This is a genomic window from Paenibacillus sp. J31R109, from assembly GCF_059692055.1.
This window is the reverse complement of the sequence record NZ_JCAUAR010000013.1, coordinates 57,672-115,342: the sequence shown is the minus strand read 5'-3', so window position 1 is coordinate 115,342 and position 57,671 is coordinate 57,672. Positions and strand designations below refer to the sequence as shown.

General features: G+C 44.5%; 51 protein-coding genes (2 of these 51 cut by a window edge). 9 read left to right on the top strand and 42 right to left on the bottom strand.

Annotation, left to right across the window (positions count from 1 at the left end; genetic code table 11):
• Window positions 1–747, bottom strand: the 5' portion of a protein-coding gene (locus tag AC58QT_RS26245) for a Gfo/Idh/MocA family protein (protein ID WP_497411590.1). 240 nt of this gene lie to the left of the window's left edge; the window shows 747 of its 987 coding nt (coding positions 1–747); it begins with the start codon at window positions 745–747; its stop codon lies off the left edge, out of view.
• Between the two features lie 31 nt (window positions 748–778).
• Window positions 779–1,756, bottom strand: a complete 978-nt coding sequence (locus tag AC58QT_RS26240; RefSeq protein WP_497411589.1) for a Gfo/Idh/MocA family protein — start codon at window positions 1,754–1,756, stop codon at window positions 779–781.
• Window positions 1,757–1,885: 129 nt separating this feature from the next.
• Here AC58QT_RS26240 and AC58QT_RS26235 point away from each other — a divergent pair, with 129 nt between their 5' ends.
• Window positions 1,886–2,755 (top strand): AraC family transcriptional regulator, encoded by an 870-nt coding sequence (locus AC58QT_RS26235; RefSeq protein ID WP_497411588.1) that lies wholly within the window; start codon window positions 1,886–1,888, stop codon window positions 2,753–2,755.
• 52 nt (window positions 2,756–2,807) lie between these two features.
• Here the strand turns inward: AC58QT_RS26235 and AC58QT_RS26230 are convergent, their stop codons facing one another.
• The 4 genes from AC58QT_RS26230 to AC58QT_RS26215 all read right to left on the bottom strand — a co-directional run bounded on the left by AC58QT_RS26230 (window position 2,808) and on the right by AC58QT_RS26215 (window position 4,975).
• Window positions 2,808–3,326 (bottom strand): NUDIX hydrolase, encoded by a 519-nt coding sequence (locus AC58QT_RS26230; RefSeq protein WP_497411587.1) that lies wholly within the window; start codon window positions 3,324–3,326, stop codon window positions 2,808–2,810.
• A gap of 86 nt (window positions 3,327–3,412) precedes the next feature.
• Complete coding sequence (locus tag AC58QT_RS26225; protein WP_310224465.1) at window positions 3,413–3,619, bottom strand: helix-turn-helix domain-containing protein; 207 nt, start codon at window positions 3,617–3,619, stop codon at window positions 3,413–3,415.
• A gap of 10 nt (window positions 3,620–3,629) precedes the next feature.
• Window positions 3,630–4,112 carry a DUF2975 domain-containing protein gene (locus tag AC58QT_RS26220; protein WP_310224463.1) on the bottom strand — a complete coding sequence of 161 codons (483 nt, stop codon included), beginning with the start codon at window positions 4,110–4,112 and terminating at the stop codon, window positions 3,630–3,632.
• 155 nt (window positions 4,113–4,267) lie between these two features.
• The gene (locus AC58QT_RS26215; RefSeq protein WP_310224460.1) at window positions 4,268–4,975 is read right to left on the bottom strand and encodes a DNA alkylation repair protein; all 708 of its coding nucleotides are present in this window, start codon (window positions 4,973–4,975) and stop codon (window positions 4,268–4,270) included.
• Window positions 4,976–5,252: 277 nt separating this feature from the next.
• Here AC58QT_RS26215 and AC58QT_RS26210 point away from each other — a divergent pair, with 277 nt between their 5' ends.
• Together AC58QT_RS26210 and AC58QT_RS26205 are read left to right on the top strand one after the other, a co-directional pair.
• Window positions 5,253–6,824: a response regulator transcription factor gene (locus tag AC58QT_RS26210; RefSeq protein WP_497411586.1), complete on the top strand. Its 1,572-nt coding sequence runs from the start codon at window positions 5,253–5,255 to the stop codon at window positions 6,822–6,824.
• On the top strand, window positions 6,821–8,653 hold the full coding sequence (locus tag AC58QT_RS26205) for a sensor histidine kinase (protein ID WP_497411585.1): 1,833 nt from the start codon (window positions 6,821–6,823) through the stop codon (window positions 8,651–8,653). Before AC58QT_RS26210 ends, AC58QT_RS26205 begins: the two co-directional genes overlap by 4 nt.
• A gap of 57 nt (window positions 8,654–8,710) precedes the next feature.
• On the opposite strand, the gene AC58QT_RS26200 is transcribed toward AC58QT_RS26205, so the two are convergent.
• The 22 genes from AC58QT_RS26200 to AC58QT_RS26095 all read right to left on the bottom strand — a co-directional run bounded on the left by AC58QT_RS26200 (window position 8,711) and on the right by AC58QT_RS26095 (window position 37,934).
• Window positions 8,711–9,769, bottom strand: coding sequence for a glycoside hydrolase family 183 protein (locus AC58QT_RS26200; RefSeq protein ID WP_497411584.1), 1,059 nt, complete (start codon window positions 9,767–9,769; stop codon window positions 8,711–8,713).
• A gap of 3 nt (window positions 9,770–9,772) precedes the next feature.
• Window positions 9,773–10,972, bottom strand: coding sequence for a Gfo/Idh/MocA family protein (locus AC58QT_RS26195; RefSeq protein ID WP_497411583.1), 1,200 nt, complete (start codon window positions 10,970–10,972; stop codon window positions 9,773–9,775).
• A gap of 24 nt (window positions 10,973–10,996) precedes the next feature.
• On the bottom strand, window positions 10,997–11,989 hold the full coding sequence (locus tag AC58QT_RS26190; RefSeq protein ID WP_497411582.1) for a Gfo/Idh/MocA family protein: 993 nt from the start codon (window positions 11,987–11,989) through the stop codon (window positions 10,997–10,999).
• Between the two features lie 21 nt (window positions 11,990–12,010).
• Window positions 12,011–13,294 (bottom strand): Gfo/Idh/MocA family protein, encoded by a 1,284-nt coding sequence (locus AC58QT_RS26185; protein WP_497411581.1) that lies wholly within the window; start codon window positions 13,292–13,294, stop codon window positions 12,011–12,013.
• A 24-nt stretch (window positions 13,295–13,318) separates the two neighbouring features.
• A complete protein-coding gene (locus AC58QT_RS26180) occupies window positions 13,319–14,470 on the bottom strand; it encodes a mandelate racemase/muconate lactonizing enzyme family protein (RefSeq protein WP_497411580.1) in 1,152 nt (383 codons plus the stop codon).
• Between the two features lie 16 nt (window positions 14,471–14,486).
• On the bottom strand, window positions 14,487–15,317 hold the full coding sequence (locus AC58QT_RS26175; protein WP_497411579.1) for a sugar phosphate isomerase/epimerase family protein: 831 nt from the start codon (window positions 15,315–15,317) through the stop codon (window positions 14,487–14,489).
• A gap of 7 nt (window positions 15,318–15,324) precedes the next feature.
• Entirely contained in the window at window positions 15,325–16,215 is an 891-nt protein-coding gene (locus AC58QT_RS26170) for a carbon-nitrogen hydrolase family protein (protein ID WP_497411578.1), read from the bottom strand.
• 25 nt (window positions 16,216–16,240) lie between these two features.
• A complete protein-coding gene (locus AC58QT_RS26165) occupies window positions 16,241–17,185 on the bottom strand; it encodes an AEC family transporter (protein WP_497411577.1) in 945 nt (314 codons plus the stop codon).
• Window positions 17,152–18,174: a DUF4185 domain-containing protein gene (locus tag AC58QT_RS26160; RefSeq protein ID WP_497411576.1), complete on the bottom strand. Its 1,023-nt coding sequence runs from the start codon at window positions 18,172–18,174 to the stop codon at window positions 17,152–17,154. Before AC58QT_RS26160 ends, AC58QT_RS26165 begins: the two co-directional genes overlap by 34 nt.
• A gap of 20 nt (window positions 18,175–18,194) precedes the next feature.
• On the bottom strand, window positions 18,195–18,896 hold the full coding sequence (locus AC58QT_RS26155) for a gamma-glutamyl-gamma-aminobutyrate hydrolase family protein (RefSeq protein WP_497411575.1): 702 nt from the start codon (window positions 18,894–18,896) through the stop codon (window positions 18,195–18,197).
• A gap of 32 nt (window positions 18,897–18,928) precedes the next feature.
• Window positions 18,929–20,956 (bottom strand): serine hydrolase, encoded by a 2,028-nt coding sequence (locus tag AC58QT_RS26150; protein WP_497411574.1) that lies wholly within the window; start codon window positions 20,954–20,956, stop codon window positions 18,929–18,931.
• Between the two features lie 4 nt (window positions 20,957–20,960).
• Complete coding sequence (locus AC58QT_RS26145; RefSeq protein ID WP_497411573.1) at window positions 20,961–21,950, bottom strand: hypothetical protein; 990 nt, start codon at window positions 21,948–21,950, stop codon at window positions 20,961–20,963.
• A 39-nt stretch (window positions 21,951–21,989) separates the two neighbouring features.
• Entirely contained in the window at window positions 21,990–23,471 is a 1,482-nt protein-coding gene (locus tag AC58QT_RS26140; protein ID WP_497411572.1) for a sulfatase-like hydrolase/transferase, read from the bottom strand.
• Window positions 23,468–24,715, bottom strand: a complete 1,248-nt coding sequence (locus AC58QT_RS26135; protein ID WP_497411571.1) for a hypothetical protein — start codon at window positions 24,713–24,715, stop codon at window positions 23,468–23,470. The genes AC58QT_RS26140 and AC58QT_RS26135 overlap by 4 nt, the downstream gene beginning before the upstream one ends.
• Window positions 24,716–24,727: 12 nt before the next feature.
• On the bottom strand, window positions 24,728–26,827 hold the full coding sequence (locus AC58QT_RS26130; RefSeq protein WP_497411570.1) for an alpha-galactosidase: 2,100 nt from the start codon (window positions 26,825–26,827) through the stop codon (window positions 24,728–24,730).
• A 57-nt stretch (window positions 26,828–26,884) separates the two neighbouring features.
• Window positions 26,885–29,539, bottom strand: a complete 2,655-nt coding sequence (locus tag AC58QT_RS26125; RefSeq protein ID WP_497411637.1) for a dockerin type I domain-containing protein — start codon at window positions 29,537–29,539, stop codon at window positions 26,885–26,887.
• 32 nt (window positions 29,540–29,571) lie between these two features.
• Window positions 29,572–30,765, bottom strand: a complete 1,194-nt coding sequence (locus AC58QT_RS26120; RefSeq protein ID WP_497411569.1) for a Gfo/Idh/MocA family protein — start codon at window positions 30,763–30,765, stop codon at window positions 29,572–29,574.
• A 50-nt stretch (window positions 30,766–30,815) separates the two neighbouring features.
• A complete protein-coding gene (locus AC58QT_RS26115) occupies window positions 30,816–32,999 on the bottom strand; it encodes a hypothetical protein (protein WP_497411643.1) in 2,184 nt (727 codons plus the stop codon).
• A 161-nt stretch (window positions 33,000–33,160) separates the two neighbouring features.
• Window positions 33,161–34,042: a carbohydrate ABC transporter permease gene (locus AC58QT_RS26110; RefSeq protein WP_497411568.1), complete on the bottom strand. Its 882-nt coding sequence runs from the start codon at window positions 34,040–34,042 to the stop codon at window positions 33,161–33,163.
• Window positions 34,043–34,055: 13 nt separating this feature from the next.
• Window positions 34,056–34,964 (bottom strand): ABC transporter permease, encoded by a 909-nt coding sequence (locus AC58QT_RS26105; RefSeq protein WP_497411567.1) that lies wholly within the window; start codon window positions 34,962–34,964, stop codon window positions 34,056–34,058.
• Between the two features lie 69 nt (window positions 34,965–35,033).
• Window positions 35,034–36,686 carry a type 2 periplasmic-binding domain-containing protein gene (locus tag AC58QT_RS26100; RefSeq protein ID WP_497411566.1) on the bottom strand — a complete coding sequence of 551 codons (1,653 nt, stop codon included), beginning with the start codon at window positions 36,684–36,686 and terminating at the stop codon, window positions 35,034–35,036.
• 243 nt (window positions 36,687–36,929) lie between these two features.
• On the bottom strand, window positions 36,930–37,934 hold the full coding sequence (locus AC58QT_RS26095) for a hydroxyacid dehydrogenase (RefSeq protein WP_497411565.1): 1,005 nt from the start codon (window positions 37,932–37,934) through the stop codon (window positions 36,930–36,932).
• Window positions 37,935–38,093: 159 nt separating this feature from the next.
• Here AC58QT_RS26095 and AC58QT_RS26090 point away from each other — a divergent pair, with 159 nt between their 5' ends.
• Complete coding sequence (locus AC58QT_RS26090; protein WP_497411564.1) at window positions 38,094–39,263, top strand: ROK family protein; 1,170 nt, start codon at window positions 38,094–38,096, stop codon at window positions 39,261–39,263.
• Window positions 39,264–39,598: 335 nt separating this feature from the next.
• Here the strand turns inward: AC58QT_RS26090 and AC58QT_RS26085 are convergent, their stop codons facing one another.
• Window positions 39,599–40,477 (bottom strand): LysR family transcriptional regulator, encoded by an 879-nt coding sequence (locus tag AC58QT_RS26085; RefSeq protein ID WP_497411563.1) that lies wholly within the window; start codon window positions 40,475–40,477, stop codon window positions 39,599–39,601.
• Window positions 40,478–40,699: 222 nt separating this feature from the next.
• Here AC58QT_RS26085 and AC58QT_RS26080 point away from each other — a divergent pair, with 222 nt between their 5' ends.
• On the top strand, window positions 40,700–41,488 hold the full coding sequence (locus AC58QT_RS26080; protein WP_497411562.1) for an SDR family oxidoreductase: 789 nt from the start codon (window positions 40,700–40,702) through the stop codon (window positions 41,486–41,488).
• 109 nt (window positions 41,489–41,597) lie between these two features.
• Here the strand turns inward: AC58QT_RS26080 and AC58QT_RS26075 are convergent, their stop codons facing one another.
• The 8 genes from AC58QT_RS26075 to AC58QT_RS26040 all read right to left on the bottom strand — a co-directional run bounded on the left by AC58QT_RS26075 (window position 41,598) and on the right by AC58QT_RS26040 (window position 47,330).
• Window positions 41,598–42,074, bottom strand: a complete 477-nt coding sequence (locus AC58QT_RS26075; protein ID WP_497411561.1) for a MarR family winged helix-turn-helix transcriptional regulator — start codon at window positions 42,072–42,074, stop codon at window positions 41,598–41,600.
• A gap of 12 nt (window positions 42,075–42,086) precedes the next feature.
• Window positions 42,087–42,860, bottom strand: a complete 774-nt coding sequence (locus AC58QT_RS26070) for a pirin family protein (protein ID WP_497411560.1) — start codon at window positions 42,858–42,860, stop codon at window positions 42,087–42,089.
• 191 nt (window positions 42,861–43,051) lie between these two features.
• Complete coding sequence (locus tag AC58QT_RS26065; protein WP_497411559.1) at window positions 43,052–44,137, bottom strand: NAD(P)H-dependent flavin oxidoreductase; 1,086 nt, start codon at window positions 44,135–44,137, stop codon at window positions 43,052–43,054.
• Between the two features lie 129 nt (window positions 44,138–44,266).
• Window positions 44,267–44,923: an NAD(P)H:quinone oxidoreductase gene (wrbA, locus tag AC58QT_RS26060; protein ID WP_497411558.1), complete on the bottom strand. Its 657-nt coding sequence runs from the start codon at window positions 44,921–44,923 to the stop codon at window positions 44,267–44,269.
• Between the two features lie 37 nt (window positions 44,924–44,960).
• The gene (locus AC58QT_RS26055) at window positions 44,961–45,503 is read right to left on the bottom strand and encodes an NAD(P)H-dependent oxidoreductase (protein WP_497411557.1); all 543 of its coding nucleotides are present in this window, start codon (window positions 45,501–45,503) and stop codon (window positions 44,961–44,963) included.
• A 65-nt stretch (window positions 45,504–45,568) separates the two neighbouring features.
• Window positions 45,569–45,892, bottom strand: a complete 324-nt coding sequence (locus AC58QT_RS26050) for an NIPSNAP family protein (RefSeq protein ID WP_497411556.1) — start codon at window positions 45,890–45,892, stop codon at window positions 45,569–45,571.
• Between the two features lie 51 nt (window positions 45,893–45,943).
• Window positions 45,944–46,687: an SDR family NAD(P)-dependent oxidoreductase gene (locus AC58QT_RS26045; protein ID WP_497411555.1), complete on the bottom strand. Its 744-nt coding sequence runs from the start codon at window positions 46,685–46,687 to the stop codon at window positions 45,944–45,946.
• Between the two features lie 64 nt (window positions 46,688–46,751).
• The gene (locus tag AC58QT_RS26040) at window positions 46,752–47,330 is read right to left on the bottom strand and encodes a TetR/AcrR family transcriptional regulator (protein ID WP_310224415.1); all 579 of its coding nucleotides are present in this window, start codon (window positions 47,328–47,330) and stop codon (window positions 46,752–46,754) included.
• 181 nt (window positions 47,331–47,511) lie between these two features.
• On the opposite strand from AC58QT_RS26040, the gene AC58QT_RS26035 reads away from it, so the two are divergent.
• The gene (locus AC58QT_RS26035; protein ID WP_497411554.1) at window positions 47,512–48,897 is read left to right on the top strand and encodes a catalase; all 1,386 of its coding nucleotides are present in this window, start codon (window positions 47,512–47,514) and stop codon (window positions 48,895–48,897) included.
• 261 nt (window positions 48,898–49,158) lie between these two features.
• Window positions 49,159–50,250, top strand: a complete 1,092-nt coding sequence (locus AC58QT_RS26030) for a phosphodiester glycosidase family protein (protein ID WP_497411553.1) — start codon at window positions 49,159–49,161, stop codon at window positions 50,248–50,250.
• Window positions 50,251–50,355: 105 nt separating this feature from the next.
• Here the strand turns inward: AC58QT_RS26030 and AC58QT_RS26025 are convergent, their stop codons facing one another.
• The gene (locus tag AC58QT_RS26025) at window positions 50,356–50,799 is read right to left on the bottom strand and encodes a cell wall hydrolase (RefSeq protein ID WP_173109105.1); all 444 of its coding nucleotides are present in this window, start codon (window positions 50,797–50,799) and stop codon (window positions 50,356–50,358) included.
• A 63-nt stretch (window positions 50,800–50,862) separates the two neighbouring features.
• Window positions 50,863–52,437 carry a hypothetical protein gene (locus AC58QT_RS26020; RefSeq protein WP_497411552.1) on the bottom strand — a complete coding sequence of 525 codons (1,575 nt, stop codon included), beginning with the start codon at window positions 52,435–52,437 and terminating at the stop codon, window positions 50,863–50,865.
• A gap of 116 nt (window positions 52,438–52,553) precedes the next feature.
• On the opposite strand from AC58QT_RS26020, the gene AC58QT_RS26015 reads away from it, so the two are divergent.
• Complete coding sequence (locus AC58QT_RS26015) at window positions 52,554–53,396, top strand: helix-turn-helix domain-containing protein (RefSeq protein ID WP_497411551.1); 843 nt, start codon at window positions 52,554–52,556, stop codon at window positions 53,394–53,396.
• A 47-nt stretch (window positions 53,397–53,443) separates the two neighbouring features.
• Here the strand turns inward: AC58QT_RS26015 and AC58QT_RS26010 are convergent, their stop codons facing one another.
• From AC58QT_RS26010 to AC58QT_RS26000, 3 genes are all read right to left on the bottom strand, one after another.
• A complete protein-coding gene (locus AC58QT_RS26010) occupies window positions 53,444–54,907 on the bottom strand; it encodes a flagellar hook assembly protein FlgD (RefSeq protein WP_497411550.1) in 1,464 nt (487 codons plus the stop codon).
• A 48-nt stretch (window positions 54,908–54,955) separates the two neighbouring features.
• Window positions 54,956–55,744, bottom strand: coding sequence for an arylamine N-acetyltransferase family protein (locus tag AC58QT_RS26005; RefSeq protein ID WP_497411549.1), 789 nt, complete (start codon window positions 55,742–55,744; stop codon window positions 54,956–54,958).
• A gap of 174 nt (window positions 55,745–55,918) precedes the next feature.
• Window positions 55,919–56,920 (bottom strand): glycoside hydrolase family 130 protein, encoded by a 1,002-nt coding sequence (locus AC58QT_RS26000; protein WP_497411548.1) that lies wholly within the window; start codon window positions 56,918–56,920, stop codon window positions 55,919–55,921.
• Window positions 56,921–57,027: 107 nt separating this feature from the next.
• Here AC58QT_RS26000 and AC58QT_RS25995 point away from each other — a divergent pair, with 107 nt between their 5' ends.
• Window positions 57,028–57,671, top strand: partial view of a helix-turn-helix transcriptional regulator gene (locus AC58QT_RS25995; RefSeq protein ID WP_497411547.1) — the 5' portion only. 217 nt of this gene lie beyond the right edge of the window; the window shows 644 of its 861 coding nt (coding positions 1–644); it begins with the start codon at window positions 57,028–57,030; its stop codon lies beyond the right edge, outside the window.

Below are 57,671 nucleotides of genomic sequence, written 5' to 3'. Positions count from 1 at the left end.
GGTACCGACAATCTCCATCGTCACATCGCCCCAAGTAGGAAACGATTTCGGTCGCGACCAACTTGTATCCAATACGGCAAACACACCATTCTCAAACTTCACATGAACCATGCCAGCATCTTCAACTTCGAGTTCTTCTCTGAAAAGTGTTGCCCCATAGGCATACACTTCTTTGACCTTGGATTGTAAAAACCAATTCATCAAGTCCATAACATGGACTGTGTGATCTAGCACAGCTCCACCACCAGAAAGATCTTTATTAATAAACCAACCACCCGGGTTCCCCCCGTGATTCGTCCCTTTAATTGCAACAATGTCACCAATATCTCCACGATCAATCGCTTCTTTTGCTCTCACGACGGCTGCTAAATATCGGCATGGGAATGCGGTCATGAGCTGTACACCATTTTCTTTACAAGCAGCTATCATTGCTTCCATTTCTTCCATTGTTGTACCCAGCGGCTTCTCGCAAAGGACATGCTTTTTCGCTTTCGCAGCAGCGATAACCAGTTTGGCATGATGCACGTTCTCGGAGCAAATGATAACGGCATCTATATCCTGAGCTAAAAGCTCTTGATAATTCGCATAATAGGGAATACTGTGCTGCTCCACGATAGCTGCAACACGATTTCGATCCTCTTCGGCGATACCGATGATACTAACTTCAGGCGATTGAGCCAAATGATTAAAATAGCTAAATGCATGTCCATGCGCGAAACTTATCATTCCTACTCGTAACGTTTTCATGATGTTTCTCCTCTCAAATGAATGTCGATAATTAGAGCAGCACAGATTTACCTGTACGAATGGACGTCAGCGCCGCATTTGCAATTTCCAATGCTTTTACAGCGTCATGTGCCGTTACGATAGGTTCCGTTCCATAGCGAATGCTGTTCAGGAAATGTTCCAATTCAATATAATATGGATCATTGAAATTCGGGCTTTGTGGGATTTCCACAACTTTGCCTTGGTTCTCCTCGGAGGCCACTTTGCGAATTTGCAGGGATTGTGCGTCCATACTATCCGTTCGAACCAATCCTTGCGAACCAGCGAATTCAGCTGCATAGCGGAAGGAGCCAGGAAATCCCCAGAAGGCTTCCAAATTTGCCACAGCACCACTTTCAAAGACTAACGTAACAAGCGCATAATCCATATCAGCATTACATTTGTTCATGCCATATACCGATTTGACTTCACCTAAGGTCCATCGCATGAAATCAATGTCATGAATCATTAAATCAACGATAACACCACCGCTTTTGTCCGCATCTTTGAACCAAGGTCTTGCATTACCAGGATGACTACCCACACGTCTTGCATTCACAACACCGACTTTTCCAATCTCACCAGCGTCGATCCCCTTCTTTATTTGACTATACTCAGGGAAAAAGCGCACGACATGTCCTACGAATAGTCTCACATCATTTTCTTCACAACAGCGAATCATCGCTTTTGCATCTTCCAAATCAAGGGCAACAGGTTTCTCACAGATCACATGCTTCCCTGCTTTCGCAGCTTGACACACGAGCTCTTTATGTAAATAAGAGGGTACTGCTACACTGACTACGTCAAAATCGACAGCTGCAACCATCTCTTCAAAAGATTCAAAGGCAATCGTTCCTGTTTTTTTAGCAACCTCTTCAGCAAATGATAGAACGTTATCGCAGACGCCAACTAGCTCTACGCCAGGCATTTTCATATAGCTCAGTGCATGCCATTGTCCCATTCCACCGCAGCCGATAACAGCAACTTTCATATCTCACTCGCTCCTTTATATGTTGTATACTACTTATAGTTATCATATCTTTTCGACTTCGATACCAAAATAACGGTGTTTGTCTAATTTATATCCAAATTTGCCGTTATAGACAGGGTGATCTTCTCCATGAATACATTCAAAGAACCCATTTATTACCAAAATGAACATTTATGCATGAAAGTATGGCAATTCACCAACGACAACCCGAAAACGCCGTTCGGCTCTCAATGGCACTATCATAAAGAGATCGAGTTCATTATTGTACGAGAAGGCGTCCTTAGTATCCGAACACCGAATAACGAGTACGTGCTCAAGCAAGGTGATGTCGTTCTAATTGGTTCCAATCAACTTCATTTGAGCCATAAACCGGATGATGACTTACTCGTTTATATTGTGCTGCATGTAGACCTGCAACCCTATTTCGATCCGGCTATGATGATGTATTATCGTCATTTCTCGGAGATGGTTAGACCTCTTGAAGATCTCAATTATATGTTCTCGGAAAATGAGCAAGCCAAGCAAGAAATCGGCCGAACGATCATCGAGATTCACACCGAAATGATGAACAAAATCAAAGGCTACGAAATTGCTATGAGTATGCACATCAAGCATTTGCTACTTACACTTCTACGGTTTGACCGTCACGAGTTGCTTCAATCGTTCGACTATGTCGATGCGACTGTAATGGAACCCATACTTGCTTACGTGGAAGCTCATCTTCATGAAAAAATTGAAATGGAAGAGGTTAGCCGGCTAGCCGGGATGAGTTACACCTACTTTTCAAAATTTTTCAAGAAATCGGTAGGTCTTTCATTTACAGATTACGTGAACAGACAACGCATCCAGAAGGCAGAGAAGCTGCTCATCACGAAAACTGAAATCATCACCGACATCGCCGCCTCCGTTGGCATCGAGAATATGGCGCATTTTTATGAGCTTTTCAAACGATACAACGGCTGCACGCCAAAAGAATATGTTAGAAAACTAATGAATTAGTGACTCTCCGAATGGAGAATTGAATTAATTAAATAAGCAGACTGCCGCGGGATTAAGATGTTAGCACGAGCACCGCTTTTTCCAATATGGCCTTATCTCGTAAAATCATAAATGTAGCCGAATAATCCGTACAGGTTTGGATCGATTCTTTCATTACTAGTAATGCCATCTCGAGTGTCATCCATCTCACTTCCATACCTAGCTCTATTTCGTCATCTGTAAGCATGGTATTACTAACTTTTTGTTGTGCTTCGGCAATGTAGCAGTACGAAAGTTGCATGAAATCGTTTCGGTTCTTATGCTCCTCGATATAACCTAGTTCTTGCAGGATTTCTGCTTCATAACCTGTCTCTTCTCGGATTTCACGTAGAAATGCTTCCTTCGCATCTTCACGCTCATCTACGCCTCCCCCAGGTAGCTTGTACAGGTTTGTTTTGGACATATACATCATCATAACGTTCAACTTGTTATCTACGACAACACCTCTTGAACCGTAACGGGAGATGGTTTGCATACATGCAGGATCACCACCAAGCAGATCACTATCGGTTATTCTTTTAATTAGCTGCATAAACTCACCTTTCCCTTCCTATGTAAACACAAGCAAGGAGCAGAACTGCGATGCAGCTGCTCCTTGCTTTTTACGATACATATATCCTACTCGCTCTTGTATTCCAAAATATCTCCCGGCTGACAATCTAACGCTTTACAAATCGCTTCTAACGTCGATAAACGAATCGCTTTTGCTTTTGCATTTTTTAAGATAGAAAGGTTAGCCATTGTAATGCCAACTTTCTCGGAAAGTTCGGTTACGCTCATTTTTCTTTTAGCCAACATCACATCAATATTAATTATTATCGCCATGTTTCTCACCTCAGACCGTCAAATCATTCTCTGATTTTATATCAATCGCTTCTTTTAAAAGCTTTTGGAGTACTGCAGCAAAAACAGCAATGACCATGGATGCAAAACTGATGACAAGTGCGATGAGAATTAATCCTGGGGAATCATCTCTCTCTGCTACCAGATAGAAGAGCGGCAAACCGAGTACGTACAAGCCGCTGATAATAACCGCACAGACTTTAATCTTCTTTAACACGTCGACAGATAAATCCGAGAAAGCTTTATTCTTATCAATATAACTCAAAAGCTTGAATGTTTGATAGAGTGCAAAGTAAAAAGGTATAGCCGTTGCATATAGATCACCCATCCATAAATATTTGAGATAGGTGTGATCCGGATACAACTCAACTGCGTAGTTTGCAATCTCTGGCACTACAAATATGCACAACGCCAGAATAGGAAGTCCCATCAGAATAACAGCTATCTTTAAAAAGAGTGTTGATCCTCGTTTCATATAAAGTCCCTCACTTATGTTTAAATTTAAGTTCAATTTACCACAATAATTATCGTTTTGCAATAAAAAACAATCGTTTTTAAATATATTATTGTTGTTGATACACAAAAAACAGCCGAGTCCAGGATGGTCGGCTGCCCAATTGACAAGTATGTTTAGCATCTTACATGTTTGCGTTTAAAACCAAGTCGATCCTTCATTACGGCTTTTTGAATATTTTCGGCCGCGCTTATGAATTTACTCTGTTTTGTTCCTTTATTAACTTCTACGGGACCGACGGCCTTAGCGATCTCCACCGCTTTATCGTGCATGGGTATGTAAGACACCGCCACCGTGTAAATAAAATTATTCATCGCATACTGAGCCCGCACTGGAGCTTCATGTATCGTACTCTTCACTAGATCAAGCATGTTGGCAATTTTACTTTCGGAGAATTCGCTGTCTGGACGGTTCCCCAACAACCAACAGTAGCAGCTCCAGCCCGCCGACATTCTCAGTTCCTTGCTGCTAGCGATCCATTTATCCGCGACTTCTTGGGCAATATTCGCTTCTGACAAGGTGACGGCAACCACATAATCGGACAACATAAAGAAATAAGCGGTGTCCATCCAACGTTCATAATCTGCTTCCTTCATGGCATTGGGATCTGCGATAATTCCAGCAAAATACATGGCATCGTAGTTCCCTGTAGCATAGAGCTCATCAGCTAAAGCTTGATTGATTTTAGTTTTCTTAAAGATTGGCTTCATAGCGCCTGTCGCAACCCCAAAAAGCGGTTCATGCGCACCGTTAGACAGGTACATTTTCTTTGTACGTTCCTTACCGAGAGCTTCAAGCTCCTGCATCACGCTTTCTAGATTCATCGTTGAATACTTCCTTCTATTTTCGATTTTCATCTCAATTAACTCGTGGAGAAGTTTCAGGCTGTCTTCAAGCGGCTTCTACCTATATCTCTACCACATCAGGCCCAAAAAGTAAATAATTGGACTATCCTCCCATAGAAAACAGGCGCAAACTGGATGATTATCGGCGTAATGGTACAAATCCGTTATTTGGTCTACTTCATTGACAACGTTCTGTATGAAAGTATAAATTTAAGAGAAACCGTCTTGTAAATCGCTTTCAAAGGAGGAGAACTCCGTGTATCAGCTAATGATTGTAGATGATGAGGAACACATTAGAGAAGGATTAAGCGATTTAGTTGATTGGTCTTCTCTCGGATTTCAGCTTGTTGCTAAGCTGGAGGATGGTAAACAAGCTGTTGAATGGCTGCAGAAAACGGAGATCGATATCATCCTATCGGATGTGAAAATGACGCATGTTTCCGGGCTAGAACTCGCTAAATATGTGCATGAGAATCACAACAAAACCAAAATCGTGCTCATTAGTGGGTTTAAGGAATTTGATTATGTCAAACAAGCAATGAGTTACAATGTCATTCATTATTTATTAAAACCGACAAAGCTCAGCGATATAAGAACTGTATTTCAAGACGTGAAACTCCGATTGGACAAGGAAAAAGATGAGAACGAACAGGTATCCAAAGTCGTGAAGCATAAGAATGAATTGCTCCCTCTGATTCGAAAACACTTATTTCGTGATGTATCAACTGGTAAATTAACCGATCCTGCTGAGGTAGAAAAACTGCTTCGGCTAACCGAAGTTCATGTGAATACCCTCCATAATCAATGTGCATTAATCCGCATCTCCTTTGCAACTCCTGGCGTTTCCGCTGATTCAATCGAAAAAATGATTCGTCATGAAGGGTCTGGCATTATGTATGTCCCCATCTTCATGAATGCACAAGAACTTGATCTAGTTGCGCTAGAACTTCAATCTAACCCTGATGCCACATCCTTCCGAGCATCGATCACGTCGTATATGCAAACTGTCTTACAACGTATGCATACCTTATTAGGTGTTGAAGCACATACAAACATCGTGGGCCTGTTTGAGAATTTGCGCCAACTCATGAGCGACAGTGCTTTACATGTTAACAAAGAAGAAGATTGGTTCGAACGGGAAGTAACGGAAATGTCTTTGCGCAATACCCCTCAACTTGCGGAACAACGCAAACAATTTCTCGCCTATCTAGGCGCAGGCAATATCGCAGCAGTATCTGAGCAGTATGTTATCTTATTGGATACCGTACATCAAGGTAAATTACCCACTTATTATGTGAAGAACTTCTTAATTGAACTCTTCTCCTCTCTCAGCTTCAAATTGAATGAAATGGATTTGCCTATCGATAAAATAACGAACAAACCATTCTATTATGAAACCATTTTACGACTGAATAGTTACGATGAATTGCTTCAATGGGGACTCTCGGTTCTGAACGACATCAACGCCTACTTTCAAAAACATATGGCAACAGAACCTTCAGCCATCCAGAAAGCCAAGGATTATGTCAACCACTATTACAACAAAGATATCTCCTTAGAAAGTGCCGCTTCGCAAGTGTATTTAAGTCCAGACTATTTGGGTAGAATTTTCAAACAGTACACCGGAAGTAATTTTACTGATTTTGTGACGGAGACCCGTATCCAGAAAGCACTAGAATATTTGCAAGATCCACAATATAAAATCTATGAGATTGGTTCCAATGTAGGGTATAAGAATACGAAGTACTTTTTCAAAATATTTAAAAAGCAGACTGGTTATACGCCTACCGAATATCGACGTAAATCGATTAGCAAGGATAAACAATGAGAGATCCCTTAAGCTTATGGTTCATCTTGAAAAACTACCGATTTCAAAGTGTATTTATCAAAAACTTTCTGATTATTCTCGCGCTTGTCCTACTGCCAGTCACAGGGTTAAGTGTCGGAATTTACAATCTGTACAGTAAAACGGTGACGGAAGAAATCAGCTCTGCACACTTAAACTCCCTCTCTCGAATTCGAGATATGGTCGACATGCTCATGCGTGAGGTGGATGATTTCTCCGTACGATTTGCCTCCGACGATGTCGTTGGGCAATTGATGGAAAAGCGGAACGCCGGGACAACGACCTATGATACGAGTATCCTCACCGCCAAACTGTTTACGAAGCTCAATTACACCAACAATATTCAAGATTTTGTAGATTCCGTGTACTTATATTCCGAAAACAATCAGTCCATCTGGACGTCTGACTTAAGAAGATGGTCTTTGGATGAATTTATGGATCTGGGATGGCTGCCCAGCTATAATGAAAAGAAATTGACGTATAGAGACTGGTCGCTGGCTAGACAATCAAAGACCCATTATTCCGACACCAGCGAGCGTCAGCTGATGACATTAATTCGGATGGCCCCCTTGCTTCAGACCAAGACAGGCAGTGTTATTATGAATATTGATACCGCGAAGTTCATGAGTATCATTCATAACACGAACAATCATTACATCGATAACCTCTATATTATTGATGCCAATGGGATCATCGTGGGTCAGGATAATTTCGATTTGATCAACCATCCGATTTCAGAAATCATCCCGAATTCGAATATGATGGAAGGAAATCCGAATGAACCCGTCTTTTTTTACAATGAAGAATCCAAGCAGTCCATTTCTCATGTCAAATCTCAGTACAATAAATGGCGTTTTATTTCTGTCGTGCCTTTGAAGCTATATGAGGATAAAGCCAAGTACATTAGAAATTATTTATTCGTTTCTTCCCTATTCAGTATCGCGGTAGCCTTGATCTTGTCCTTAGTCGTCTCATGGCGCATGTTTATTCCGATTAAGCAGATTATGTCTGTCGTTAGTCGACCTGGCGACTGGTTGGAGGATTCGGAGCGAGCCAGCCCCATTCCATCCGTGAAAACGCATGTAAATGAGATTAAATATATTACCTCAAGTATCCTTAGCTCCTATGGAGAAAAGCAAGAACTGGAGAATGAACTTCGTTATCGTCTGTCTCTCCTTGATCGTGCGTATGCTGTTGCACTGCAATCGCAAATTAATCCTCACTTCCTGTACAACACACTTGAAACGATTAATTGGCAAGCCTTAAGACTAACCGGCGACGAAAATCCGGTGTCCGAAATGATTACCTCTCTTTCTCAGCTTCTGCGCTTCTCCTTAGAAGGTGAGGGTCATTTGGTAACGATTCGAGAGGAACTCGCGTACTGCATGCATTATCTCGACATTCAGAAAATAAGGTATCCTCGCAAATTTGAAGTGGTCGTGCAGGTGGATGAGAAGTTGAGTGATTACAAAATTCCAAGAATCACTCTCCAACCGCTGATTGAAAATTGCATCTATCATGGCATTAAACCCAAAGAAGGCGAAGGCAGAATTATAGTTACCGGCGCACTGGAGGGTGCTCACGCCGTCATTCGAATTGCAGATAACGGAATCGGAATCGATCCCGTTAAGCTGGAACAGATTAATGCTGAGTTAGCCAATAAGAATTGGATTACTGGGAATCATATTGGTGTTATGAATGTGAATCAACGGATTAAGCTGACCTTCGGTGAGCAATGTGGCTTACAAATGGTGAGCGAGCCTGGCGTTGGCACGGAGGTTACAGTGAAAATAACTGCGTTAGTCGGATAAATAGGTAAGGGGCAGAGCGAATAGGTTACATCGCTCTGCCCCTTATTTATTGCCATGCTATAGCTGTAATTCCGCTTTTCTCACACAGAAATTATCGTCGCCTGAGAAAACCAAATAGACAGTCTTGCCATCCGGACTCATCCATTTCGTTGGAAATTCTCCTCGTTCTCCTGGTCCCATATCCCATTGTTCTGTAAAATAAGCTGTCGTCCAGGGTCCCCATGGTTCCGGTGCATCATAAACCCCGAATCCGCCAGAGAAGCGAGTGTCTCCCCTATCCCTATGGCCAGGTGCGTTCGGAATGTGCTGCCACCACAAATACCTTTGTATGGCACGGTTATAGCTGATTCCTGATCTTAGGCAGGCATCCTGATGTTCGAACACCGCTCCGCGCTCCTCGATCTCTTTCGTCCAAACCGGTGATGCTTCATCTAATTCTTTGAAGAATTCATAGGCTTCCCTCTCGCCGATCCTCCCCTTCGGAACTCGCATAAGGATCATCCGATCTGAAGGTACATCGGCTTTGGGGTGATCATGAGTGACCGTGTAGACATAATCGTCCCTTGCATCACTGTAATTCTTCCCGTAATTGATAAAAGCGCATAAACCAAATGCTTCAAACTTCCAATCGCTGAAGTTCCAAGTCTGAGCATGGTCGGTAGACCAAGCTAACTGCGCCTGTCCCCCTTTCTCATCTGCGTGAAATAACCACGCATATAGGATGCCGTCGACCATGAGAACACCGCTGCCCTTTTTCCCTTGTCTGCCATATCCTTGGTTTTCGCCGGATCCAGAGCGAACATTAATCCCGTGAACATCCGGTGGATTCCCTGTTACATAAGCAAAGCCTAATCCTAGTTTCTCTTCGAGTACAGGGTCAAAGCCATATCCGTCACCATATAACGTATAGAGTTGATCATCGTCAGCCCATGTCACCGGCCAATTATCGCTCCCATCATACTTGACAGGATCTGTCATATATACGACTCCGATTGCCGTGCGAATCATGCTATCTGCGGGTTCCCACTCTAGGCCATGAATCACGCTGCTTTTCGGATACGGTGGTTTTCTGAGTACTCGTTCCTTTTCTGTCGTCATTTCTTCGTGGTTCTTCATCTGTCACCTCGATAATTGGATAGATTCTCCTGATTTGGCCCAATGATAACCTGCTTCTGCCGGCAAGATTGCCTGTTCATAACAATACGTCATTTGCTCCACAAGGCCTTCCACATAATGGCCCGTATCACTCTTCCAGAACCGCTCCCCACGCTTGACGATCGCTTCAGGGAAGTCCACGATCTCACGCATAGAGGCTTGAATGCCGCTTATACACATCGTTTGGGACATGGCTGCCTCAATGCCACATACGGGTACACCTTGCTCTGCCGCTGCCGCTATAGCCATCCTTAGCTTCGTATCCGGATATTGATTCGGATTCGCGTATTCTTTTATTTCTCCGCTATGAAAACGTGCCACAATGGGTGAACCTTTTTTGTGTTCTCCATCATCAAACGAAATGACAGCTTGCTCGAATTCGTAGCTGAACAAAGCTCCCTTGCTTTGATTCACGGCATGGGACCCGTAATACAACACTTCTACCCCATTCTCCGTATAGGCTCTCATTGCAGCGGTATCGAAATTGTCGATAAAATTCGCACGATACAGCTCTGCACGGATAACGGATGGAAATGCGCTCTCAGCGATACTCTCACCAAGGACATAGAACATGTTATGTAAGTAGTGCGCTGTGGCATTATTGGCTACACTATCCAAAATCATCGTTCCATTGGCGTCTTGTTTTTTGCCAGCCCAGCCCCTGGCGTAATAGGAATCTGTTCGAGGCCAAAGCACGAGCGTCTTGAGCCTTAAAGGCTTTCCGAATACGCCTGTCATGATATCTCGCTTTAGATCCTGTATGCCTTGACTATGACTCCACTGGTACCCAATCGCAACAAATTTCTGGGCTTGATCTCTCGCCTTCATCATCATGAAAGCTTCTTCCATCGTCGGACATAACGGTTTTTCAGATAACACGTTGCTCCCGTGTGACAAGGCTAGACAGGTTTGGGCACTATGAAATTGAATGGGCGAAGCGATAACGGCCAAGTCCGACGATGCAACCGCATAATACGCCTCAAGTGACGGATACATCGGTATCTTCAATTCACGTATTTTCTCATAATAATGACTTCTTTCAGGATAAGGGTCTACTACACCATTCAAGATATAGGGGTATTTGCCGCCGCCTTGTAACAAGGCATTCACATAAAAGCCGCCATATCCGCCTATGCCGACCAGCACTACGTTTACAGGTTTCATAGAACCACCTCTCTCCAGTGTTAGTTAGAAATAGACAACGCGTCCTTCATCAGCAGACATTCTTGCTCTCAGACATGCTTCTGTCACCGCAAACGATTGCTCAGCATGGATTAAACACTTGCCACGCCCTTGAACCTGCCCCAAGAAATCGGCAAAGATCGGCTGTGAAGGCAGCAATGGAGCTTCTTGAATACCTTCGGCATGTTCGTTGATTACATATACTTTGTTATGCATCACTTCGACCATGCCACGCGTACCTACGATCCGTATGCGATCATCCGCATGACTCGGAGCCTGCTTCGGTCTTAAATAGTCAATCGTGAGAGAAGCCATGACTTCATTCGTACATGTAAAATGACACATGGCAGTCGCTTCTAACTCACCATGCTGCTGATTGGCCCTCGTTGAATGCGACGCAAACACGGACAAAAATCGTTCACCACTCCATGAATAGAGCCAATCGATGGCATGACTTCCCACCCACGGAATCGTGCCTCCATAGGTTTCACGTCGCCTATATAACGCATCGCGCTCCCCTAAACGGTATGATTTTTGCGCATGAAGCAATCTAACCTCGCCTATGTTTCCTTCCTGAAGCAACTTTCCTACCGTAAGAAAGCAAGCAGTGTAACGAATGCCGAACATCGCCGCCAGCTGTGCGTTCGAGTTCTGATACGCCACTTTGAGATTGTCCAAATCTGTAAAGGTGGTAGCCACCGGTTTTTCCACAAAGACATGAATACCGCGATGTAAGGCTTCAATAGCAATCGAGGCATGATCATTAAAATGGCTTGCAATGGCTACGACATCTGGCTTCAGTGTATCTAACATCTCTACATAGTTTGCATAAAGCTCTGGTGTGTAACCGCACTGTATCGCACGACGATTTAGGCTATCCATGTCCTCTCCAAGCGAACCAGGAGCAATGCCTGCCAGATAGGCATCTGCTTGATCGCGTAATCCTTCGAACACATAACCTACATGGCCGGTTGCGCCTATGAGCCCTATTTTCAGCACGATACTCCTGCCTTTCTATGACTAAAATCGAACTAATGTATCCACGCTTACGAATTGACCCGTCTGCATGGACATATTGCCTGCAATGCCAGTCAGAATAGACATAGCACCATCTATATGCGTAGCCGCACGATTCAATCTGTCTTTCACTGGTTCCACAAAGATATCATGTAGTAAAGCCGGGTCTCCACCGCCATGACCGCCTACTCCTTCTTCATAATCAACCTTATACGCGTTTCCGAACATCGGATGAACAGTAATTGATCTTTCGCGCGATAATTCCTGTGCATGGGTTCCATCCGGATTGTTCAAGTGCTTCACAATCAGTTTGATTTCCATTCTCCCCTTCGTTCCGTTCAGGCTAACGACCAGCCCTTCCCAGGGGGTGTACGCGTTAAGCGAATAGGTCAGAATTGCGTTATTCTCGTAGCGAACGATGACTCCAAGCGTATCTTCTATGCTAATTCCATCGCCGAATACACTTTGATCGCGTTGATAACCATCTTCTTTCTCAGCGTCCAAATACATCGCTTTCAATGTGTCATTACCTGCGAGGTCTATGGCAAAAGGATCATTCAACGCTGCTTCGCTGCCGAAGGAACGTTGGTAGAATTGTTCCACGCCGCGATTTTCCGCGTTTTCTCTGCCGTAGAAACTCAAATCTCCCATTGCAGCCACTGACTTCGGCTTGGTCCCCAACCAGAAATTAACGAGGTCAAAGTGATGCGTAGATTTATGAACGAGCAAACCACCACTGTTTCGTTTATCCCGATGCCATCTGCGGAAATAATCGGCTCCATGCTTTATATCGAGCAGCCACTCAAAATTGACAGACTTAATGTCGCCAATTACGTCATCCAAAATGAGTTCACGCACCTTGCTGAACTGTGGGGAATACCGATAATTAAAGGCAACACGAAGCTGTTGTCCTGTCATTTTAACTGTATCCAAGATGGCTTGACACTTCTCAGCGTCCACGGTCATTGGCTTCTCAGAAACCACATCACAACCCATTTCCATGGCTTTGATGATATACGTATGATGAGTGCGATCAATAGATGTTACAAAAATAACATCTGGCTTCTCCGCTCGAACCATCTCTTCAAATTGACTCGGTTTATACGTAGGAACAGCAGGATGGTCGCATTCATTTACTAAGACACGATTGGTAAAATCCATGCGTGTTTGATTGATATCACAGATCGCGACCAGCTCTACGTTAGATTTAAATTCAGTTACCATCGCTGTGTAGAAGAACTTTGCTCGTATTCCGCATCCGACTAAGGCATACCGCTTCTTTGACATGGTGGGTAATCTCTCCTTTAAATGTTATTTCGATATTTTAATAATTCCAAGCGATTTCACGAGTAATTCACGCAGCTTGTCAACTTCAGGTTCAACACCTAATCCTGGTGCAGTTGGAACCTGCGCGACACTTCCGCGGATATCAAGCCCTTTCACCAGCATATCTTGAAGAAGCTCTGGACCATTTAATTCAGCAGGAAGCGCAAGCTCAAGCGTACTGAACATATGAATGGATGCAGCGAAGGCCACGCCACAATCCGTCAAACCACTGCCTAACAATTCGATGCCGTTCGCTTTAGCGACTGCAGCTGTTTCCATACATTTGCGAATGCCAGCTGATTTGCAAATTTTAAGAACAACCATATCCGCAGCTTCCATCCCAATCACTTTTGCCAAATCCATGGCTGAGAAACTGCCTTCATCAATGGCAATTGGTAATCGGCTTCGTCGGCGTATGGCTGTCATCCCGGACCAATCCGAGCTTTTAACCGGTTGTTCTACACAAACGACAGATGGAAATCCTCGGATAGCCTCCAAGAGCTGAACCATCGTACTCGGCGTATACGATTGGTTGGCATCCAGCCAGAGTGGTTTATTTCCTGCTACTTTGAGTATGGCTTGCAGACGTTTAAGATCCCCTCTGACATCACCGGATATTTTGATCTTATACGCCGAATAATGACTGGATTCTCGCGCTTGCTCGGCCATGACCTCAGGCAGGTTCACGCCAATCGCTGAACAAAGCGGAACTTCTGTGGTAATCGCACCACCGAGAAGGGCATGTAAGGGCAATCCGGCCATTTTGCCTGCCAAATCGTGAAAAGCCATGTCGATGGCAGCTCTGGCAAAGGGCATGCCATTCGATACGGATACGCTAAGTGCCTCTTCGGCTCGTTTATGGAATACGTTTACCTCATAGGGGGATAAGCCGATCGCTAAGGGAGCTAGATGATGCTGGATGACAGCAACCATCGTTTCAATCGTCTCATAGCTCCATCTCGGCTCGGCTCGTTGCTCCCCCCAACCAACCAGTCCGTCATTCGTTTCCATCCTCACAAAGAGAACGGGCTTACCCGCGTCATTCGTCTTGTTGGTGGCCCCGTTACCAAGCGTAAACACTCTACGGTAGGGGACGAGCACCGGATATAATTCAATATTGGCGATAATGGAACGCATCCAATCTCTCCTCCCTTCATGTGCAAACGAGTGATTTTACATAAGCTATATCTGCGGCAATATGATCGTCAACATGTAATTCGTCGCTATATTCGGCTGTTAAACAAAGGACACCTTTGTAATCCCTTTGAAGTAAATGATCGATAACTGATGGCCACGAAGCCATGCCTTGACGTGCAGTGCTCCAGTAAGGTTCCCATTGGGCTTGCTCCGCTTCATTCCCGTTCACTCTTTGGTAGTAACCATTTTTCAGATTCACCATGCATAAATACGGTGCGACGACATCCAGACTCAACTCGTGTCGCTCTCCCGTTAAGGCATCATGCGCTGCATCCCAAATCGCGCCAAAGCAATTCGGATCTAGCCCATCTAGAATGCGATGCAGAGCGAAGGCATTTTTGATACGGGTGCGTCCAATATGCTGCTGAATGCCAACTTTTACCCGGTATCGTTGACATAGCACTTGGAGCTTCTCCAGCTCGGACTTGATCCTTTTTTCAGATGCCCAGTAACCTTCTTTGAAATCAACATCAACCATGATCCGAATGAGGGGGATGCCTGACTCCGCACAAGCTGCAAAAATGGCTTCCTCGGTCGTACTCGCGATACTATAAATGTGAAGACCATACGCTTTTAATTTGCTGCTTAATCGTGGCAACTCTTTCTCAACTTGTTCAGGCTGCACTTGAAAGCCCTCTCGGACAGGAAATTCAATGCCATCAAAGCCTAATGATTGAACTTTTGCCGCGAGATTATCTATCGATACTGATTTCCATGGCTTGGTAAAGACTGAAAAAGCAAACCGAGATGGTTGATTCAGGTGATCCGTGTTTTCCAATTGTCCCAAGCAAGAATCACTCCTCTTTATTAAAAAATTCAATCTCTTCCCAATTCATTTGCGGAACATCTTCTAATAAAGGTTGATAGGCTTCCATACGACGCAGCTTAAGCAACATTTGTTTAATATCCTCACATGAACCTTTTACTGCTCTCGTATTCGTCATAATCTTCGTACTCAAATCGATTTCAACGACTTGATACGTCCCCTCATACTCTACTTTGGCGATAATCTCGCCGGTTGGCGAAACCATCCCCGTAAACGAAGTACCCGGATCAGCATGCAAATGACAAGTGGCGACATAGACAGAATTGTCAATCGCTCTTGCTCTTAATTTGATCTCCCACTGCGGATTCAAGGTATCTCCAAACAAGGGAAATAGGATCAATTCAGCTCCCCGTAAGGCCAATATGCGTGCGGATTCTGGAAAATAATTGTCAAAGCAGATCATGATGCCAACCTTACCGAAGTCAAGGTCAAACACAGGGAAATCACGCCCATACGTTAGCACCTTGGTCTCACCGCGGGTCAGATGCACCTTCCGATACCTGCCAATTTCTACGCCATTTCGGTCTAACACATAGGAGACGTTATAAACATTCTCCTGCTCATCGATTTCATAATCCCAGGGAACAACGTAAGCATTATACTTTCGGGCCAGCTGACTGCAGCGCTGTTTATAGGTTTCTGAATACGTTTTGGACAACTCTCCTCTTGGAATATGACGCCGAGCCAAACGATATTGATATGCCTCTGGCATGAATACAAGATCGGCGCCATCCTTGAGACATTGCTCTGCTAGCTGCAGCAGCTCATCCAAGCACCCCTCTACCGTAACACTCTCGTCATACCGTGGCTTCACTTGAATGAGACCAATTTTGGCTCTTCTTCTTGGGGTATCCGTCATTGTTCTCAGCTCCTAAATGATTGATTTACGCTAATGCAAAGATGGTGAAAGTAACTGTCAACATGCTGGCAACTGTAGAGAATAACACGGCATGTGCGGAGAAATAAGCCTCATTATCGTATTCCAGTGCGATTAAGGCACAAATTAAGGAAGTTGGCGCCGCACAAGATAGCACTAAAGCGCTCGCAATATCTCCGTAGAAGCCCATTAATTTGACAAGTCCATATCCGATCATCGGACCTGCCAGCAGCCGAAGTGTAGCTGAGATAAGGACATCATGATACCGAATGTTCAGGTTCAACGAGGAGAGCTGAACACCTAATGTAATGAGTGCCAACGCAATAGTTGCGCCTGACATATATTCCAGCGGTAGATACAGGGGCTCTGGAATGGTGAACTGCGTTAATCGAATGACAACCGCTGCAAGCACCGCATAGATACCGGGGTATAAAATAATGGTTTTGATCGCAAAGTTAAACTCACCTTTATGCGCATTCGCGTTATAGATGCCATAAGTGCCCGGCAGCAGATTTTGAATCACCGATACAATAACTTGAACAGCTAAGGTAACCGGATTTCCTGCGAACACCAGTTGATTAAGCGGTATCATATAATTACCACTATTATAAAATAGGATCGTATTCCGCATGGCTCCCCGCATGGGCGCATCGTAGCGACGTATTCGAATCACAACTTCCGCCAAAACAGCTGATACAACAGCAAACAATAGACTGAACAAGGCAACTTTCAGTACGAGTTCCCAGCTTATTGACACTTTGAGCAGCAGTATAAACATAAAGATAGGCATAAACAAGTTAAATACTAGCTTGGATAAAGAAGCTGCATGAATCGTGTATTTTCTTCCCATCACAAAGCCAGTTGCAATAATTAAGCCAATGGGAACCACATTCGACAATAAAATATGTAAAAAATAACTCAGATGATGAAGCCTCCCTCGATAGAATTCCAAGCATCATTATATTCTCTCCCCGAGAATACCATGACGAATTCCCAACCGTCGTTGTCCCACCATTTTGGAGAGAAGCTCAAGTAAGAAACTAATTTGCACTCCCAGTCTTCCGGAACAAAGCAATCCGAATAATAGATCGTTTTCCATGATCCCCACGGTTCGTCTGCTTCATAAATGCCCCATCCATAGTTTCTTGCTGTATGCTGCGTAACGAGGAGATATTTCTGCAGAGCAGGATTATACACCGCGTTTACCCGCATAACCCCATTCGCATCGTAAAAGACGGGTCTGCGCTGTTCGCCGTCATGCGTCCATCTGGCAGTTCCACCGTACTCATTTCCAGCAAAAAACTCGTAATGCGCCTGAGAAGTGATTTTATCCTTGGGGACTCGGATTAATGAGATTTCGCCGGGAATTTGCAATTCCCAGACCAGACTTTTTACTTCCGGTGCATACATATAGACATAGTTGTCTCTAGCTCCCTGATAATTCTGGCCAAACTGCAAAAAGGTCGGAACGAAAAACCCTCTAGATCGGTTAAACGAATTGATATTAAACTCTACGCCTGTATCTTCCCAGCTAGCTCCATGATCTTCCGATTTGTATAGCTTCTGAAATTCATAGCAGTCACTAGACGCCGCTCCACTCCTCCACATGTAGAAGATACCATCTATACAAATGATCCCCCATGATTTACCTTCGAAGGTTGCAGGATGCTCTGCATCTTTTCCACCCCATACATTACATGCTTTGTAATCTTTGCGATCCCCTTCGATTCGCGCGATACCCATACTTGCACGCCCAATTTCATTCGTACCTCCGAAGCCGCCGCCATCTCCAAATACGGTATATTGGTGACCATCATCCGCCCAAGTTAAGGGCCAATTATCACTGCCAGGAGCCAGACGAATGCGACTAGACCAATCAAAGGTGATACCTTTAATGAATTTACTTCTGGGATACGGCGGGTATAATGTGTTCGCAGACATCTCTTCCAACCTCCTGATCTCTATTTAGGGCTGCATGCATGAACAAATGCTTGAAAGATATCGTTTGCTGCTTCGTTAGTTCCAGCTAAGTTTTCCGGATGCCACTGCACCCCGAGCACGAACCGATGTATCATACTTTCCATCCCCTCGATAATGCCGTCAGCAGCCGTAGCATTCACTCGAAAGTCAGGTGCCGTCCGCTTTACCGCTTGGTGGTGAAAGCTGTTTACACGAATGTGAGTTGAACCGATAATCCGTTCCAATAACGATCCTGTTTCGATGTGGATCTGGTGGGACAAGTGAGCTCTCGGTGCTTGCTGTCTGTGCTGTAAACACACAGCTTGAGCTCGTTCAATGTCTTGAATTAATGTTCCCCCTGCGACAGCATTCAACAACTGCAAGCCACGACATATGGCTAGAATCGGTTTATCCGATTTCAGAAAACGTTCTGTTAATCGGCTCTCGAGCACATCGCGTTCCGGTGTTATGGCACCTAAGCCTGGCGCAGGCTCTTCGCCGTATAGGAACGGATCAATATCCTCTCCACCGCTTAGCATGAGTCCATCTGCCATTTCGCAAATCTGATCCAACATATCTTGTGAAGCCATATAGGGCATAACGAACGGAATACCGCCAGCCTCTATAATTGCATTGGAATAATCTTTATGAAGAAATGTATGACCATTATCGAAAGTCGAAGTAACCACAATAATAGGTTTCATGTACAACAACCCCCAGTTGACAATTACGCTAGTTAATCAATCAATTCCAACGTCATGGAACGAACGCACATCGCATCATAATCAATCGATTTGAAGCGTCTGCCTGAGAAGACTAAATGCAGTTGAGTCCCGTCTTTACTTATCCATTTTGTAGGAAACCGGTACGCATGAGTCTTACCCAGTCCCCAGTATTCTGTAAAATAAACCGTGCTCCATGGCCCATAAGGCGTTGGTGAATCGAATATCCCCCATCCACCTTCGTGATTACAGGCGGATACTAGCCAATATCTTTGAGTCGCTGCGTGGTAGATTGCTTCAAGCCTGTGACAGTGATTAGGAAACGTGAATACCGGCTTCATCTCTGAGATAAGAGGAGTCCATATAGGCGTTCCTGAATCATCGATACCTTTAAAATATTCATATTCCGCTAGATGTTTGAGTTGATACCGATTTACTCGTGCTAGAACAATATGGTCATATTCCTCATAGGCACTAGTCCCGTGCGGGGAATAAATGTATACGTAATCGTCTGGTGCTCCTGCATAGTTTTGTCCGTAGTTGACGAAAGTTGGACAACCAAAGCTAGTTTCAAACTTGAATCCCCACTCCCATGTACGCCCCATGTCTGCGGACCATGCCATTTGTGAATTGCCTGCATTCCTGGCGAGCATATACATCACGCCGTCCACCATGAGTAACCCGCTAGCTTTTTCACCTGAAGGACCGTCGCCTTCCCGCTCTCCTGTTTCGGTCCGTAAGTTAACACCCTCAAAAGATTGTGGCGTACCTAAAATCTCGGCAAAGCCTAAACTTAGCTTTTTCTCCGTATGTGGAAGGAATCCATATCCATCCCCATAGGAGGTATAGAGCCCGCCATCATTCGCCCATGTACACGGCCAATTATCGCTGTCTTCACCACTGATTCTAATTCGATCTGCCGGTTCGAAGGTAACATGACGCACCTTTTCACTAGCTGGAAAAGGACTTTGATGCACCAGCATAGCTTGAATTGGATCGCAGATATACGTCTTAATTTCGCCCCAAATCGATGCATTCTTGTCCTCTATCATCCGATTTCCTAGCCGAACAACAATCAACTCAAGACTTGGAATAACCATCATTACTTGATGTCCAGCACCTGCTCCAAGAAACATACAATCCGGAATGTTAGGAAAGATCGCGCAATGATTAGAGAAGCCGCAAATAGATGAAGTTAATAAATCACCTTGTGGGAAACCTTCTTGCGTAATGGAATGGAAATTGGCTGCCATCATTGGTTTTAACACATGAGCGTTAAGTAAGGTTTGGTCTCCCCATTGACCTTTCTGCAGATAGAGGCGGGCAATTTGCAAAATGGCACGAGGCGAAAATTCACCGCCGCCCCATGTTCCATAGACGTCCAAGCCATTGTATTGAAAGGGCTTATTGTAACCGATATGCCATTCCGAATCTGGAATGCCGAGGGGATTAAAGATTTTTTCCTGCAATAATGCTTGGATATTTGGATAAGGTGACTGCTGCAAGCTAACTGTAATGGCATAAGAAAGGGCACCGAATCCTGGGTTACTGTACAGAAACTTCGTTCCCGGGGGGTGCATCATTTGCGCCTTTTCAAGCGAACAAGTAATCGGATCCAAAGCAGAAGGACTAGGATCTTTCTGCCAAAACATGCGTTTCCACCCCGATAACTCCGTATCAAGTGCCGATGTGTCCTCTAACCCTGAGGTATGCGTAGCTAAATGCCGAATCGTGATCTTCGATTTCAATGGATCCCTTTGCCAACTTGGAATGTAAGTACAAGCAAGATCCTGATAGGCGATGTACCCCTCCGTTACAGCAACGGCTAACGCTAGCCCCCCGACGATCGTCTTGGCAAGCGAGGCTGTGTAATGCGGAATTTCCGGGCCATAATCATCGGAATAACATTCCTTAATGAGTTTATTATTGCGCATGATAAGTAATGCTTTGGTGTTCATTTTCATTAATTGATTGGCGTAACTATCGATCAACTGCGTATTCATTCCTTGATGATGGGGTTCATCGTACTCAAAAGTAATCATAAGCTTAGGCCTCCACATTCTTTGCAAGAAGTCGCTTCAATGTCGTTTCAATCGCCGAGGATTGCGCTTTTACTTGAATCTCTACCGGATATTGAGCGCGATTCGTAATAACTTCGGTACTGATCCGACTCATACGTTTGTGAATCTCGCGGAAGTTTCTACGGAAATACTCCGCTTGGATATCTGTGTATGGTGTGCTGATAGGGGCTTTCGCTGCAAACCCGTTGTCCAGCCAGTCTTGTGTTATTTCAGCTGCCCAAGCTAGATTCTCATCACCATGCGGACTTACGACCAGATCAGGGAGCGGCATGAAAATTTGACACGTCGATCCTGAGTCTTGTTCCCCCTGACCAAGAAACATCATTTGATGCAAATCAAGCCAATACTCATACTGATATTGGTCATCCATTTGATAAAATAGTTTGAAATAGGAGGAGAGCTGACTGCGATTGGGCTCCACATAACGGAATTCATCGATAGGTTCATAGACAATACCAATCGGATTGGGCGCATTTTCATCTCGACGATCCCACAGGTCCACGCGCTTCCATCGCTCGCCAGGATTGTCAGGGTCTTCTCCGAAAATCAGGCATTGGAATTGCTTAGGCGTGTACTTCGTTCCATCGTAATAAAGCTCAGGTGAGTTCGCGCGACCGAATGGGTTGCCATCCGGGTTAAAGGTAATAATGGTATTCGCCAAAACTTGCTCACGGTCGAATTGACAAGGGTTACCGAGTAAATCTTTCCCGGTAAGAAGCTGTTCGATGACATCTACCATTCCGGCCGTGGTACCCGGTTCATGTGCATGGGGCTGGGAGATGTACAACGCCTTTTTCTTCGTGCGAGGTACTGAAAAATCCGAAATCGTGATGGCATACACCTTGTGCCCGCTGTAAGCAATCAAATGATCCAACACCATATTAGATCCTGCTAAGGTCTCCCATTCCTTTATTTTCTGCTCCAACTGTTCCGCTTTTGCAATGAATGGAATCAAAGTGATCTCTCCTGTCCGATAGACAAATAATTAACGTCATTAATGAATTCCTCTTGGGTTAAAATCTTGCACAAGATCTGCTTTTTCTTTTACGTTCAACAACCGCTTCGTTCCTCGCGATATCAATTGCCCATTCTGTACTGCGGGATCAGACTCTCTAGCGCTCAACATACGCGCCAGCTCATCTCTCCATTGCTGCAATTGCTCCTCGTTCAAGTTCGTTAGATCATGCATTTCCAGTGGATCCGTATAAAGATCGAAGAGCAGCTCATGTCCATCTTCTTCATACCATATGTATTTCCAATGCCCATTCGTTACCATCAGTGTCCGTTGACCGATGTGGCCAAATTCCCCCAATAGACAATGCCGAACAGAAGCTTCCTCCGGCTCTGCGACAAGCGGCAATAAGCTTCTCCCATCCAAGCCATCTACCTCCGCGATTCCTGCAATGGCTAGACATGTCGGCATAATATCTTGAAGTCCAACTGGTGAACGATTAGTACGTCCAGATACCCAAGACTCGTCTCGGATTGTGCTTTTAGATGGCGGTACAATGATTAAGGGAATTTGACATGCGCCTCGCGTAAAATTAGCCTTAAACCAAAGCTTATGATCTCCCATATTATCCCCGTGATCGGAAGTGAAAATGATCCAGGTATTGTCAAGGATGCCTGCTTCGCGCAAAGTTCCGATGATTCGATTGATCGCACGATCAACCTGTGTAATGGACGCATAAAACCCACGATAAGCTAAATCGGCTTGTTTATCCGTCAATAGCTCCCCGCAATACCGCTCAATCGTTCGTTGTTCGTATAAAGAGTGCCGCTCCACCCAATCTCCACTAACGGGCTTGGGCATCTCATCTCTCTCATACAGATATAAATCGCGCATTAGCGGCGTTAGTGGCGGGTGCGGTGCTGTAAAGGATGCCCACAAAAATAAAGGCCGCGTCCAGTCCCTCCGCTTGATCGTCTTGCAGCTTTGATCTGCAATCCACTCCGTCGGATGCAAATGATCAGGCAAATGCCACGGGGACATGGCATATTCATTATTGGCTATCCCGTGTGCAAAGGCTTGACCTGGGTAACCTTGCTCCGCCAACCAAAGCTCATAATCGTCGTAGCCCCGTTTCTCCGCTGTTTTGGCACCAAACAATCGCCCTTCTTCACACAAGAGCATACTGTCGAACCCATAATGGCAGCGCTCTGGATAGACATGCATCTTGCCAACGAGTCGTGTTTCATACCCCGCGTCTCCCAGTGCTTTCGGCAAAGTTGTCTCCGTAGGCAACTTGAAACCTTCTACATACGTGGTTATTCCCATGCTGTGTCCTTCCAGCCCCGTCATGAGACTAGCCCTAGCTGGAATACAGATTGGCGTTGCCGAATAGGCTTGCTCGAACCGTATACCGCGTCTGGATAAAATATCAAGATGCGGCGTTTGGATAATCGGATTGCCGGCACACCCCATCAAATCAGCACGCATTTGATCTGTTGTAATGAGTACGATATGTGGCTTCATGACTTCCATGGCCCCCTAATCTCTTCAGCTAAGCTACTCAAATCAGCGATTAAAATTTGCCTCTTCCCTTCTGGCGTACCATTAAAACAGACATATTTGAAATCATTACGCCACACTGGGTGCGGATCACAACGTAATTCTGCAGGTATAGACGTACCTCCAAGCGTCCAAATCCAACAAATGGCTTCTTCTTCGCCCGTACTCGTTCGAATTAATCGGATAGGAACCTGATGAGCTTCATTGGTAAAAGGTTCCCCGGTATAAGCATCCGTCACAATATAGCTACCATGATGAGAAAAGCTGGGATGTCCGCCGCCTCGTACCTGTGGGGCTATGATTTGAAATTTCTCTCCTGCGCTGTCAAACTGACAGAACCGCAGCTCTTTCAAATTGATATTCATGAGAATATCTTTTCCGTTGGGATGCCAATCAGGGTGATGAGAACCTTCCAACCACATTTCATATGGGAGCGCGATCTTAGCATCGCTCCCATCAGGAGCCATCGTGATGATGAACTTCTTTTGCGGCTGTCCATGATCGAATAAACATCGTACTACTTGCATAATTCGATCTTGTTGACGGTTAATTTTCGTATGGAAAAAGGTAAATCTTGCACCTTCGAATGGCTTCTTATTCGGTAATAGCTCATAAGCTTGCTGTAAGCTGAAAAGCAATCGCTTCGTATTGCTCTCCACATCTACCAGCCATAGGCCCTCATCATGAGGTGCTCCGATTGGCGGTGTACAATCACAGTCAACTGGCATCGTCGCACCATAACCATTTTGTGAGGCATTAATTAGCGAGAGAGATGGACTCAATAAATAGGAGCCATCTGGTGCAATCTGATAAACCGGACCCGCCATCCTTCTTGTAGTTCCTCTGTTTAGCGAATACTCTACGGCAAATACATCACAGCCCTCTTTATCGTTAAAATAAAGAAGATTGTCACTGCCCCAACAGAGATGCGCGCCAACCTGCATTCCCCAGCCCTTCGTGTCGGCAATTTCCGTTATCGTTTGTTCCCCCAAATGAATAATACAAACCGTCGCCGCATCATCAGGTCCAGGCAAGCGGTCTTGAAAAGGCAGTTTCAAACAAGCTAATAAGTTGCCTGATGGGCTCCAAGGGCTTACGTCGAAGAACGTATGAATGTAATAACCATCTTCAGGCGTAACGATCGTTATCGGATATGCCGTATGGCCAGCTGCATAAGGTCTGAACTTCACTTTGTTTGTTACTCTCATTCCCTTCACCCCTTACTGCATTTTCTGAAATACGACAAGCTCGCTGTCAAAATCTCCCTTTAGCTCAAGCTGAACGCCGGTGGCCATTAACGAAGCACCGCTGCGTTCCAGCTTCAATGACTCGCAACTGTAAACTGCTTGCGGGTTCAAGCCTTTCAATCGGATTGGATACACGGAATGAACAAATCGCATCGAATGTCTAAAGGCAAATAAGACAACTTGGTTCCTGTCTTGGTTTACATATTGAACGGCAGCCGTACCCTCCTGTGAGTTTGTGGGCATAAGTCTGTATAAATCTCCCTCTTGAACAGTTCCCCGAATGTTTTTGTATTGCGCAATGTAACTTCGGCATTCTGCAAATTCGGCCTCAGTAAGCTTCGACAAATCCAAGCTGATACCAAGAGATCCCATCATAGCGACGTGGAACCGATAGCGAATCGATGTCGATCTGGGACGAATTCGCGCTGCCGGAGCTACCCAACACATCATCGCTTTCGGCGTGTAGCCGTAGGAGTATCCCTCTTGTATGGATAATCTGTCGAAGCCGTCCGTATCGTCACTCGTCCAGAATTGCTCAACATATTTCATCATGCCTAAATCAACCCGGCCACCGCCACTCGCACAGGCTTCAAACATAACCTGAGGATGCCTGGCTCGTAAGGTTTCTATAATGCCGTACAGCCCTTGCACATATCTGACCCACACTTCTTTGTGATGCTCCCTAGGTGCGTCATGCCATCCAGGCTCACTGATATAGCGATTCATATCCCATTTCACATAGGAAATATCATAAGTAGCCAATAAATTGTCTAGACGGCTAATCAGGTGTTCTCTTACATCATCTCTAGCTAAATTTAGCGTATATTCCTTGTTCAAATGCGTGCGTTCCCGATTGGGGAAATGGAAGATCCAATCGGGATGATCACGATATACGTCACTGTCAGGACCTACATTTTCCGGTTCCACCCACAGCCCGAATTTCATGCCTAAAGACTTTACGTGATCAATTAATGGCGTTAATCCGTCTGGGAATTTACTGGGATCTGCTACCCAATCGCCAAGTTTAGAACGACTCGTGCGACTCGGCCCAAACCAACCGTCATCCATAACGAACATTTCTGTCCCCATCGCCGCTGCCTTATCCGCTAATAACTTCTGACTATCCACGGAAATGTCAAAATGAGTTGAATACCATGAGTTATACATGACTGGCCGAATTTGATCCGCTTGGCGAAGAAGGTACTTCTCTTGGTAACGGTGCATATTGCGGCTCGCTTGCCCGTAACCATGTTTCGTATATCCAGCTACGCAGACAGGCGAACTGAATGACTCACCTGACCCAAGCGTCCATGCGAAATCAAAATCATTCAACCCTGCTGTGATTTGAAGGGATTGTCTCATATAGCGTTCTGCTACGAGTTTCCAATTTCCGCTATAGGCAATCGCCCCGAAGTATACGTCACCGTGTTCCTCTGCAGCATCACCGAAGTCCACCGCGAACCACGGATTGTACAAATGCCCAGATAATCCGCATCGACTTTCCAATACTTTCTTGCCTTCTTGTAAAAACTCACGACGAACCTGGAATTCTCCGCCCCAATGCCCTGTCAAATAGGTAAACTGATATTGCAGATGGACTGGTAAATGCCATACCGCTCCCATCACTTGTTCCAGCGTAACGGATTCATGGCTTGCATTTATAATTTCAACATGTCGTTCGATGAGATCCTGTTCAGCAATGAGATTGTAATGAAGCAAAACATGAAGCTGCTGCGAATCTACTAATCGAATCGTAAGCAGCTTATGATTGGTTATTTGATAACTATCATAAATAAGGCAAAGATCACGACTGTGATCAGCGAAAGTTATTTTTAAGCCAGGCTCTGTGAATCGCAACCCACCCCAAGGCATAATTTCATCTTTGGATGAATCCGTATGGGAAGTTCCGATCCAATGCTGACCACCATTTTCATGCTCATAATCGAATAATTGCTGTTTCTCACCCCAGTAGCGGTGCAGCAATTGTCCTTTGGGAGTTACTTGAATGACATAATCAGATTCTTTCGTTGAAAGGATCCACAATTTCTGTTGTTCCAGATACTGTATGGACATGCTGTTGAGCCTCCATTAGTTGGGAGGATAGGTAGTAGCACCTATCCCCCCCTGATGTCAATCTCGAAACATTTTAATCGCTACGAGACTTATATCTTTCGCATCAATGGTTAGATCTCCATTCACATCAGACGCTTTCATCGACTCCCAATTCGGGCTATTGCTGTTTTTATGCAAATGGGAAATGACGATGAGTAAGTCGGCTATATTAATCTTACCGTCCGCGTTCACGTCTTCCCGCTGGCGAGGGATGATTTTAGCCTTGAAAGCATCAACCGCAGTTTGCAGCGCAACTTTGGCAGTATCTACCTGCGCTTGCGTTGCACTTCCATTCGAAGCCGTGACTTGCGCAGCCTGTATGGCTGCATAAAGAATCTCCTTCGCACCTTGCGGATATTGGCCTGGCTTCGTTCCAACAACGGCAGCATCGTGCACGGTTTGCGCGTTTGAGATCGTTGCGACGAGTCCTGTTGGATCAACAACGGCCACATTAAAGTAGCTTTCAGCAGCAACGCCTGCAGCCCCATCGTATACAGAAGCAGTTACCGTATACTGACCATTTGAAAATGGTACATTCGCTACATCTAACATCCAAGTACCCAAATCCGGATGATACGAAGCGTATACGTTAAAGCTGACCGATTGGCTTTGGTCAAATGCCATCGAAGATGGATTTAAGTATTTGTTTGAAGCATTTTGAAGAATAGAGATGTAAATGCCTGTAATTGCTTGATTTTTCGTGTCGGAATCGCTAGCTGTTCCAGCTATTACGGTTGGCTTTTCAGCAAGTGTTGAGCCCGCCAGAGGATTCGTAATAGCAGCTTGTGCATTGCCTACAACTGGTCTACTTTTCACGACAGGAATGTATTGCAGATTCGTTGAGTTACCGTTTTTACCTAGTGTTACTGTGGAGCCAGCCAAATAAGTCTTCTTGTATAAATCAAATGGCAGTGTCTCATTAATGATGAAAGCTTCTCCCGTAGCTACATAGCCAGCATCTAGGAACCACTGCGGCTTAGCTGTCAATCTACGGTCATAAGCGACATACACATCTGCATCGACAAGAACTTTGTACGTGGCTAACGGATCATTGCCTAAGTACGCTTTCGAGTTGGCTGCTGTCATAATCCAGTTACTGCCCGCTACAGTCTGCGGCACATAATTAAATTTAAATGCCCTGTCACTATAGGTCAGGTTTCCGGTCTGCAAGTTGGTCATGATGGACCACGTACTTGCTCCCGTTGCAGTCGGATTGACGACAAGTTCGGAAATAATCTGAGGATACTCTTCCTGTCCTTGTTCGTCTTCAGGTTCGCCTTCCGCAGGATCAATTAGCGGTGGTTGAGAACCTCTTCCCTCGACGAAAGCGGCATAAGATTCCAACCACTCTTCTAGATTCGTGTAACCGTCCCCGTCAGCGTCAGCGCTTGGGTTTTTGGGAAGGACCAGCTTTCTCTGATTTGCTGCAACGACTGGCCAGCCGCCGGCTTCCGCCATTGAGTTGACGATCATTCCTGTTCCATTTCGTGCTTGGTTAATGATTCTTGTTTCATAAGGCAAACGATCGGCTGGTCTAGCGCCAGCTTGGTTGAGCACCCAATCCATCACTTCACCAACAGGTTTGGCAACGAGACCATCTACCCATGTTGGTGCTTCTGTGGCTTGCAACTGAGCTTGGGTGAGCGTTGAGCTATTTTGAATCAGATCCCACTGTGTACCCACTGTAAAAGAATGATTCTGTACGCGATTATCGGATAGATAGATTTTACCGCCAGAGGCGAATCCAGCATTGATTTCAATCGGTTTCTTCCCTACAGCCCAAGATGCCAATGAAGGTCCGTTCTTGAAAACATTGCCGACAAGACTGTTTCTAGTCTCAATATTTTTCTGTGCATCAAAACGGTTAAATGAATTGATTCTGTCATAAAACACATTGTTTACTTCAACGTATTCGCTCGCCATAACATAGGGGATGCGGCCTTCAGCGTGGCTTAGCAAACTGCCGATCAACGCGACTTTGGAATCCGGTTGATTATCAAATATAGGGCCAAATCCATGTGGCGCAGCGACTGTTGCCCCTTCATCGATATGAATGGAGTTATTTAATGGCTCGGCACCGATGACATTGCGGAACGTTACATTCCCATAGGGACCCCAAGTTCCGAATATTTCGTCAACTGACCATGTGAACGTGCTATGATCAACCACAATATTGTCTGGCCTTCCAGTTGGAATGCCAATGGACAGCGCATCTCGATTCGTTGGTGTTACCGCATAGGGCTCGTCACCTGGTGCCGCTCGGATATGCTGAATGAGTACATCATGGGTGTAAATACGAATATTAGCTCCTTTTAAGAAAATACCTGGCGAAGGTGCCGTTTGACCCGCAATAGTAAGATAGGGATCAATAATATCCAAAAAGTTATTCACGATAATCGTACCCGAGACTTCAAACACCACGACCCTTGGTCCGGATTGGCTAATGGCGTATCGCAACGTTCCTGGTACATTTTTATCCTCGAGGCTCGTTACCTTATAAACCTTACCACCGCGCCCTGCTGGCGTATCCATCCCATAACCTGAAGCACCTGGAATAACTGGCTGAGCATACACGGAACTTGAAATGAAGAATAGGAGGAAGCCAAAAAAAATACTGATAAGTAGTCTTGTACTTGTTTTCACGATGTTAGGCGCAGCCAATCTCGTTACCATGTCCAATCCAATCACTCCTATCGTAAATTCAGCTATAAATCCCAATTAATATTTTGGAATGTACCTGTTTGTGCAGATTCCTTCGCTTTGAGGCACATCAACGCGCTTAGAAGCCCATCCTCCAGCGTACTAACTGATTTTTCTTGTCCCTTCATCACATTCACAAAATTTTTAACAAGTGCAGTATCCCCACCGAAATGATCGTTGCCCAAATCTAAATCATGCGTCTCCACACGTGGCGTGTGGTGCATGTATACCTTTAATTGACTTTTATAAAAGTCGAACTCCACGGTGCCTTTGTAACCCATAAATCGAGCTCCTCGGTAACCAGCCTTATTACGGACAAAAAAGTTTTGAGAATAGGTAACATGCATACCACTTTCGTAACGAACAATGGCACTGCCTGAGTCCTCATTCCCTGTATCTTCAGCGAAAGCACAAAACGCCCATTTCTCACGCTTTGGACTTTTGAAGAATGCCGTACTCTCTTCACAAGTCCTATTCTCCTCGCAATCGACACACTTCAATCCTGCAGGCTTACTTCCTTTAAAAATCTGCTTCGAAGTCATTGCGCACACGCTGACAGGTAACTGCCCTGTGACATAATTGATATAGTCCAAATCATGCGTAGCCTTCTGCAGAAACAATCCCCCTGTTTCATTCTCGTCTCGGTACCAATTGTGATAGTAGACGGAACCGTACGGGGTATTATTTATCGCTTGCACGTGCTCGACTGTGCCGATTTTCCCAGAATCAATGATCTCTTTAGCTAATCTAGCTAGTCTGGATACGCGTAGCGGAAAAGAAACAACGACTTCCGAAGTGGAGTTGTCACTTCCTTTTTTTAATAAATGAACATCATCCAGTGTTGTAGAGACCGGTTTCTCTAAATATAAGGGTATACCGGATGGTAAAACTTTCAGCGCCATTTGCGTATGCAGGGAGCATCGAGTTCCGATTAAAAGACCATCAGGACGCTCATTCCTTAGCATCTCTTCAACCGTTTCATAATAATGAACATCCGTAAGATGGTTATTTTCTTCTTTAATAAACTCATTTCGAACGTCAACAATTGTAGTTACTTGACATTCCGGATGATGCTCTTGCATGACCTTGATCACATTGCGAATCCTCGAACCATAGCCGATAACACCTAACTTCAACATCTTGGTTCCCCCTATGACTGACTTCTTCAAATCACATAGCCGGGAGGAGTACCGTTTCATGACTCTGGCTTCCTCCCGACCGTGCCTCACTGGCGCTAGTTTACATTACTTTACTCAATAGCGATTACGTACTGACCTAATGACGTATCCCCGTTATTGCCTAGAGACACCGTAGAACCTGAAGTATACGCTTTCCTGAATAAACTGTACGTCAATCCGTTACTTGTTAAATCAGCTCCCGTATCCGTCCATGTTGACAGCCAAGAAGGTTTCGTTGTTATTGCGTCATTATGCGCCACATACACATTGGCGTTACTGTTAACCGTAAAACTTACAAGTGTTGTTCCCGTATAGGCTTTCGAATCCATGGCAGGTCGAATCCATGTCTTTCCAGACACACTTGGTGCCACAGCAGAGAATACGACCGTTCTGTCCCCGTACGTCAGATCCCCGGTTTGCAGATTCGAACGAACAGACCAATCTGCTGAATTGGCTGAGTCATTAACAGTAAAATTTGAGACTAGTGATGTAAGTGGTTTTACCACGACCACATATTGACCCAACGATGTATTTCCATTATTCCCTAACGATACGGCAGCCCCAGAAGAATATGTTTTCTTATAAAGGCTGTAGGTTAGCCCATTCCCAGCTATATCTTGCCCCGTATCTGTCCAAGTCGATAGCCAAGTGGGTTTCGTCGTAATCGCATCATTATGAGCAACATACACATCCGAGTTCTGGTTGACATTAAAAGAAACAAGCGTAGTCCCGGTATATGCCTTAGAGTCCATTGCCGGTTTAATCCAATCGCTTCCAGCTACACTTGAAGAAACAGCTGAGAATACGGTTGTTCGATCGCCATAAGTGAGGTCCCCCGTTTGCAGATTAGTGCGAGTAGACCAATTAGCTGCGTTCGTTGAATCATTGACAGTGAGATTGGAAATTAACGTAGAAGATACGGCTCTTCCCTCTACCTCAGCTGAATAGGTTTCTAACCACTCTTCCAAATTCGTATAGCCATCAGCGTCATCATCCGCGTTCGGTGATGTTGGAAGTACCAGTGTCCGGGTGTTGTTCTGAACAACCGGCCACCCCCCCGCTTCAACGATGGAATCGATGATAGCACCTGTACCATTTCTCACATTGTTAATAATGGTGTTCTCATAAGGAAGGCGATCAACTGGTCTTGCTCCTACGTTATCCAAAACCCAATCTACAACTTCACCGACTGGTTTAGCGACAAGTCCTGTATTCCATGCTGGCGGCGTAGCTGCTTGCAGCTGAGCTTGAGTGAAGGATGTACTATTCTGAATCAGATCCCACTGTGTACTTAGCGAGAAGGAATGATTCTGCACGACATTATCGGACAGATAGACTTTCCCCCCTGAGGCGAATCCAGCATTGATTTCAATTGGCTTCTTCCCCACAGCCCAAGCAGCAAGGGAAGGACCGTTTTTGAATACATTACCTACGATACTATTTCTGGTCACCACATCTTTCTGTGCGTCAAAACGGTTAAAGGAATTGACTCGGTCATAAAACACATTGTTGACTTGCACGTAATCGCTCGCCATGACATAAGGCATACGACCTTCTGCATGGCTGATTAAGCTGCCCACGACCGTGGAATGCGAACTCGGTTGATTATCATAAATAGGGCCAAATCCATGCGGTGCAGGCTCGGTATCCCCTTCATCGATATGAATCGAATCATGGAGTGGTTGTGAGGCAATCACATGTCGGAACGTAATATTGCCGTATGGATTCCACGCTTCCCATAATTCATCTACCGACCAGGTAAACGTGCAATGGTCAATGACGATGTTTTCTGCCTTTCCATTGAGGCCATTAATGGCTAAAGCATCGCGACTCGTCGTTGCTACGCCAATTGGATCATCTCCCGGAGCGACTCTTAGATGCTGAAGCAGTACGTCATGCGTTAAGATTTGGACCACAGCTCCCCTTAGGAATATGCCTGGAGATGGAGCTGTTTGACCAGCGATGGTGATGTATGGATTATTAATGTTCAACGTTGCGTTGACATTAATTGTGCCGGATACTTCGAACACAATGACACGGGGGCCCGTGCGGTTAATGGCGTATCGCAACGTGCCTGGCGTATTCGTATCCGCTAGACTTGTTACTTTGTAGACGGTCCCTCCGCGACCTGCTGGCGTATCCATCCCATAGCCTGCTGCGCCTGGAATGACGGGTAACGCGAATGCTGAACTTGATATGAAGCATGCTGTGATGAACATGAGACTGAACAGGATGGCTAATCTTAATTTGGTCATTGAAATCCTCATAACTCGTTCCTTCATTTAATAAGTTCACCTCATCCGAATAGATTGGTAGATCCTTTCAACGAAGACTGACAAGAAGGAGCATGACCATCCATGCTAGATGCCCATCCAGTTTACGATTTCAGCACATCACCTCCTATCGGTAGAGCCTGCTATTCTTTCAAAGAACCGATCATCACGCCTTTCACGAAATATCTTTGGAGAAAAGGATACACAATTAAGATAGGTACAATGGAAACGATAATAATGGCATATTTCAATTGAATGGCAAAGAGTGCCCGATCTAATTGATCGCTCATCCCTTCCAGCATGGTATTGTTGTTCTGTACTAACACTTTCATTAAATATAAGGACATCGGCTGCAAGTTGACATTGGATAAATAAATCATGGCAGGTACGTAGCTATTCCAATGTCCTACTGCATAAAACAGTGTCAGTACAGCCAGGATTGGTTTGGATAAAGGTAATATGATCTGAAGTAAGATACGGATATCATTCGCTCCGTCAATTCTTGCGGATTCGGTCAAGCTTTCCGGAATGCTTTGTAAAAATGATCGGGTAATGATGATATAAAAGGCGCTCGTCAAGCCAGGAAGCAGAATCGCCCATCTTGTGTTGTAGAGGCCTAGCTCTTTAATAAGAAGGAAGCTGGGAATAAGCCCTCCGCCAAAAAACATCGTAATGACGATAATTACCATAATCCAATTTCTGGCAAAAAAAGTGCGGCGTGATAACGGATAGGCGGCTAAGATGGTAAAGATGAGATTCAGCAGAGTGCCAACGACCGTATAGAAAATCGTGTTATAGTAGGCGACCCAAATGTCCTCATTTTCAAATACTCGCTTATAACTTTCTATCGAAAATCCTTTAGGGAATAGCCACACAGAACCTGAAACGACATGCTGAGGTGCACTAATTGACATACTAAATACATAAACAAACGGATACAATGTGATTACGATGACCATAACCATCATGACATAAATGAGCCAATCCATGATGTTGCCTCTTTTTGCTCGTCTCACTACGGCCACTTCGAAGTCCCCCTTACCATAACGACGTTTCTGACACCTTTTTGCTTATTCGATTAACCGTTACCAGCAAGATCAGGTTGATGATGTTATTAAACAAACCAATCGCTGTCGTGTAACTGTAATCAGCGCTCTGAATCCCTTGTCTGTATACATAGGTGGAGATGACATCCGCCGTTTCATACGTGGTAGGGTTGTAAAGTAGATTGATTTTCTCAAAACCAACATCCATTAAATTCCCCACACTGAGGATTAACAGAATGACGATTGTCGGGACTAGACCTGGAAGTGTGATGTGCCACATTTTATGTAGGCGGTTAGCTCCATCCATTTCTGCGGCTTCATAGAGCTGAGCATCAATTCCTGCAATCGCTGCTAAATAAATGATGGAGTTCCAGCCGAAGCCTTGCCAGATGGAGGAGGAGATAAAAATATCTCTAAACCAGCTAGATTCACTAAGGAAATTGATCGGTGCAAAGCCGAACCAGGTAATCACGGTATTCACGATACCGCCATTCACGGTTGTAAAGTTGGTTATCATCCCAACAATAACTACGATCGAGATAAAGTGTGGAAGGTAGCTGATCGTTTGAACCGACTTTTTGAACATACCTTCACGTACTTCATTTAGCAGTAGGGCAAACATAATTGGAACCGGGAACCCCCATAGCAAGGAATAGAGGCTAAGTAACACTGTGTTTTTCATCAAACGCCAGAAGTAAACGGAATGAAAAAAAGTCTCAAAATACTGAAATCCAACCCATGCACTGCCGAGAATCCCTTTGAGGGGCTTAAAGTTTTTAAAAGCAATGATAATACCATACATTGGAATGTAGTGGAAAATTAAATAGTAAAGTAAGACCGGTAGAATGAGTAATAATAAATATTTATCCCTGTTTAATACTTTTGCTACATTCCCCATCATGTTCACCTCCGCATTTCAAAAGGCAGGCGTGTGTTGTCACACACACGCCATGTCCTTCGTTTAAAATCGTTACTTCTTCATATAACGGTCGTATTGTTTTTGTTTGATGGCGGTTAACTGATCGACACCGAGTTCTTTACTGCGTTTGACATATTTATCCCAATCAATCGGTTCTTTCCCAAAGATATACTTGAGGATGGTTTCTTCATGGTACGTGTTTAAATCGGTGGAAATACGTTTCTCATCTGCCGCTTCTTCTTTCGTTGCCAACATAAATTGGAACGGAATCGGATCGATCAGATATGGTTCTATTTTCTTAGCCAAAGCGACCAAATCAGGTTTCATTTGCAGCAAATCCATCGCTTGATTGGAGAACATGCCTTTTTCATCACGAATCCAAGGTGTAGATGGGAAAGCGCCAAGACTTCTTAATGCACTTGTCGAGTCCAGCTTATCTGGATTGTTTTTGATAAAATCAGTGAATTGCGGTTTGCCGTTTACCATCGTATAGCTGATGCCTTCAACCCCATAACTTTGCATTCTTGCCCCTTCTTCACTGGCAAAAATATAATCCAACCATTTGATAGCAACTTCCTTATTCTTTGCGTCTTTGCTGATGGCGTAGTAACCACTGAGAGGTCCGTATTTCTCATAGTACCCTTTCTGACCGGCGTTAGCGGGAGGTACTGTGATAATCCAATCCGTCCCAGGCTTATTAATTGCTGCTTCTAAGGTTGCGGTATTATTAACGAATCCTTGTGTGGCCCCTACCAACTCTCTTGTAATGTCTGGAAGTATCTGAGCCGGCGTTCGTTTGGTAACGAACTCAGGATCAATTAATCCCTCGGTATATAGTTTATTCAGCCATACAACTAAGTCTTTCGCTTTGGGGTCCATCCACTCGTACTTAACTTTGCCGCTGGCATCTACGGAATAATTGTTGCTGTAATCGCCCATTTTGAGGCCAAGCGCTTTACCGAAGTTCTGCAGCCCACCCCATGAATAGTTAGGAGAAAGTGGAATTTCGTCTGCTTTGCCGTTGCCATTTGGATCTTTTTCTTTAAAAGCTTTCAAAACGGTGTACCACTCATCTAGATTCGTCGGTTCTTTCAAACCTAGTTTATCCAACCAGTCTTTTCGGATCAGCCAACCCTGTGGATCGGAATAAGCCGTACCGCTTGTGTCGCTAGAGAGTGCGTATATTTTGCCGTCAGGAGCCGTAAACAATTTGCGCATATTCGGATATTGCGTGAAATACTTCTTTATATTTGGCGCATACTTGTCAATGAGTTCATCCATCGGAACGATGAGGCCATCATCGGCTGCGGCAACCGGATTGGATGGAAGCTTCAAAATATCGGGTAAATCCGTTGCCGCTGCCAACCGAATATTCATATTCGCGTTATATTGAGCGGCTGGACTGACATCCCATTTAATTTTGACACCTGTCTTCTTTTCTACTTCTTGCCAAACAGGGAGGTTCTGTGTGTAGCTTTTTGGAGCGTAGCTATTGTCAGGAATACCAATGGATAACGTCACCGAGCCATCTTTCACGATTGGCAGCGTATATGCCGGAGCTTCAGTTGCAGTAGGTTTAGTTGACTCAGCACTAGGCTTCGGCTCGTTGCTTTCTTCACTACTCGATTGGCTGCATGCGGCCAGCACGCTCGAAAGTAACACAATGCTTGCCGTTGTTAAAGCAATCTTTTTCTTTTTTGGCATATACGTGAGCCTCCCTTATTTGTTGTGACACGAACTTGTATGCGTTCACATTACTATTATTAACGAATTATTGAAACAGAAAAATACTATAAATCCGCGATCTAGTACAGTAAATGGACTTCTTTCGTTAGGGAAAGGTATACAATCGAGTTAATTGGTTCAAAAAACTGTTTTTTTATAATTTCTGTCCCTTTGAACGTAAAAAGCCATCACGGCGAACCGGATGGCTTTCTTAGCATGATTTTAGGCTAAAACTTCCCACATGCGTTCATAAATTTCATATCGAGTTGGTTCATTATGGCTGCTACGCTGAATATCTTGGGCAATTTCCAACATTAAAGCCTTGAAGCATTCTACGGAATGTCCTGCAATATGCGGTGTCACTAACACATTATCGAGCTTTGTGAATGGTGAATCCTGAACAATCGGCTCTTTCTTGAATACGTCAAGTGCGGCAAAGAAACGACCCGTCTGCAACTCCTGCAGTAAGGCATCCTCATCCAATACGGAGCCTCTCGAAGAATTAATGAGAATGGCTCCATCCGAAATCGATTGGATCAAATCCTTATGAATAAGGTTGTCTGTTGAAGGGAGCGACGGTGCATGGATGGAAATGATTGGACAACGCATCACGTCTTCTAATGAGGCAAGTTGAACGCCAAGTTTCTGTGCATGCTCCTCCGTGAGATAGGGATCATAAAGCAATACTTTGACTTTAAATGGCGCCAATAGTTGGAGAAAAGCTCTTGCAGTGGAGCTCGCGGATACGATTCCTATCGTGTTGCCTGTCAACTCGTGACCTTGGTTTCGTTCCGGAATTTCCCACCAAGCTCCTTGTTTTACTGCGCTGATGCACTGCGGAATTCTCCGCAATAGCGTTAAAAGTACGGTCAAGCAATACTCGCCTACGCTAAGTGCCAACCGAGGTGCGCCCGAGAATACCTTAATGTCGTGTGTAAAAATATCTTTGGTTAGGCACCCTTTAACGGATCCAGCAGCATGACCCACATAGCGAAGTTTGTTTGCTTTTTGCAGCAAGTCAGGCGTTAGTTTCGGCGACCCCCAGCTTGACAGCAGAATTTCGGCATCTTCCAGGAGGTGTGCCATTTGTTCATGGGAATAAGGCTGGTTGCTAGTATTCCAGACCGCATCGAAGTGTTCATTGATAAACGTTCGCGTTTCCTCTGTACAAACATTTTCTAAACCTTGACCAAATGGTAAAATATAAGCTTTTGCTTTATGACTCATGTACCTAATCCCCCTGCTCTTATGAATTGGGATGCTCATTGGGACTCTCAAAGTTGGATAGGGTCATCATAAGTCCGACTCCAAACTTTGTCAATATATGAATTAACTTCTTTTCATGCAATGGGATGTTTGATATGATGGGTTCAATGAGGTGGAGTTATGACCATTCGAAATAAGCATGTTGAACAAAAAAGTAAGCTCGCCATCCTGCAAGCGCTCCGCATGCATGGATCTTCACCTCGTGTTAGGCTTGCCACGCTGACTGGGTTAAGCCGAGCAGCCGTGTCTTCTGCGATAACTGAGCTGATGGAATCAGGTCTCGTTATTGAAAGGGAACTTCTTCAATCTACTGGCGGTAGACCCCCTATTGCGATACAGTTAACATCCCACACACATGCCGTCATTGGTGCGGATTATGAGCATCAGCAATGGACGCTTGGTGCTTTCGATCTCATTGGCCATACGATCAACTTAAACCAGATTCCTGTTGGTCAGTCGGATCCCCAATCGGCGATCGAGATGCTAACCAAGCAACTCCCTGCTTTTATAAAATCCATTGAAGCACCGATAATTCCCGTACTCGGACTTGGTATGCCCGGATTAATTGATACGGAGCATGGCATCATCGTCAGCGCTTCTGATCTAGGCTGGGAACGTGTAGACATTCGAAAGTTACTTAAAGATAGAATCGATTGGCCAACGATTGTATTAAATCGTCATCGAGCGAGAGGACTTGCAGAGTGTCGCTTCGGTTCGGGGAGTAAGAACAGCCACATGATTTATGTGGGTGTTGGAACTGGCATTGCTGCTGGTTTATTTCATAATCAGCGATTATTGTCTGGCGCTCTTGGTGGTGCTGGGGAGCTTATGGGTCATATCACCATTGTTCCTGATGGTCCCTTATGCCCTTGTGGGAATCAAGGTTGCCTGCAGATGCTTGCTGCGGAATCCGCTATTGAGCATGAATACGCCACTCTGAATTCGGACGCTTACGAAGATATGACCATGGACAAGATCTGTGAGGCAGCTGGGCAAGGCGATCCGATTGCCCTTACAGCTGTTACTAAAGCAGCTTCCTATTTAGGCATTGCACTCGCTACCATGCTGAATTTATTTAACCCAGAAGCCATCGTACTTGGAGGCCCCATTCCCAGAGCTAGTCGTCTGTACGTGACTACAGCCATGAAGGTGATGAAAGAGCGGGCTATGAGTCAGATCGTCAGCGGTTCCGACTTCCGTACAGCCGCAATCGATGAAGCTGGCGGTGCTTTAGGCGCAGCGAATTTTGCTCTGGATGAACGTTTGACGTATCCCATGCTGATTAAATAAGAAACACGGCTGCTCCGTCCTCGGAAAGTCAGAATCTAAAAAAGGATGCGAATATACATCTTTTTCCACTAGAAGAGTCGTAGTCTAATAGCAAAGATGCAATTATGCATCTTTTTCCACCATATTTACCCATTTTATAGAATATCGGTAAAAAAGGATGTATTTTCGCAACAATTCCTCGATTAACGGTCTATTCTCCTTAAAAAAGATGTATTTTTGCAGTTCTCTGCTCATAGCGAGATGCTGAATGGGAACCCAAAACCCAAAACATAAAAATTCTTATATGTTAAAAAAGGTACCCTTCCTCCGTATCGAGGCTGGGTACCTTTTTAACTTCAACTTGCATACTTCGACGTAATATAGCTGATGAATCTTTGCGTTGCTGGAGATAGAAACCGATCTTTCTTGATATGTGCGCCAACTTCCCACTTCCAGCCTTCGTCTTCGATCTGTATCCATCGCAGTCCATTCAATTGCAAACCGGTTGTTCTCGGCAACACAGAGACACCAAGTCCTGCCGCGACGAACCCTGCTACGGTAGGAAGATCTTCCGCATCGTAGCTCGTTGCAAGCGTGAAATTCATGTGATGCACGCGGGTTAGGAGCGAGTCACGTAACGAGCAGTTATGCTTCAACCCGACAAACGGCTCTCCGGTAATGTCCCTCAAATGAATCGACTCTCGATCCGCGAAAGGGTGATCGTTGGATACCACGAGAAATAAGGGCAGCGATAGGATTGGTATCCATTCGAAAGTTTCATTGATTGGTCTCTCGGACGTGATCATCACATCTGAATAGCCGTTCTCAACATGCTCTAGAATTTTTCCTTTGTCTCCCTGGGTTAGTTCAAACGTAATTTTCGGGTTGGTCTGCTGATAGTCGCGTATCAAATGTGGGATTAAATCCACACCCAAAATATTTAAATAAGAAAGATGGATGACACCTGATTCAGGGTTGGTGTATTCTTCGATTTCGTTCTTCCCTCGTTCTACTTCTTGCAAAATCTTCTCGACTCGCTTCGCAAACAGTGTACCGTATCGATTTATTCGGAGGTTTCTGCCCTTCCGCTCAAACAAGACTACACCGAGCTCAGCTTCCAACTTCGAAATAGAGTGACTCAGTGCTGGTTGCGTTATCGCTAATGCTTCTGCCGCTTTCGTCAGATGTTCCATCTGGGCAACCTTTAAGAAGTACTCTAATTGAGTAAGCTCCATATGCTCACCTCATCTATCATCTATGCCATGCATCATTTACGATGTTAGCATACATGCTATTTATCGTTCGAGCAAGTTCGCTACCAATTCGAGCCCCTCATTCATGAAAAATATTCATTGATTTTATTATTATTATAAATTAGACGTATCGTTATTTTCGGCGTAAGCTAACACTTGTCATTGCATGTATTACACATGAGATTAGTCATAGGAGGATATATCATGAAAATTGCTTATGAGAATGAATTTCGAGGAAAACGCGTTCTCGTCACAGGCGGCACCAAAGGAATGGGCTTAGCGATCGTAAAGAGACTCGCGCATGCTGGTGCTACTGTACTATCAACCGCTCGGACGGTCCCGACGGATTACCAAGTGCCTAACGTTCACTTCATCCAAGCTGATGTGACGAAGCCCGAAGGTACAACTCTTATCTTAGAGGCTGTGAACGAAAAGTTAGGTGGTATGGATATTCTTATTAATACCGTAGGAGGTTCATCTACGCCTCCAGGTGGAGCGCTGGCATTAACTGAGGAAGATTGGATAGAAACCATACAATTGAATTTGCTTAGTTCTGTCCGTTTAGACACATGTTTGCTTCCACGTATGGTTGAGCAAGGTAAAGGCGTTATCCTTCACATAAGCTCCATTCAGAGAAAACTGCCGCTCTACGAAACTACGTTAGCTTATGCAGCCTCCAAAGCCGCCTTGACCACCTACAGCAAGGGCTTATCTAAGGAATTCTCCCCAAAAGGGATTCGTATTAACACAATTGCTCCTGGCTTTATTCAAACGGAGGCCGCGGATCGCATGATCGACCGGATTGCCACAACGGCTGGAAGCCGCGAGGCTGCTTTGCAAGAACTTATGAATTCCCTCGGAGGCATTCCGATTGGACGACCAGGCCTACCCGAAGAAGTCGCGGAGCTCGCAGCGTTCCTCGTTTCAGATCGCGCTGCCTCTATAACGGGAAGTGAATACGTGATTGATGGCGGCACTGTGCCTACCAGTTAATAGGATTCCCATTTTATTAAAAAATACATGTTACCAAGCAACGCTCCATCATAAAAATCCCCATCGTCAAACCTGACGATAGGGATTTTATGACTTGTCCAAAGCAACGTTAATCATTGTTCGCATTTGAATCTGTTTGAGAATCCTTAATTCCATACCCAATCTTTTTCAGCATGTCAATCAGCTGAATCTTCTCTTCATCCGATACAAATGACAAATTGTTCGAAATGGTCATAACATGTTTCGGGAAAATCGTATCGAAGTAATTGCGTCCTTCTGTCGTTAACACCACATTCGTTTTACGTCGATCACCTGGAATCGGCAGCCGTTCCACGAGACTTTTCTTTTCCAGCTTATCTACGACATATGTGATACTCCCGCTTGGAATTGAGAACGTATCACTTATTTTTTGAATGGGGTGTGGACCTTTATTGTAGAGAAACTCAAGAATTCGAAAAGTTTCCATACTAAGACCATAGCTGTCAATATCGCGTTCTAAATTGGCATACAGTACGTTCACCATATTGTTTAATACCCGTATTAACCTTAAATCCAGTTCCTTACCTTCTGCATTGCGTTCAGTCATTCTTCAACCACCTTATCTAGCTTTGTTATACAAAGGATAATCGACTTCGGTTGGAACTTCAATTAAAAATATTCGAAGTGTCTCATTTTCTGCCTGAATCCTGATATCTGCCTCTTCATCCGATTGCACGATTGCAAAATCTCTATTCTTAAACTGGACCGGAGCTTGTCCTATCCTTGTTAAAGAGCCGCCTTGTCCTCTTATCGCCAATCCAGCAAGTGTGCGATTCGGCAACAACTTATGAACATACGACGCACCTGCTTCAATCTCAACATCAACCATTCTTGCATCCGCTACGAGTTGTTGGACTGGTGAGCCTTCACCCAAAATGGTTTTGACGTTTACGCCAGCTTGTCGTGTCTGTGGGAACTGCTCGTGTTTGTACAGCGAATAAGTTGGCTCTCGTCTCACCGCTTCATTCAAGTAGGGTTCGAGCCAGATCTGAAAGCTTTCGAAGCCCGCTTCCACGCTCTCGGCATGCTGCATACCTGATCCGGCTTGCATGAGCTGAATATCACCAGCATGCATTGTGCTTTCTGTACCTAGTGTATCTCGGTGAAGGCCTTGACCAGTAATCCCGTAGGAAAGGATTTCAAAGCCTTGGTGAGGATGAAAACCAACACCCCCAGCCGATGCTGCTTGCCCCCAAGCCCAATAGAACAAGGGACCCAACCTAACCGTAACTGCTCCTTGGCCTGAGAAACCTAGCGGTTTTTGCGCCCTAATTTTGCCTCTATCGAATTCTTCTTTTCCTTGATATTCAGGACCTAGGATTTGAATGTTCATGGGAATCGCTCCTTTTGTGTTCGATCGGATGTATTGTTTATTTCATTTAATATCCTATAATTATTATATCTAATAATATATATAATATATTCTTTATACAGGGATTCGTCAACATGTAAAAATAAACAGGAACCAATACACATAGCAAAAAGAATCCCAAGGTAGCAAGCCATGGGATTCTTTCTATACACTTATGCATCTTTAAATTGATTGAGTATTGTTTGTGCTTGATCTACGGTTTCTAGTACAATGCTTGCTGCACTTTGACCAGCAGTAAGCATCCGTAATCCCTGTCCTGCCCAAAGAGACATATAATCGGAATTATGTTGCTTAGCCGCAGCATTTCGGATATCTCTTGTCGCAGTATTCTGACTCGGAAACGGAAGGGGCTCTACCCCATTCTTCTCCCAGTCTTTGATAAATGTATTCGCGATTCCTCTAGCAGGCCGTCCTGAGAATACGTTGGTAATCAATGTGCTTTCCTCGTTGCTAGTAAGCAGTTTTTGCTGATACGAGATATGTGCACCTGATTCGATGGCAGTCAGGAACCGTGTCCCCATCTGAACTCCCTGTGCCCCGAGGGCTAATGAAGCGAGGAGTCCACGACCATCCATAATCCCGCCTGCGGCAATAACTGGGACATGGACGCGCTCTACAATTTGCGGCACTAACGCCATTGTGCCTATATTAGCACCCATCGGACGATTAGTAATATCAAATGTTCCGCGGTGCCCTCCTGCTTCACTGCCTTGCGCGACGATTGCATCGCAGCCGGCCTGTTCAGCAAGTATCGCTTCTTCTACGGTAGTCACCATCGTAACTATTCGAATGCCCGCAGCTTTCGCTTGCTCTGTCATGTTAGGAGGAAGTACCCCAAACGCTGTGCTGATCACCGGCACTTTTTCCGCTAGTAGAACGGCGAATTGCTCCTCAAAATGATCTGGCGTCTTCACATCATCTGCCGGGATCTGAGCTAAACCAAGTTTAGCTCTCATCACATTCAGTTCTCGTTGAACCTCCGCGGTTCTCGTATTGTCATCCTTAGCCCGAGTAACAAATAAATTGACGCCGAATGGAGCATCTGTTAATTCCCGAATGTCCCTAATGGCTGTACGGATCGCTTCAGGCTCCATGTAGGCAGCCCCCAACGTCCCCAATCCACCAGCGTTGGATACAGCAGCAGTCAAGCTCACTGTTCCTGGCCCACCAGCCATACCCGCTAAGAAGATTGGATATCGAATTTGAAAGATGCGGCAAAGTGCTGTGTTTAGGCTCATGTTCTTCTTCCTCCTATCCCTAACAAGACTACTCGATTTCCTCTATAATATCATGAGTGGATGTTAAAGGCTTGTTGAGCAGGTTTGAGTACTGTTGTCTATCTACTAAAAGGTAAATAAATTGCGCGATTAATTACCAGCTTTAATTAATTTAGCTACGGATACAGTGCGTTTTGCTTGATGTACAGCTGCATCGCGGGCATCTTCTTTAATCTTCCCATTTTGATCCACAGTTACACTAGTACCGTAAGGATTTCCTCCCGCTACAAACACGGATGGATCAGTAAATCCAGGAGTGGCTACGATCGCACCCCAGTGGTACATCGATGTATACAACTGCAGAATGGTTTGTTCTTGACCTGCATTCGGATTCTGAGCGGAAGTCATGGCGCTCACGACTTTATTGACCGTTTTGCCTTTGGCCCAAAGTCCGCCAGTTGTATCGATGAATTGTTTCATTTGTGCAGGTAGATTACCGAAGCGTGTAGGCATACTAAAGATAATGGCGTCAGCCCATTCCAAATCCTCTAAAGATACAGTAGGAACATCTTTCGTTTCCTCTAGATGTGCTTTCCAAGATGGACTCGAATCAACGACGGATTGCGGCGCCGTTTCTGGTACTTTCAAAATTTTGACATTAGCCTCAGCTTGAAGACCTCCTTCTGCTGCCCATTGCGCTAATTGATAATTCGTTCCATTGGAACTGTAGTAAATTACAGCTAGGTTTACTTTTGGTGTTGTCACTTGATTAGACTCCTTTTTAAATAGGTTTTTGAATAAATTCATTGTGTTTCACTCCGATCCCATTTTCGAAATAAGCGGTTTATTGCGTAACTAAAACTGGTTTTACAGTTTTCAAGTGATGCATGTAATCTTTCGTACTTTGTGCAACGCGCTCTTCAGTAACCGTGGAAGTATCGTTGAGTGCGAAGTGTGGCAAATAAGTACCACTAATAAATGCCGTTGTAGCTTCAATAGGACGTAATATTTCTTCTAGTGTAAAACGATTTGAACCTGTTGGTTGATAAGACTCCAATGAACCATAAGTTGAGACTGCGACACCGAATTGTTTCCCTGCTGTTTTGTTACCATCTGGACCAAATGCCCAACCGTATTGTAGGACAGAATCAAACCATTTTTTAAGCAAGAACGGCGTGCTGTACCAGAAAAGTGGAAATTGGAAAATAACACGATCATGCTCTTCGATTAGCTTTTGCTCTTTGGCAACATCGATATTTTCATCCGGATATTCTTTATATAATTCATGCGTAGTGACATCGCTTTGCTCTTGTAAGGCTTCCAACCAAGCTTTATTCCAGTTGGATTGCTCAATATTCGGATGTGTAATAATGACTAAAGTTTTCATAGTATTGTTGCTCCATTCTAGTTATCGTATTTTTTTATAATGAATAGGTAGGCCTATCCCTCAAATCAATTGTTTTCAAAGAATGCTACATTTTTCATGAAAATACTCTCTTGTTTGCTTAGTAGAGGGCCATCTAGTTCGGAAACGCGTCTCACTTCGATCCACTCAGGATCATTGCGGAAACGTTCGTAGTTCACGTTGCGCATCTCCATATTAGGGTGCTCAACGACATAATACAGCCGATTATTTGCTTCATCGCTGTCTTCCCAATACTGCGTAATCTTCATGCCATGCTTCGCAAATAAAGCAATTACGTGATCTCGGAATCTATCATGAAGAGTGTTCATTTTGCCAGGATTCACGTCATAAATGCGCAATTCATATAACATGTCCATCTACCTCCACATACAAATCGTTTTGGTTTTCTTATTGCTTTATTCTTACCATTGACCCGCGTTTTGACCGCCATCTACATGAAGAATTTCACCAGTTACGAAATGCGCCGATTCCAGATACAGAATAGCTTTTACGATGTCTGCAACCTCACCCATGCGGCCCATCGGATGAACTTTTGCTAAGAAATCGTGCGTCTCAACAGCATGCATTGGCGTCTTGATAACCCCTGGAGCGACAGCATTTACGCGGATACCCTTGTCAGCAAACTCAATGGCCATCGATTTCGTTACTGTGTTCAAGCCACCTTTGGTCAATGCAGCAAGTACGGAAGGCACGGCTTTGATCGGCTGTTCCGCGACACCACTTGCTGTAATGTTGACGATATGACCAGAGCCTGCTTTTAGCATTTCCGTCACAGCACGTTGCGTAACATGGAAGAATCCAGACACATTCGTAGACAAGGCAGATGCAAAATCTTCTTCTGTATATTCATTGAATGGTTTGGCAATAAAGATGCCCGCATTGTTCACCAATGTGTCGATACGACCAAAACGTGATAGTCCTTCTTGGATGATGCGCTCAGCGGTTTTAGGATCTGCAATATCACCGGCAACATAGGCAACTTTTGCTCCTGATGGATCGATTTCTTTCGCAACCTCTACGAGTGCTTGTTCACGGCGGCCATTAAGAACAACAGATGCGCCTTGTTTCGCTAACCCAATGGCAACTGCTTTACCAATACCACTACTTGCCCCAGTAATAACGACAACTTTATTTTCTAAATTCATAGTCAATCTCTCCTTTTTTGTCTACCTATTAAAAGGTAGGTATTCTGCGAAAAATAATCCGCCTTTATTTAACCAAAGCGGACATTAAACTACTGGTGATCTGTTCGAACTTACTGGTATCATGAAAACTTCGTGAAAGTAACTGTGCACCTTGCAATGATGCAAGAAAATGATGTGCTTCTACTTCCGCGGTGCCTTCAAACTTCAGCTGTCCCTCACGCTTGCCCTCTTCCATCACTCGTTCTAACCACGCTAAATTAGCTGTGAAGAACTTTGATAGCCCTGCCTGCACTTTGCCTGATAATGTTGCCAAGTCAGCCGAAAGCGTGACACTCAAGCACGTGCAATACTCTTGAACAGGTCCATTGTACAGTAAGATGAATTTACGAAGCTTCTCCACATTGTTCGATGTATCTGCATCGACTTGATCCACATACACAAGGAAACTTCGGAGATACCTGGAAATCAATGCTTCCCCTAAATCCTCCTTGTTCGGGAAGTAATAATGAATACTGGCATTTCGTATACCTACTTTTTCGGCGATATGCGAGTAGCTGAATCCGTTAAATCCGAATTGCTGCACAATCGCCTGGGCTGTGTCCAAAATAAGTTCTGACGTGTTTTTGTTATTGTTTTTGTTCATGAGGTTATTCTACCTTTTAGTAGGTAGTATGTCAACCCCAAAGTTAAATTTGCTACAACCCTGAGTATACGCACCCTTTCGTAACATGATCATAACCATCTCCACCATCGTAGTTTGACATAATTGAAGAAATACCCGCATAACGATTTACATCAAGAAGATGTGTACAGGAGGTTGAATCATGGAAGATAATAGAGAGTTGCCCAAGAAGCCTTCCCATCATGATGGCCGCCCTTCATGGTCAGGCGACACACCAGCTCAATTTCATTCCCAAACCGTTGGAGAACGTGGACCCGTACTGGAACAGGACAGTATGCTGCATGAAACCTTAGAGACATTCGTACATACGAAGATTCTTGAAAGACCCGTCCATGTAAAGGGGTATGGCGCTTTTGGCTTTTTTCAGACTGTGAATTCGATGGCTCCCTATACGAAGATGTGCTTTCTGCAGAAACCTGGTCAACAGGTTCCCGTCACCGTCCGATTCTCCCTTGCGGTAAGTAACAAAGGCACCCCAGACACATCCCGAAACGTGCGCGGCTTTTCCACCAAATTTTATACGGAGCAAGGCGTTTTCGATCTATTGTGTAATCACATCCCAGTCTTCCTAGTGCGGGATGCGATCCGATTCCCCGAATCAATCCAAGCCTTTTTACCCTCGCCGGTGAATAATTTGATTGATCCTGAACGTTTCTGGCGTTTTATTGCTCGTGCGCCAGAAGCTACTCATTTCCTCGTCCGATTATATTCGGATGCTGGAACCGTCAAGAGCCTTCGTCATATGCCAGGTCATAGCGTTAACACCTTTGTATGGCGGAATGAGCAAGGTGCTCGTACTTTTGTGAAATATCTCTGGTATCCGTTGGCAGGCGTTCAATATATCGATAGCCGCGAAGCAGCCAAATTAGCTGGCGAGAATCCCGATTATGCCGGTAAGGACCTCTTTGATTCTCTTGCGACAGGAAAACCCTTCGAATACGGACTATATGTTCAGTTGATGGATCCCAAAGTCGCTGAAACGCTGCCTTATGACCCGTTAGACGATACCAAGGTATGGGATGAGAGACAGTTTCCATTGATGCCGGTAGGCCGCCTCGTCTTAAACCGCAATCCTGACAACTATATGGAGCAAGTTGAGAAGATTGCCTTCTCCCCCTCCAATCTAATAGAAGGAGCCGAACTATCGGACGATAAAATGCTACAGGGACGAACGAATATATACTCGGATTCTCAGAGGCACCGGATAGGTTCAGATTTCCGCAAAATCCCGATCAATCATCAACAAAACTGGACACCTCGATCACAAGTAACCAGCGGCGAAGGTAGATTTGTAGAGGGTCGACTTGTTCGCTCTGATATCCCTGAACCTGATAATTTTACACAAGCAGGTCAGTACTATAACGTTCTCCCTCCCCTTCAACAGGAACATCTCGTAGAGAATTTGTCCACTGATCTATCCAACATCTCAGCGGATACACAACGAATCGTTCTCGGTTATCTTTCCCAAGCATCGGAAGTGTTAGCAAACAGAGTATCTCGGAAAATAGAGTTGCATCGACAAGATTAACTATTGGACTTATCGGCTGCCCATGAAGGCGGCCTTTTTGTCGTTCATTCTCCAATGTAAATGAATAATCTGGCACCATTGGATCTATTTACACCGGTTTTGAACGATGAATTTAAGCTTATTTTCATCTTCGCTACAGCTTCATTTTATATACTTAAGTAGCTTTATTCTTGTAAGGCGACTATGTCAGACACAAATTAGTGAGCGTATGTTGATAGATTCGGTGATTCGATCCTTTATCAAATAGATAAGAAAGTAGGCATGACATCCATGAAGCTAGCGGGAATCAATTACAAACATGAGCAAAGCGTAAGCTGGCTGAAACGTTCTTTATTGATCGGAACTATATTAGTAGGTTTATCGGCAAGTTTTCTATTCTTAACGCCGCCAGGAGAGAGAATCCGTTTATTCCTCGCGGACACCTTTATTGCTACCCAGCATCGTGACTGGGCTTGGATTTTCGTAGGTGTGAAGAAACGGGACGAAATGATCCAAGATGTGATGCAAATGAGTGAAACCAACTCGATTGAGAAGCAAGATTTGAACGCAATCACAATACAAAAGCATGATGGTAAGATTATTGATGTGCAAGACATCGCTGGACACGGCTGGGTTGGCAAGCAAATGTATGTCTATGACCCAAGAGCCATTCGTGTTGTTGTTCCAAGCAAGGTGGGGCAAGGGGAAACAATTAGTTCTATGGTTTCTCGTACAGGCGCACTTGCTGGCATTAATGGTGGAGGATTCGATGACCCGCAGGGGCTGGGCAACGGTTTTGCACCTATTGGGGTTATTATGTCTGGAGGTAAGATCTTGTATACGAGTGTTGATGGGACAGTGCCCCAACAAGTCGTTGCATTTGATAAGTCAGGAAAATTAATTATAGGGAAATACTCGATTGAAGAACTGTTAGACTTGCATGTAACTGATGCTGTATCCTTCTACCCGCGTATTATTGCGAATGGGAAACCACTACCTATCGTGGGAGATGGTCTTAACCCGCGGACAGCCATAGGTCAACGCGCCGACGGTGTAATCATCATGATTGTCATTGATGGACGCCAAACCAAAAGTATTGGCGCCTCTTTAAAAGATGTTCAGGACCTTTTACTGAAAGAAGGCTGTGTCAATGCTGGATTCTTAGACGGTGGAGCATCTTCTGAAATGGTTGTGGGGAGCGAGTTAATCACTCATCCTTCCAGTCGATATGGTGAAAGAAGACTGCCTTCAGGTCTCCTTATCTTTGAACATCCTGATAAAATTAATGTCCCGAATATTTGGGAAGGTGTCACTCACATTGATCCTGGTGGTGCTTATGATCATCCAGGTTATCAAGCGGAGCATAATAAGTAAAAAAGAAGCTGTCTCAAAAGTCCATTCAGACTTTTTGAAACAGCTTCTTTTTTCGTAAATGACTATGCGTAATAATCCTGCTTCCCGCTATCTAGCCGCCCTACATTAAAACGTATTGTAGACATTTTGACATTCTTTGGCGGTCGGCTCATAAAAACAGTGCTTCTTGTAGCGTCCAGCTTTCGGCTGATTATACCACGTATCCGGACATGGTCCAGGATTGTCAAACGTGCCCGGTCGAAAATACCAGAGTGAAAACTTACCTGGCCAAACCCGCTCCCCATTTACAGCACGCTGTGCTAGGCGACGTTCTCTTTCTCTTGCATTTTGATAGTACAACCCATGCTGCAATGCTTCAAACGCATGTGGTTGGTTGATCATTTGGGGAATTGTCCGGAGATTTTTAAAATCAGAGCAATTTGCTCTTATTCGATTAATGCCAACATTGCCAACAAGCAGCATACCCGTTTCGCCTTCGGTCTCAGCTTCAGCTCGAAGCAACCTTGCCAACATGTCGATATCTTGCTTTCTAGCTTTTACGACTGCCATTCGCTCACCTCAATTGAGTATATGTCTAGACCCATCATATTGTAGGTGAAGCGGAAATGTGACTTACTTCCCACGAAACGATAATTTAATCTGGTTGTCTTTCGCTCGCAGCGAAAAGGTAGAATCCAACGAGCCTTGCTGAACTTGAAACGGGCTATATTCGAATTGATCATACACCATGTGCAGTTCTCTTTCCGTTGCATGTGTGATCCGCGGCAAGCTTTGAGCGTTTGCGTCGTATTTGGGTATCCATAAGATTTGATCCGCGTTCTTATCCATTGTTATTGACATGGCATCATCTTCGAGTGTCACTGAAATCGTTCCACAGACTGCACCTGTAAATGAAAGAATGGCTCTGCCCTCTTCCTCCTGATAGGCAATATGCTCAAATGTAAGTGGCAGCTGTTGTCCGTCAACACTATAAAATGGATATATCCCTGCACGAATGTGATTGCCGCTCCATCGATATCCATCCATAATCGGCAGATTGTTAAACTGTAATTGGTTGCCTGTACACACTTCATCCACATAACGCTCGCGATAATCTTCACAAAATAAGTGCATATCCCTGATCCAAAATCGTTCGTTCTCGGTATACCAATTGATACGGTAATACTTGCTGTTGTACCAAACTGACGTACACCCTTCTTCCATCGAATCGCTGAAAGCTGCAACTACGGACGCTGGCGTTTCGGTATAGGTACGCTTAAACCAACAGCCTGTTTCGCCAAGTGTTTCAACTTCTAGAAGGCCATCACTTTGAAGTTTGGCTATCTGTTCAAATTGATACATAAGTCCTTGACTCATCTTCTCCCAGCCAAAACTGTTCTCTTGTCCGACCTGGGTATAGCCAAAAGAGAGGCAATTGCCACTAAAGTTTTCTTTTAAGTACCAATCCGTCCACGTATTTACGCCACCACCCAGCGTATGATAGACAGGTTCAAGCGTGATGACAGGCTGATGGGCAGGTGCGCCAGTCTCTAGATTCAAACCTACATCGTATTGATGAATCGGATCAGAACCCAACATACGCAGGATTGGAATGTTAATCTGTTGTTCCAGTGTTTGTGCGGGACTAAAATAGTTGTTGCGGCTGGGATAATACCCTTGATTATAATAGCCTCCCCAGAGATTATATCCGTCTGTTCCCCACTGATCCTTACAAATACATAGGGCATCGATTTCATATTTTTCGGACAAATACGTTATTGTATGAGCATCCAAGCTCCAGGATCCAATAGATCTAGGGTATTTGTGAAACACCGCATAAAAGTCATTCATAATCGTATCAATGATCTGCTCCCGTTGTTTGCTTGTATATCCGACGGTAAATCCACAATGCGCATGCCAATCCCAAGGAAACCGGCCTTTCCATGGGATTCCAATTTTGGCTGTCAACGGTTCTACAACCTCCAACCATACTCCAAGTTCTACGCGTTCCGAGTCTATTTCATCGAACAAAGACGTGTATTCGGGGCTAATCAATGCATCATATTGAAACAGAAATGTTCCTTTAAGCTCATGCTTCTTAAGCAGTTTTAGTTGCTCTACGACAGGTTTAACTAAATCAATGACTCTACCCGGCCTCGGCTCTACAGCACGAATAAAATTAATAATGTTGACAATCTGTCTTTTCAAATGAGAACCTTCTCCCGTTGATTATTTGTTTGATTTACCCAATGATATAACTTAAAATGCTTTGTAGGGAGTCAGAATCCAACGTAAAATGTGGATAAATCAACGGGAGTGATGGTATGAAGCAGCAAGCCTATTATCGCAATATTTGGGATACCGACAATGATTACGCTGTTGATGACACCTATCTCATCGTTAACTGTACGGGATGTCAGGTTATGCAGAGTCGCTATGTGGCTAATTCCGTTCGGAATGATTATTTCTTGTTGTATATGGTCAAAGGCAGCATTCGTGTACAAACCGGAGAACTTGACACATCTATGGCACCAGGTGAGTGCATTATCTTCACACCCCATCTGCCCTTCTATTTTGAAAGTGCTGGAGACCAGGAACTGGTATATCTCTGGGTTCATTTTTCGGGAAACTCGGCAGACGAAGTGTTGAAATCTTGTGGACTACCCACCGGCAAAGTGTACTATCTTAGCGGAATGGAAGAGATTATCCAAACATTCCAGTCTTTATTTCGAGTGTTTTCCCAGAGGGATTTATTTTTACAACTAGATGCAAGCCAATATGTCATTTCATTGTTGGTGTTCATCGGTCGAAATGTGCAGAAATCTAAGTTATCATCCGCGAACCTTACAAATCGAATCGAATCCTCCTTGCGATTTATCCACGAAAATTTTCATCATCAATTAACCTTACAACAGCTTGCTGATATGGAACATCTGAGCGTCAGTCATTACAGGACTGTCTTTACAGAATCCTTAGGGATGTCCCCCTATGAATATATTCTATTACAAAGAATGAATCGCGCCTGCGATCTACTTCGCAATTCACGATTAAGCTGCGCTGAAATTGCCGAAATGATTGGATATCAGGATCAACGCTATTTCAGTCGCTTATTCAAAATAAAAACAGGCATGACGCCTCACATGTATAAAAAACGAAAAAATGAATAAAGCAGCATGCCTCTGGCATCCTGCTTTATTCATTGCTTTTTAGCGCGTCATGGCGCCCCCATGAAAAATGGTCTTCGCGTATACATGGAGAATGCCACTTTTTGCAACTGCTCTTCTTGACTTCCTTCGATTCTATAAGGGATCGTCAATGGAGCTTTCAAACTAACCACATACTCACCGAAAGGAACTTGTTTTCCATCCGAATCTTTCCCATCCCAGTCAAATGTAATCATTGCACTCTGCATTCTCGTTTTAAACGTAAAATTGAGTACAGGCAGCTTGCCGCTCCACACAACTTCTTGTGAACGTTCGTAGAACGAACCTGTTACTCGCGATATTTCAATAACAAGATTGTCTGCCTGCTTAAGTATGATTCCGTCATCGCTTGCATTCATCCATTCGAAGCGAATAGGAACTGGTTGGCCATACGGGAAAATGCCATCAGACCTATTAGCACCTCGGTTTGTATCCAAGCCAATCAACGGAGCTAGTGGAAAACCACTCTTACCTCCTGTGGAATCTGGATCGTATTGGAACTGTTGCCAGTCTCCAGTCAACACCTGATTTGTAACAATGCTTGGTGGGATGTACATTTTCGGATCCGCCTCTGGTTCCGTAACATAAACCCAGGCATCCCCAAGCCAACTACTCTGTATATGATGCCAACCACTGCCGCTTTCGAACGCCGACACAACTTGCGGAGCAAGAGTTCCCCGTATGTTCGCTTGACGATTGGGGTGTTCATAGAGTGGCGTATTTTCTTTAAGCTCAAATGTTTCATCTCGTGTTTGTAAATCTTTCGGCAGCGAATACGTTAAGTTGATCCATTGTTCTCCCAACCACGTATGGATATGAAACCATTCTCGATTGATTCTTTCAAATGCGGTCACCGACTGTGAAGCACTCAAATAGCCGTTCACCTGTGCATCCCCTTCTGGAACATTAAAAATAGGAATGCTTTCGTTCAACGTAATGGTTTCATCCACTGGAATGCGATATGGAACAAGTTGATGCTTCGGTTTGATCCATTGGTAACCTAACCAAGTCTGAATTCTGTAGTATCCATTGTTCGTTCCCATCGATTTAAGCGGTTGCGGTGATATCGTATTCGATGTTTTCCCTTGCTCTCCTGGGTGATCGTAAAGGAACTCTATCCCTGTGGTTTGAATCCATTCGAAGAAGTCTTCAGGGTATTCGGGGTGTACAGGTTTAATCCATGTTTCCCCCGCTTCCGTCGATATCTTATACCATATCAGTGGATTAGATTCTTGAATAAGACGTGATTGCCAATCGGATTCGGCTTCGAGCACATTCACTAGGGCAGCTGATGTTGTTCCAATTTGTGTACCATTAGGAGCATCATACATTGCTGTTTGTTTCTCTGTCAGTATGAGCATTGTAGGCAGCTTCTTAGCTAGCATCTCCGCTTCGACGGCGGTGGCTGGAAAAGACAACAATTGCGATAAAACGATCGACGTTACAAATACGCAAGCCAGCACGATGTGCTTCAAACCCTCTCACTCCCTTTGAACATACATTCCCCGTATAAGCTTATATACTCAACCGATAACTTTACGAAGATTAATGCCAAAATAAGATAACAACGCAGCGTCAAACGCTTCAGTCGACTGTGGCGTAAACGTACTTACTCCTTCCGCGTTGAAGATGCGGAACTCTTGATTAGCAACGGTAAGCCGTCCCTCTGGTGTTCGTTTTGCCACAATCGGATATTTATTGAAAATCGAATCTGGAGCTTGCTCACACCAGAAACTCGCAAACAAATAGTCTTTCGGTAGTTGCGGTTCCTCTGTAAAGGTGTAAATACGATGCCAACCGTTGTTTTTCTGTTCGCACAGCGACCAGCCATAATCGGAGTCTTTCTCAAGCTTATAACATTCATCGCCTTGCTGTTGTTCCAATCCTTCGATGAGGGCAACCGCCCTGAGAGGCACCATGCCGCCAACACCAACATCGCAAAGATAGCTTACCCCTTCTGCTTCGACCTTTAGGACGTGATGACGCCTTTTGGGTGGCAGGTCAGCCGTGTCACGCCAAAATCGAGCAACGAAGTCCGTTACCGTGTAACCTAACTCACGAAGCAGCCAGCCGAATAAAGCATTTAGTTCAAAACAGTACCCGCCACGCTGTTGGATAACAATCTTCTGATAGAGATCCTGTGGATCGAGAGAGAGCGGTTTATGGGCTAGAATATCTAGATTCTCATAAGGAACTGTGTATAAATGCCGTTCCTGTAGATCAGCAAGTGTCTTTGCACTACCATCTAGTTCACCTTGAAAACCGATACGCGCTAAATAAATTTGAATTTGATTTTTTGTATTTGTATGCATGACTAGTACGACACCATCCTTTTGAGATTTACTTACTCTGATGAGAATTGCAGTTTAACAAATCATACCATGAGAAAGCCTCATTATCCTTCTTTTTGTCAGGACAGGACAACAAGCACAACAAAAAACCTCGTCATCCCTTTGAGGATATGACAAGGTTATTCGAATATTGATCTATTTGTTTCCTTCCAAACACAGCTTAACCAAATCATCCACATGAGCGGTTGCCAAGCACTCTACTGTATCCGCTGCACCGTAGTAAATTTTTACTTCACCATCATCTTCCAGCACCATGCCTCCTGGGAAAATAACATCATTACGGAAACCACCATCAGTTTCATAGCTAACTTCCGGAGCTAGTAATGGCTCTTTATAGAGGCCGATTACTTTCTGCGGATTGTCCAAATCAAGCAGCATAATACCGGCTGTATAGCGTTTTTTCCACGTGTTCTCCCAGCCATTTTTACCGCGGTTCGGATCAATATCAACTGCATGAATGGTCGTCAACCATCCTTTTGAAGTACGGATTGGCGGTGCAGCAGGTCCAATTTTATCATTCGCATACGGAACATGCTCGACACCTAGGACGAGGTCAGTTTCTCCCCAGTACTTAAGATCAGGTGACTTGGAAAGCCAAATATCAAATTGATCTTTACCACGGCTGTACACGGGGAATGGACGCTCTAGACGCACATAATTACCATTGATTTTCTCAGGAAAAAGAACCATATTCCGGTTGTCTGGAGCTGACATCGAGAGGATTTCGAAGCGATCAAAGTCATCCGTCACGGCAATGCCGCCTCTGACACCATGACGCGTATCAACAGCGAAACACATGTATACGCGTCCATCCATCACAGTTAATCTTGGATCATATACGCGTGTAATTTCCTCATCATAAAGTTTCCAGCAAGGGCGAGATTGCACATCCCAGTGGATGCCATCTTTACTGTAGGCGAGTCCTAAATCTGTTGTATGTGACGGTTCTAACGTTTCATTCTGGACGGAACCGTGATCATTACGGAACACCATGACATACTGGCCTTGGAACTTGGTGACACCTGCATTGAATGTAAGCGCTGTCGGATAAGGCACGGAATCTGCCGTAAGAATGGGGTTAGCTGGATGTCTAGTAATAATAGAGCTTGATTTTAATGAACCGATGGTTAAAGTCATCTGTGTTCCTCCTTCAATCTTATCTGACTTTAGGTTACAATAGGTGTGCTAACTATACTTATCATTCCTTGAACAAACCTCTCATTTCTTGAATAGGCAGTGATTCTATGACCTTTCCCATGAATAAGCAGCTATCGGATTATCCCAATATCGGATCCTTCCCGTTTCATTTATCGATTAATCGGGTTGATCAGCATTTCCCAAGCCATCGTCATGATTTTCTGGAATTTTCTTTGGTTGTAGAAGGCCTCGGATACGAAACCGTCAACGGTCATACGCACCCCATGAAACCTGGAACTTTTACATTACTGCTTCCTTATCAAGTACACGAAATCACTGCAGGTCCTGGCAGTCCTTTAATCTTGTTCAACTGTATGTTTGGCCTAGAGTTGCTTGGTGACCCTGCTGAACGACTGCTTCTTTCGGATCATAATCCGTTCCAGACTCACTATGACCTAGGCAAGGAGCAATGTGAGTTCATAACTCAGAAGCTTCAATCTATGCTGCGCGAATATGAGTTGCCCGCTGATATGTGGCAGCCGCTTCTCTTGAAAGGTGAGCTCCAGCGAATCCTTGCCTACTTGCATAGGCTTCAGCCTACTCCTTCACGTCAGCGGGTTTCGGAGACGCCGCCCAAGACGGCTCTGCCTTGGACGATTTTGCGATATATTCATACGCACTATCGGGACCCGCTGACGTTGGAGCAGATCGGCGCTCATTTTCATTGCCACCCGTCTCGCGTTACTCAAAT

Bases quoted from the DNA above. Each gene is read 5' to 3' on its own strand.
- AC58QT_RS26050 (WP_497411556.1), bottom strand. From the start codon at position 45,892: ATGTTATATGAATTGCGCATTTATGACGTGAATCCTGGCAAAATGAAC.
- AC58QT_RS26015 (WP_497411551.1), top strand. From the start codon at position 52,554: ATGAAGCAGCAAGCCTATTATCGCAATATTTGGGATACCGACAATGAT.
- AC58QT_RS26155 (WP_497411575.1), bottom strand. From the start codon at position 18,896: ATGAAACCTATTATTGTGGTTACTTCGACTTTCGATAATGGTCATACA.
- AC58QT_RS26030 (WP_497411553.1), top strand. From the start codon at position 49,159: ATGACATCCATGAAGCTAGCGGGAATCAATTACAAACATGAGCAAAGC.
- AC58QT_RS26140 (WP_497411572.1), bottom strand. From the start codon at position 23,471: ATGAAGCCACATATCGTACTCATTACAACAGATCAAATGCGTGCTGAT.
- AC58QT_RS26220 (WP_310224463.1), bottom strand. From the start codon at position 4,112: ATGAAACGAGGATCAACACTCTTTTTAAAGATAGCTGTTATTCTGATG.
- AC58QT_RS26005 (WP_497411549.1), bottom strand. From the start codon at position 55,744: ATGCATACAAATACAAAAAATCAAATTCAAATTTATTTAGCGCGTATC.
- AC58QT_RS26185 (WP_497411581.1), bottom strand. From the start codon at position 13,294: ATGTCAAAGAAGCGGTATGCCTTAGTCGGATGCGGAATACGAGCAAAG.
- AC58QT_RS26075 (WP_497411561.1), bottom strand. From the start codon at position 42,074: ATGACTGAACGCAATGCAGAAGGTAAGGAACTGGATTTAAGGTTAATA.
- AC58QT_RS26115 (WP_497411643.1), bottom strand. From the start codon at position 32,999: ATGACCAAATTAAGATTAGCCATCCTGTTCAGTCTCATGTTCATCACA.
- AC58QT_RS26000 (WP_497411548.1), bottom strand. From the start codon at position 56,920: ATGACTTTAACCATCGGTTCATTAAAATCAAGCTCTATTATTACTAGA.
- AC58QT_RS26025 (WP_173109105.1), bottom strand. From the start codon at position 50,799: ATGGCAGTCGTAAAAGCTAGAAAGCAAGATATCGACATGTTGGCAAGG.
- AC58QT_RS26080 (WP_497411562.1), top strand. From the start codon at position 40,700: ATGAAAATTGCTTATGAGAATGAATTTCGAGGAAAACGCGTTCTCGTC.
- AC58QT_RS26055 (WP_497411557.1), bottom strand. From the start codon at position 45,503: ATGAAAACTTTAGTCATTATTACACATCCGAATATTGAGCAATCCAAC.
- AC58QT_RS26085 (WP_497411563.1), bottom strand. From the start codon at position 40,477: ATGGAGCTTACTCAATTAGAGTACTTCTTAAAGGTTGCCCAGATGGAA.
- AC58QT_RS26095 (WP_497411565.1), bottom strand. From the start codon at position 37,934: ATGAGTCATAAAGCAAAAGCTTATATTTTACCATTTGGTCAAGGTTTA.
- AC58QT_RS26100 (WP_497411566.1), bottom strand. From the start codon at position 36,686: ATGCCAAAAAAGAAAAAGATTGCTTTAACAACGGCAAGCATTGTGTTA.
- AC58QT_RS26135 (WP_497411571.1), bottom strand. From the start codon at position 24,715: ATGAGAGTAACAAACAAAGTGAAGTTCAGACCTTATGCAGCTGGCCAT.
- AC58QT_RS26195 (WP_497411583.1), bottom strand. From the start codon at position 10,972: ATGAAACCTGTAAACGTAGTGCTGGTCGGCATAGGCGGATATGGCGGC.
- AC58QT_RS26215 (WP_310224460.1), bottom strand. From the start codon at position 4,975: ATGAATCTAGAAAGCGTGATGCAGGAGCTTGAAGCTCTCGGTAAGGAA.
- AC58QT_RS26205 (WP_497411585.1), top strand. From the start codon at position 6,821: ATGAGAGATCCCTTAAGCTTATGGTTCATCTTGAAAAACTACCGATTT.
- AC58QT_RS26040 (WP_310224415.1), bottom strand. From the start codon at position 47,330: ATGAACAAAAACAATAACAAAAACACGTCAGAACTTATTTTGGACACA.
- AC58QT_RS26225 (WP_310224465.1), bottom strand. From the start codon at position 3,619: ATGGCGATAATAATTAATATTGATGTGATGTTGGCTAAAAGAAAAATG.
- AC58QT_RS26235 (WP_497411588.1), top strand. From the start codon at position 1,886: ATGAATACATTCAAAGAACCCATTTATTACCAAAATGAACATTTATGC.
- AC58QT_RS26035 (WP_497411554.1), top strand. From the start codon at position 47,512: ATGGAAGATAATAGAGAGTTGCCCAAGAAGCCTTCCCATCATGATGGC.
- AC58QT_RS26160 (WP_497411576.1), bottom strand. From the start codon at position 18,174: ATGTCTGCGAACACATTATACCCGCCGTATCCCAGAAGTAAATTCATT.
- AC58QT_RS26090 (WP_497411564.1), top strand. From the start codon at position 38,094: ATGACCATTCGAAATAAGCATGTTGAACAAAAAAGTAAGCTCGCCATC.
- AC58QT_RS26045 (WP_497411555.1), bottom strand. From the start codon at position 46,687: ATGAATTTAGAAAATAAAGTTGTCGTTATTACTGGGGCAAGTAGTGGT.
- AC58QT_RS26070 (WP_497411560.1), bottom strand. From the start codon at position 42,860: ATGAACATTCAAATCCTAGGTCCTGAATATCAAGGAAAAGAAGAATTC.
- AC58QT_RS26150 (WP_497411574.1), bottom strand. From the start codon at position 20,956: ATGATTACTTTTGAGTACGATGAACCCCATCATCAAGGAATGAATACG.
- AC58QT_RS26240 (WP_497411589.1), bottom strand. From the start codon at position 1,756: ATGAAAGTTGCTGTTATCGGCTGCGGTGGAATGGGACAATGGCATGCA.
- AC58QT_RS26130 (WP_497411570.1), bottom strand. From the start codon at position 26,827: ATGTCCATACAGTATCTGGAACAACAGAAATTGTGGATCCTTTCAACG.
- AC58QT_RS26120 (WP_497411569.1), bottom strand. From the start codon at position 30,765: ATGAAACGGTACTCCTCCCGGCTATGTGATTTGAAGAAGTCAGTCATA.
- AC58QT_RS26125 (WP_497411637.1), bottom strand. From the start codon at position 29,539: ATGGTAACGAGATTGGCTGCGCCTAACATCGTGAAAACAAGTACAAGA.
- AC58QT_RS26230 (WP_497411587.1), bottom strand. From the start codon at position 3,326: ATGCAGCTAATTAAAAGAATAACCGATAGTGATCTGCTTGGTGGTGAT.
- AC58QT_RS26065 (WP_497411559.1), bottom strand. From the start codon at position 44,137: ATGAGCCTAAACACAGCACTTTGCCGCATCTTTCAAATTCGATATCCA.
- AC58QT_RS26200 (WP_497411584.1), bottom strand. From the start codon at position 9,769: ATGAAGAACCACGAAGAAATGACGACAGAAAAGGAACGAGTACTCAGA.
- AC58QT_RS26105 (WP_497411567.1), bottom strand. From the start codon at position 34,964: ATGATGGGGAATGTAGCAAAAGTATTAAACAGGGATAAATATTTATTA.
- AC58QT_RS26180 (WP_497411580.1), bottom strand. From the start codon at position 14,470: ATGCGTTCCATTATCGCCAATATTGAATTATATCCGGTGCTCGTCCCC.
- AC58QT_RS26170 (WP_497411578.1), bottom strand. From the start codon at position 16,215: ATGACGGATACCCCAAGAAGAAGAGCCAAAATTGGTCTCATTCAAGTG.
- wrbA (WP_497411558.1), bottom strand. From the start codon at position 44,923: ATGAATTTATTCAAAAACCTATTTAAAAAGGAGTCTAATCAAGTGACA.